Consider the following 57,388-nt stretch of genomic DNA (forward strand, 5'->3'; position numbering starts at 1 on the left):
CTTGATGACCTTCTGCATTTCTGCTTCAGAGCCCGTCACGCCCGTGATGCGGTCAGTTATAGCCGAAACATAGGAATGCATCACCTGTCTCGTGTCACGCGCGGGGTCCACCGTGAAGAAGTAAGCCTTTACCTTCTGCCCGTCCGGTCCAAGCGCGTTCAGCCAATCCGCCACCTCGAAGAGCGTGGTGGGACAAACTTCCGGGCAGTGTGTGTAACCGAAGTAGACAAGGGAAGGCTTACCCGTGAAGAGGCTTTGATCAACAAGATTGCCCCCGTCATCTACGAGGCTAAAGCTTGCATGGAAGGGGGTGGAGCGCGGCTTGTCTGCCGCGACCCAGATCATCACACCCACCAAGGCCGCCACGAATATAGCAGCAGTGCCGCCTCCGAGAAGCAGAAATGGGTTCACATTCTTCATGGCTTAGGCTCCATGGAGCCGTGGTCCATGCCGTCATGGCCTGCGTGGTCATGGGCAGTATCGCTTTTTGCGCCAGCATTGGCCGGACCCACGGCAAACTCGACATCAATTGAGCCAGCCTTTTCGAAGAGGAGGCGAGCCTTGATCATTTCGCCTTCCTTGAAAGGCTGTGTCACGTTCATGAACATGATGTGGTAGCCGCCGGGCTTTAACTCGACGGTACTATTTGCAGGTATCGCCAAGCCATCCTTCAGTTCCCTCATGATCATGACATTGTCGTTCATCTGCATTTCATGGACCTGCGCATTAGCGGCCCGCTCTGTGGTCACACTGACGAGACGGTCATCGCCGCCTTTGTTGGTGATTTTCAAATATCCGCCACCCACTTTCGCGCCGGGTAACATTGCTCGGCTATAGGGATGGCCTATTTCCAACTCTCCTACCTTATAACCATGGGCATAGGCGGGGTTAAAACCGGCAAGAGAGAGGAGGGCGATGAAAAGACCCAGGATTTTTGTTTTCATGTTCAAATCCAGATTATGGAAATTGGTCAAACTGAAGAGCAGCGGTTTGCTTCGACATTCCAATCGGCTCTTTTGTGGCGCTTGCATATCTTTAAACCGGTGCCAAAGCGGCAGTCCGGTTAAAATAGAGTGCGAGTGTCAGGCGGAGAGCGGTGGCGGTCGAGCTCCACAATTTGGTGCGAGTGGCGATGGCTCAAGTATGAAGCCGGTAGCCTGTGATGCCGAACTTGGGATGACCTGTCGAGGCGCGAGTTCTGCCAAGGGCTGCGGCAAAACAACGGACAGGCCGAGGCGACAGGCTTCGCATCCGATCGCACTGCCGAAATGATTGTCTTGATCGCCATGCTTGTCACTTAAGCAAAGAGTCGCAAAGCTGCGATCGGGTAGGATCAGTTGTGCAAATTGCGAAGGTGACGCTTGAGCGGCATGGGTGAGGGGAGCCTTGTGCGCGAAACCAAGAAACAGCAGAGCGCATGCGCAGATCATGCGCACGGCAAACCCAGTTCTGTCTCCGCGTCCAGTCATCTAAACCTCTCGCTTTTGAAACTAGACGAGAGGTAGGCAAACGACAATGCGGCAAATTCTCCGCAAGTCAGCGGAGAGTTCACAGGGCCGCTGATGGACATGCGGCCCCATGAAAATCATAGATGTCAGAGGTTGACAGCAGCGCCTGTCTTGGCAGATTGCAACGCGGCATCCGCAAGTTTCAACGCAATCAGGCCATCCTCAGCAGATGGTGAAGCCTTGGCACCTTTTTCCACCGTATCAATGAAAGCGGCGATTTCCGCCGCATAGGCGGCCGTATAGCGGGTCATGAAGAAATCATGCAGCGGAGGACGGGTGTAGCCATCCTTATTGGCGACTTCGATGGAGACAGGGCGCTGGTTTTCAGCAGCCACAGACCCGAGCGAACCATGCACTTCAATGCGCTGATCATAGCCGTAAGTCGCGCGGCGGGAGTTGGAGATAACTGCCTGGCGGCCGCTGGCGGTGGTCAGGATCAGGCTGGCAGAGTCGTAGTCTCCGGCTTCGCCGATCTTGGGATCGACCAGAACGGCACCTGTTGCGAAGACGGTCTTGATCTCTTCGCCCAACAGGAAGCGGGCCATATCCAGATCGTGGATGGTCATGTCGCGGAAGATACCGCCGGAAACCTTGATATAGTCTACTGGCGGCGCACCGGGATCGCGGCTGGTGATTGTCACCATCTCCACCTTACCGATGGTGCCCTTGTCGATTTCGGCACGCACCGCCTGGAAATGTGGATCGAAACGGCGGTTGAAACCCAGCATGACCTTCGCACCGGTTTCCTTCACCACGTCGATGCAGGTCTGAGCGCGAGCAACATCGAGATCAATCGGCTTCTCGCAGAAAATCGCCTTGCCTGCACGGGCAAACTTTTCGATCAGGTCTGCATGGGTGTTGGTCGGCGTGCAGATGATGACGGCGTCCACATCCTTGTTTGCCAGAACAGCTTCGATGGTGCTGACCTCGCAGCCAGCTTCATCTGCAATCGCCTTCGCTGCTGCTTCCATGGCATCCACGACTGCCACGAGTTTTGCACGCGGGTCTGCGGCAATCGCTTTTGCATGCACCTTGCCAATGCGTCCTGCGCCGAGCAGCGCCAATCTCGTTACCATGGTTTCTCCTCCATTTGAAAGTTCGATGGAATTTTTGTTCCAAACAGCCTTTGGAATATCTGTTCTATTTTGCTAGAGTGGAGCCATATTTATGTCAAGCTATGAAAAGGGCGATTGAATGACGGAGGGTGGCGCACCGGCTAGCGTGGCGGAATTTGAGGAAAGATTGCTGGATGTTTCGGTCTCTCTTCCCAAGCGTCTGAAGCAGTGTGCAGATTACGTCGCAGCCAATACGGATCGCATTGCCGTTTCCACCGTGGCTGAGATGGCGGAGGCGGCTGGCGTGCAGCCATCAGCCTTCATGCGCTTTTGCCAGATCATGGGCTTTTCCGGTTATTCCGAAATGCAGCGTCTCTTTCGCGAGAGCTATGTGGGCGGCTGGCCGGATTATTCGACCAGGCTCGACCATCTGCGCGAGATGGGTGAACATAGCGGACCGCGTCTTCTGGCCGAGTTCGTGGAGGCTGGCCGAACATCTCTGGAAAACCTGCTAAAATCAATGGATTCAGCCGCGCTGGAGATGGCCGTCGAGGTTCTGGCTGCGGCCAATCTCGTCCATATTGTCGGCCTTCGCAGGTCCTTTCCGGTTGCCAGCTACATCGCCTATGCGTTGGAAAAAATGGAGGTGCCGGCTATGCTTCACAGCGCGGCAGGCAGGCTGGATAGTTCGGCCGCCATCCGGCCCGGAGATGCTTTGCTGGCTATTACCTTTTCGCCCTATTCGGCGGAAACGCTTGAGCTTGTTGACATGGTGCGGGGGCGGGATGTCCCCGTCGTGGCGCTCACGGATATGGCGGTCAACCCGCTGCGCAAAATGGGTGCGACGGTGCTGACCGTTTCGGAAGTCGATTTCGGCGCCTTTCGCTCTCTTTCGGCGACATTATGCGTCGCTATCGCCCTTTCAACGGCAGTCGGTGCGCGTCGCAAGATTTGAATATTCGTATTGAAAGACAGAAAAATAGAATTTATAGTCCAAAAATGAAGACGGCACGGGAGGTGCCGCACTGCGCCCCATCAGCGCCACATGCCACTCGCGGCCAAAGGGAGGGCCTCTTGAAGCCACTCGACGTGATTACGATTGGACGTTCGTCCGTTGACCTCTACGGCGCCCAGGTGGGTGGCCGGCTGGAGGATATGTCCTCCTTCAACAAATATATCGGCGGTTCGCCCACCAATATTGCGGCTGGTGCTGCGCGTCTCGGCTTGAAGAGCGCAGTGATTACCCGTGTGGGCGATGAACATATGGGCCGGTTCATCCGCGAACAGCTCGTGCGCGAAGGCGTGGATGTGCGCGGCGTGGTCACCGACCCGGAGCGCTTGACGGCGCTGGTGCTGCTTGGCATTCGCGACGAGAACCAGTTTCCCCTGATCTTCTATCGCGAGAATTGCGCCGATATGGCGCTGTGCGAAGACGATATCGATCCCGCCTTCATTGCGGAATCGCGCTGCGTTACCGTCACTGGCACGCATCTTTCGCATCCTCGCACGGAAGCGGCAGTGATGAAGGCTTTGCGGTTAGCGCGGGAGAATGGCGCGAAAACTGCACTGGATATCGATTATCGTCCAAACCTGTGGGGTGTGGCCGGTCATGGGGATGGTGAGAGCCGTTTCGTGGAATCAGCCAAGGTGACAGCCAAGCTGCAAGCGACGCTGCATCTGTTTGACCTGATTGTTGGCACGGAAGAAGAATTCCATATTGCGGGAGGCTCCACCGATACGCTGGAGGCGCTGCGTGCTGTCCGCAAGGTGTCCAAGGCGGCATTGGTATGCAAGCGCGGGCCGATGGGGGCTGCCGTGTTTGAAGGTGATATCCCCGATAGTCTCGACAAGGGTCAGACCGGTCCCGGTTTCCCCATCGAAGTTTTCAACGTGCTAGGTGCTGGCGATGGCTTCATGGCTGGTCTTCTGAAAGGCTGGCTGACGGGTGAGGATTGGCCGACCGCGCTGAAATATGCCAATGCCTGCGGTGCCTTTGCGGTATCCCGCCACGGCTGCACGCCCGCCTATCCAAGCTGGGAAGAGCTGCAATATTTCTTTGCGACGGGCATCAAGAACAAGGCGCTACGCAAAGATGCGGAGCTTGAGCAGGTTCACTGGTCCACTAACCGCAAGGGCGATTGGTCCACCATGCGGGTGTTTGCTTTCGACCACCGCATGCAGCTGGAAGCGATGGCGCAAGAGGCTGGCGTTCCAACTGACCGGATTGGCGCTTTCAAGAAGCTGTGCTTGCAAGCAGCAACCTCGGTGGCAAACGGGCAGGGCGGCTACGGCATTCTCTGCGATGGTCGTCTGGGGAAAGAAGCACTATACGCTGCCGCCGGAACGGGTCTCTGGATCGGCAGGCCAGCCGAGTGGCCGGGTTCACGTCCACTGACGTTGGAGCCAGAACTGGGTATGGATTGCGGTGGTCTTGGCGAATGGGCCGCTGAACATGTGGTGAAGGTTCTCTGCTTCTATCATCCCGACGATACGCCTGAGATGAAGGAGAAACAGGAAGAGACGGTAAAGCGCCTGTTTGAGGCATCGCGCCGCAATCGCCTGGAATTTCTGCTGGAGGTCATTCCGTCCAAGGTCGGCGCAATCGATGATGAGACAACGGCCAAGATTATCGACCGCTTTTACCAAGTCGGTGTTTACCCCGACTGGTGGAAGCTGGAGCCGATGAAAACCAAAGCCGCCTGGGCGAACGCCTGTGCTGCGGTAGAACGTCACGATACACGCACACGCGGCATCGTGGTATTGGGTCTGGATGCCCCGCAGGCGGAGCTTGAGGAGAGCTTTGCGCTTGCTGCCGGTTTCGATCTGGTCAAGGGCTTTGCCGTTGGCCGCACGATCTTCGGCGATGCCGCCCGTAAGTGGCTGGCGGGTCAGGTTACCGATGAGGCCGCCGTGGAGGATATGGCGGCCCGCTACAAGAGCCTGTGCGACATCTGGGATGCAGCACGCGCAAAGGCCATTCTGGGAGGAAAGGCATGAAAACGATCCGTTTGACGGCGGCGCAGGCGCTCGTGCGCTATCTCGCCAATCAGCTGAATGAGGATGGCGTTCCCTATATCGCCGGTGTCTGGGCGATTTTCGGTCATGGCAATGTCGCCGGTATCGGTGAGGCGCTTTACGGCATTCGCAATGAACTGCCGACCTATCGCGGCCAGAACGAGCAGTCGATGGCACATGCCGCCATTGCTTACGCCAAGCAGCTTGGCCGTCGCCGCGCCATGGCCGTGACCTCGTCCATCGGTCCGGGTGCGCTGAACATGGTGACTGCCGCTGCCCTTGCTCATGTCAACCGCCTGCCGGTTCTCTTCATTCCGGGCGATGTGTTTGCCAATCGCGGTCCCGATCCGGTTCTTCAGCAGATCGAGGATTTCGAGGATGGCACGATTTCCGCCAATGATTGCTTCAAGCCGGTCAGTCGCTATTTCGACCGGATCGAGCGTCCCGAACAGCTTTTGACGGCGCTGCCGCGTGCCTTCCGCACACTGACGGATCCTGCTGATTGTGGCCCTGTGACACTCGCCTTCTGCCAGGATGTGCAAGCCGAGGCTTACGATTACCCGGAAAGCTTCTTCTCGAAAAAGACTTGGCGGTTCCGTCGTCCCGAACCTGACATAATGGAGCTGGAAGCGGCCATCGCTGCGATCAAGGCCGCGAAGAATCCTGTCATCGTCGCAGGCGGTGGCGTGCACTTCTCCGGCGCGACTGAGACGCTGAAAAGCTTTGTCGAGAAGCACCAGATCCCGGTTGTGGAAACTCAGGCGGGTAAATCCGCGCTTGCATGGGATCATGGCCTGAACTTCGGTCCGGTGGGCGTTACGGGTTGCGAAAGCGCCAACATAGTTTCAGAGCAGGCGGATCTGGTGATCGGCGTCGGCACGCGCTTTCAGGATTTTACCACCGGTTCCTGGGCTTTGTTCAAAAACCCGAACCGCAAGATCCTGGCGCTCAACGTGCAGGCCTATGACAGTGCCAAGCATGATGCAATGCCGCTCGTGGCCGACGCCAAAGTCGGTCTTGAGAAAATCTCGGCAGCTCTGGGCAATCATCGCTTTACCAGTCCCGACGCCAACCTCAAGGCCAGCTGGTTTGCGAAGGCCGATGCTGTGACGGCAGCACCCAAGGATGCCAACACGCTTCCGACAGATATGCAGGTTATCGGCGCAGTGCAGCGCGCTTCACGCGATAACACGGTTGTGATGTGCGCGGCAGGCACGATGCCCGGCGAGTTGCATCAGTTGTGGAAGGCGAAGCTGCCGCTTTCCTATCACATGGAATATGGCTTCTCCTGCATGGGCTATGAGATTGCCGGCGGCATGGGTATCAAGCTTGCCGAGCCGGAACGCGATGTGATCGTGATGGTGGGCGACGGCTCCTACATGATGATGAATTCGGAGCTTGCGACAGCGGTTGCCATGGGGATCAAGATCACCGTCGTGATTACCGATAATCGCGGTTATGGTTGCATCAACCGGCTGCAAATGGGCACTGGCGGGGCTGAGTTTAACAATCTCTATGCCCACACCAATGTTAGCCCCATGGCGATTGACTTTGCCGCACATGCTGCCGCCATGGGGGCGAAATCCTCCAAGGTTTCATCTATCGCCCAACTGGAAGAGGCGCTCGACGCTGCCCGCGAAGGGGCGCAGACAACGGTGATCGTCATCGATACGGACCCTTATCCGACACCGGATGCGGGGGGCCATTGGTGGGATGTGGCCGTGCCGGAAGTGTCCACACGAGAAGAAGTTACCAAGGCGCGTGCCGCCTATGAAGCTGCCCTGAAGGAAAGAATTTAAGATGATCCTCTTCGGTACAAACCCAATTGCCTGGTCCAATGATGATGACCGTTCGCTCGGCGCCCATATCAGCCTTGAACAATGCCTGGATGAAACCGCGAAGATCGGTTTCGATGGTATAGAGAAGGGCCACAAGTTGCCGACCGATCCAGCAGGTCTCAAATCCGTTCTGGAGCCACGCGGCCTGAAATTCGTATCCGGTTGGCACTCGCTGAACCTTTTGACAAACAGCATCGAAGAAGAAAAGGCCGCCATGCAGCCCTTCCTCGATGTGCTGAAGGCCATGGGCTGCAAGGTCATCATTGTCTGCGAAACCTCTAATGCCATTCACGGCGCTGACGATACGGCACTTGCCGACCGCCCGAAACTGGCAGACGCCGATTGGACAAAGTTCGGTGCAGGCGTCGAGGCGCTGGCGGAGTTCTCCGCTTCCCAGGGCATTTCGCTCGTCTATCACCACCACATGGGAACGGTGGTCGAAAGCGAGGAAGAGATCGACAAGCTGATGCAGCACACCGGTCCGCACGCCAAGCTGCTGCTGGATACTGGCCATTGCTATTTCGGCGGCGGCAACCCGGAAGCGGTTGCAAGCAAGTACATGCACCGCGTTGGCCATATCCACGCCAAGAATGTGCGTCCCGTCATTGCCGATCAGGTGCGCAATGAAAAGCTCTCCTTCCTGGAAGGCGTGCGCCGTGGCGTGTTCACCGTTCCCGGCGATGAAGAGGGCGGCGTCAACTTCCCGCCAGTTCTCAAGATCGCCGCAGAGCATGGCTATAACGGCTGGATCGTGATTGAGGCGGAACAGGACCCGGATGTCCGCAATCCTTATCAATATCAGAGCCTCGGCTTGAAATCGTTGAAGGGCTTCGCCAAGGATGCGGGTCTGATTTAGTCCCTTCTGAAGGAAAAGCCGTTGAAACTGCTCGATCCCACACATCCATTCTTCACGCCCAAGTGGCGACGGGTTCTGACCGTCGTTCTGCCTGCTCTTTGGGGCGGCGTCGAAGCTTTGAACCAATCGTGGGGTTGGGCGATTCTGTTTTTAGGTGCCGCAGCCTACGCGGCCTATGAACTTCTCATCATGTACGACCGTTCGATTGCGGAGGCGGAAGCCAAAAAGGCTGCCACTCAGGCCGAGCGGGAAGGAGACGAGGAATGAGCAATCTCTTGCGCAAGCCTTCCGGCAAAACCGGCAAGGTGCATGACATCACGCCGCAAAGCGCCAATTGGGGTTATGTCGGCTTCGGTCTCTACCACCTGAAGCCGGGCGAAAAGGCAGCGGAGCCGACCGGCGAAACAGAGGTGATCCTCGTTCTTGTGGAGGGCAAAGCCAAGATATCCGGTGGGGACAAGGACTTCGGTGAACTTGGCGACCGCATGAATGTGTTCGAGAAGAAGCCGCCGCACTGCGTTTATGTGCCTGCCGGTTCCGATTGGTCGGCAGAGGCCACGAGCGATTGCACACTTGCCATCTGCACGGCACCGGCCAAGCCGGGGCGTGAGGCACAGGTTATCGGTCCTGCCGGAATCAATCTCACCGAACGCGGCAAGGGTGCCAATACGCGCTACATCTTCCCGATTGCCATGGAAGAGCGGGATGTGGCCGACAGCCTCTTGGTGACGGAAGTTTTCACGCCATCAGGGAATTGGTCGTCTTATCCGCCACATCGGCATGATGAGGATAACTATCCTGACATGACCTATCTGGAAGAGACCTATTATCACCGCTTGAACCCTGAACAGGGATTCGGCTTCCAGCGCGTCTTCACCGACGATGGCTCGCTGGATGAAACCATGGCTGTCTCCAGCGGCGATGTGGTGCTGGTGCCAAAAGGCCACCATCCGTGCGGCGCGCCTTACGGATATGAGATGTATTATCTGAATGTCATGGCAGGGCCGATGCGCAAATGGCGTTTCCAGAACCACCCGGATCATGACTGGATCTTCAAACGCGATAATCCGTAACCTCCTGCGGATCGCTGTTGCAAGACCGGGCAGGTTCTCCTCGGCCCGGTCTTTTTTTAGCTGTCTCCCGATCCGCGAATGGGCAGGTGTGTAAAGCCTTCCGGGCCAGACATTTCCTTGGCATCGCGAGAAATGATAACGGGGCTGACCGAAAAAGCAGAGACGAGCTGGGCGACCGAGGTCAGTGCGTTTTTGTGAATGCGCTCATAGCCGTGCGAGGCATCGACGCCAAAAGTGACCAAGGCCGTTCGAATGTCGTGGCCGGCCTCCAGCGCCGAGGCTGAGTCGGACCGATAATAACGGAAGACATCCTTCTGGTAATCAATCTGGTTTTCCTGGCAAAGCTCCACCAGCTTCCGGGTCAGATGAAAATCGAAGGGTCCAGTCTGGTCGGCCATGGCGATGGTTGCGCCGAATTCGGAGGAATTTTGCCCCGGTGCTGTCGTGCCATTATCAATTGTCAGCATCGAAGCAATTTCTGCCGTTACGATGGAAGATGCGCCAACGCCCACCTCTTCGGCAATTGTGAAAAGCCAGTGCGTATCAACAGGGGTTTGGGCGCCTGCGCGTTCCAGAGCCTCGATAGCGGCCAGTGCAATGGCGACGCCCGCCTTGTCATCCAGATGGCGGGAATTGATGAAGCCATTTTCCAGAAATTCCGTACCGGTATCGATGGCGACGATATCGCCCACTTCGATGCCAAGCCCGATTGTTTCACCGGCAGAGCGAGTGATCGCGTCAATGCGAACCTCTACATAGGCCCACCCGACTGGGAGAGTGTCCACCTCATCATTGAATGTGTGACCCGAAGCCTTGAGAGGCAGGATCGTGCCGCGATGGATGCCGTGCGTGCCGTAGATGGTGACCCGGGCACCTTCGGCAAAGCGGGCCGACCAATGGCCGATGGGCACCAGTTCCAGCCGGCCATTATCCTTGATGGCTTTGACTTGAGCACCAAGCGTATCGACATGGGAAACAATGGCGCGCGCGCCTGCGCGGCGGCTGCCCTGGCGCACGGCACGAATAGCCCCGCGGCGGGTGAGTTCCGGCCTCAAGCCCAGCCTTTCCAGTTCGGCAGAGCAATAAAGAACCACTTCATCCGTATAGCCGGTAGGGCTGTCTATTTGCAGCAATGCGGCAAGCTGCCGAAGCAGATAGTTTTCGTCGATTGTGATCTGCATCTTCGATAGCGGCCTTACAACTTGCCAAGCGCGTTACGGGCTGCGCGGTGGCCGGAAAGGGGAAACAGCAGATCGAGGAACCGCTCTGCCGTCGGCTGCGGTTCATGGTTTGCCAGGCCCGGACGCTCATTCGCTTCGATGAACACGTAATCCGGCTCAGTCGGGCTCTTGACCATCAGGTCTATGCCGACAACGGGTATATCGATGGCACGCGCTGCATTGATAGCGGCCTCTATCAGCCGCGGATGAACGATTTCGGTCACATCATGAATGGAGCCGCCGGTGTGCAGATTGGCGGCCTTGCGCACGGCAACCTCACGGCCTTCTTCCAGCACATCGTTCAGCGTCAGATCGGACATTTGCAGGCACCGCTCTGTTTCGCCATCAACGGGAATGGTGCTCTCGCCGCCCGTTGCAGCAGCGCGTCGGCGAGACAGGCGCTCGATCAACTGGCGCACGGTCGAGCGCCCATCGCCCACCACATGCGGCGGACGGCGAACAGCAGCAGCGACCAGCTTGAAATCGATGACGACAAGGCGAAGATCCTCCCCTTCAAAACAGGCTTCTATCAGAACGCGGTCACAGACTTCCCGCGCGGCTCGGATGGCGGTCTTGATCTCCTCAACGGTTGAGAGACCAACGGCCACGGCACGCCCCTGTTCGCCACGCGCAGGCTTCACCACCACGCGCCCATGCTTTTCAAGAAATGCGGAAAGAGCCGCATCGTCATCACTCGCTGTCATCTGCTCAGGAACGACAATGCCTGCTTTCTCGACAACCCGGCGCGTGACGGCCTTATCATCGCAGATCGACATAGCCACGCCGGACGTGAGTTCGGATAGGCTTTCGCGGCAATGAACGGAGCGCCCACCATGCGAGAGCCGGAAGAAGCCGCCTTCCGCATCGGTAATTTCCACATGAACACCACGGCGTCGCGCTTCATCCACCAGCAGGCGAGCATAGGGGTTCAACGCATCGTAGGCTTCCAGTGGGCTTGCATAGAGCCGTTCGTTGATGGAGTTCTTGCGCTTGACGGAAAAGGCCGGAATGCGCCGGAATCCTAGCTTTTCATAAAGTGCAATGGCCTGCGAATTATCGTGCAGGACCGATAAATCCATGAACGCATTGCCGCGAGCCTTGAAGTGCTCTCCCAGCCTGCGCACCAGCGTTTCGCCAATGCCTGCGTGGCGAGCCTGCGGATCAACCGCGAGGCACCAGAGCGAGGAACCCTGCTCAGGATCGGAAAAAGCTCGCATGTGGTCGATGCCGGTGACGGTGCCGATCACTTCGCCGGATTGCTCATCCTCTGCCACCAGATAGGTGATCGCCCTGTTGTCGCGATTGGTCCAGAAGAAATCCGGGCGAACCGGCACCATGCCACGCGAGGAATAAATCCGGTTCACCGCGCGCGCATCAGCCTCGGAGGTAAGGCGGCGCACGAAAAAGCCTTTTGGCTGGCGGCGGCCCGAGCGGTAGGTGGAAAGATCAAGCCGGAAGGTGTGTGACGGATCGAGGAAGATTTCCTGCGGCGCTTCGGCCAGGAGAACATGCGGATCGCCCACGTAAACGGCGATATCGCGATGCTCAGGCGCTTCTTCTCGAAGTGCCGCGACCAGTTCCGCGCTGTCATCGAAGGTTTGAGCAAAGATCAGGCGACCCCAACCACAATCCACACAAGCGGATCGCTCCGGCCCTTCTTCATGGGTAATGCCGCTGCGAAGGCTCTCAAAGCGTTTGCGCTTCAGGCGATGCGCCACCGCTTTTTCGCTGCGAAAGCGGTTGGATCGTTCGGTCATCTTGGTGCTCATCGCTCTTCCCTCACACGCCCTGGGCCTGCAACCACATTTCCAGCAGGCCAACCTGCCAGAGTTCCGAACCCTGCAAGGGGGTGATGTGATCCGAAGGATGCGCAAAAAGCTCATCCAGATAGCTCTGGCGAAAGATGCCGCGTTCCTTGGCAGCCTGCGAAGAGAGCGCGTCGCGAACCATTTCGAGGTAAGGCCCATCGACATATTTCAGCTGCGGAACAGGGAAATAGCCCTTCTTGCGGTCGATCACCTCATGCGGCACCACTAGGCGCGCGGCATCCTTCAGAACGCCCTTGCCGCCATCATGCAGCTTGAATTCCGGCGGCACCTTGGCGGCCAGTTCAACAAGCTCATGGTCGAGGAAGGGCACACGCGCTTCCAGACCCCAGGCCATGGTCATGCTATCGACGCGCTTGACCGGATCATCCACCAGCATAACCTGACTATCGAGCCGCAGAGCAGCATCAATCGGCGTATCGGCTCCACTCTCAGTCAGATGATGGCGCACAAGTTCCAGGCTGGCATCATGGTCGGCAATCCAGTCGCCGCCCAACTGCGATTTCAAAGTCTCATGGCTGCGGTCAAAAAAGACGCGGGCGTAATCTCCCACGACATCCGTGGAGTTGCCGAGCGGCGGATACCAGTGATAGCCGCCAAACACCTCGTCTGCACCTTGGCCGGATTGCACAACGCGGATGTGCTTCGAGACTTCCTTGGCCAGCAGATAGAAGCCCACATTATCATAGGAGACCATGGGTTCCGACATGGCGGAGATGACGCCGGGCAGTGCCTGCATCAACTGATTGGATGGAACGAAGATCTTGTGATGGTTAGTGCCAAAATGCTTGGCAATCAGGTCCGAATAAACGAACTCATCGCCCTTTTCTCCATTGGCCTCTTCAAAGCCAACGGAGAATGTCATCAGGTCATTCTGGCCCTGTTCGGCCAGCAATCCAGTGATAATGCTGGAATCGACGCCGCCAGACAGCAGAACACCAACCGGTACATCAGCCACAGTGCGGCGCTTTACGGCAAGACGAAGTGCATCGAGCACGGCATCGCGCCAATCGTTGCGGCTCATTCCGGCCATGGAAGGATCGCGCTGATAGGGCGGGTTCCAGTAACGCTCATCGCGCTCCGTGCCATCGGGCTCAATCACGCGAATGGTGGCGGGCGGCAGCTTCTTCACGCCATTCAAAATCGTGCGCGGCGGCGGCACGACGGCGTGGAATGTCATGTAATGGTGAAGGGCAATGCGATCGATGGAGGTGTCGATATCGCCGCCTTGCACAAGCGCTGGAAGCGTGGATGCAAAGCGAATGGCTTTGCCCACTTTTGCGAGGTACAGCGGCTTGATGCCGAAGCGGTCTCTAGCCATCACCACGCGGTTCGTGTCCCGTTCGTGGATTACAAAGGCGAACATGCCGTGGAAGCGCTTCACGCATTCCGTTCCCCAGGCGGCCCAGGCTTTCAGGATGACTTCCGTATCTCCGTGCGAGAAGAAGCGATAGCCCTTGCCTTCCAGTTCGGCGCGCAATTCCGGGTAATTGTAGATGCAGCCGTTGAAGGCAATCGTCAGTCCCAGCTCGCCATCGACCATGGGCTGGCGGGCTTTTTCGGAAAGATCGATGATTGAGAGGCGCCTGTGCGCCAATGCGGTTGAACCATGAATGACGAGACCTGAACCGTCTGGCCCGCGCGGCGCAATGGCCTCCATCATGCGAGCCTGGACCATGGGGGATGGCTGGGTGCCGTCGAACCGAATTTCTCCGCTAATGCCACACACTGTTCTGCTTCTACCTCGCTGTCTTCATTCATTTTGGCCCGGAAGCACCGGACAAAGGAAAGGCAGGCCCGCGATCAAGCGAACCTGCACAGAGAACGAAACGAGAGAGTTGCTGAATGGTTGCGATTTTTCTGGAACAAAATCGGAATTGGAAAATGTGCTTTTCCTAATCCACGACCTGTGTCAGCCAGTCCGGCTCAGTCCCGGCCGCGCCTCGCCTGTACTTCCCTTGACAGGCGCAAAGGCAAAGCGCTCCAGCGTTTCCGGCTTCATTTCAATAGAGAAGCCGGGCTGCTTCGGCGGCATGTAGGCCGCGTTCTCAATGCGGCAGGGTTCCAGGAAATGCTCGTGAAGGTGATCGACATACTCGATCACACGACCATCCTTCGTGCCGCACACCGCCACATAATCGATCATGGAAAGATGTTGCACATATTCGCAAAGTCCAACACCACCGGCATGAGGCCAGACGGGTAGCTTGTATTTGGCAGCAATCAGCAGAACGGCGAGAACTTCATTCAATCCGCCCATGCGGCAACTGTCGATCTGTACCACATCGATGGCACCTTCGGCGATGAACTGCTTGAACATGATCCGGTTCTGGCACATCTCGCCAGTGGCCACCTTTACGGGCGAGATGGCCTGACGAATTTTGCGATGGCCCGCCACGTCGTCCGGGCTTGTCGGCTCTTCAATGAAAAATGGCTTGCAGAAGGAAAGCTGCTTGACCCAATCAATCGCCTGATCCACGTCCCAGACCTGATTGGCATCGATCATCAGGTAACGATCGGAGCCAATCACTTCGCGGGCAATCGTCAGGCGGCGAATATCGTCTTCCAGATCGCGGCCAACCTTCATCTTCACATGGTTGAAGCCAGCATCAATGGCTTCCTGGCAAAGGCGGCGCAGCTTGTCGTCATCATAGCCCAGCCATCCGGCAGAGGTGGTATAGCAGGCATAGCCTTCCGCCTCGAGTGTTGCGATCCGCTCTGCTTTGCCGGTTTCTGCAGCGCGCAGAATGGCGATGGCCTCGTCACGGGTGAGGGCGTCGGTAAGATAGCGATAATCGATGATGTCGGCGATTTCCTCTGGCGACATATCGGCCACCAGCCGCCAGACCGGCTTGCCCGCCTGCTTGGCCAGAAGATCCCAGAAGGCATTGACGACGGCACCCGTTGCCAGATGCATGGCACCCTTATCCGGCCCGATCCAGCGCAACTGGCTATCGCCGGTCAAATGCCGCCAGAACTTGCCGGGGTGTGCCTTCACGACCTCAAGATCAGTGCCAACGACCAGATGGCGCATGGCATCGATGGCCATGCAGCAAATGTCGTTGCCACGCCCGATGGTGAAGGTGAGGCCGTGCCCGGCAAGACCGGGCACATCCGTTTCAAGAATGACATAGGCTGCCGAATAATCCGGGTCCGGGTTCATGGCATCGGAGCCATCAAGGCTTTGCGATGTCGGGAACCGCAGATCGATGATCCGCATGTCGGTAATCTTGGCCATGCTCTTTGCTCCGGCAGTCTATGTATCAGGTTGATTTACGTGTCGGCGCGGAAGGTTTGCTTCTGCGTACCAAGGCCTTCAATGCCAAGCTCAACCACGTCACCGGCTTTGAGGTAACGCGGCGGCTTCATGCCCATGCCAACACCCGGAGGGGTGCCGGTGGAGATGACATCGCCCGGATGAAGCGACATGAACTGGCTGAGATAGGATACGAGGAAGGCAACGCCGTAGACCATGGTAGCGGTCGAGCCGTTCTGCATGGTTTCGCCGTTCACCTTCAGCCACATGTTAAGGTTCTGCGGATCGGCAACCTCATCCTTCGTCACCAGCCATGGGCCGATGGGGCCGAAGGTGTCGCAGGATTTGCCCTTGGTCCACTGGCCAGACCGTTCCGTCTGGAAAGCGCGCTCGGAAACATCGTGGCTGACGCAGTAGCCCGCCACGTAATCCATGGCGTCCGCTTCGGACACGTACTTGGCAGTCTTGCCAATAACGATGCCAAGCTCGACTTCCCAGTCTGTCTTTTCAGATCCGCGCGGGATCAGGACATCATCGTTCGGGCCGCAAATGGCCGAGCTTGCCTTCATGAAGATGACTGGCTCTGGCGGAACCGCCATGCCGGACTCGGCAGCGTGATCGGAGTAGTTAAGGCCGATGCAGATGAACTTGCCAGTCTGGCCAACGCAGGGGCCGAGGCGCTCGCTGCTTGACACTTCCGGCAGGGATGAGATGTCGAGAGCGGCAAACTTGGCAAGGTTTTGCGGGTCGAGCGCTGCACCGGAAAGATCGCTCACATGGGCGGAAATATCGCGGATCTTGCCCTCGGCATCGAGAAGGGCAGGGCGTTCGGAACCGGGGGCGCCGTAGCGAAGCAGTTTCATGGTGTTAAGTCCTTTCAGAAAATCAGATGGTCCAGCCGCCATCGATGGCGATGGCCTGGCCTGACGTATAAGTGGCGCCCGCCAGATAGACGGCGAGGTCTGCAATCTCTTCCGGCTCGCCCAGGCGGCCAATCGGCTGGCGGGCCACGAAGGCCGCACGGGCCTTCTCATAATCCCCTTGCGCGCGCAAACGCTCCTGCAATGAAGGGCTATCCACAGTGCCCGGGCAGATGGCATTGCAGCGAATATTGTGTGCCACATAATCGGCAGCGACTGCCTTGGTAAGCCCAATCACCGCAGCTTTCGAAACGCCATAGGCGAAGCGGTTCGGCACGCCTTTGATGCTGGAGGCGACCGACGACATGTTGATGATGGAGCCATCGTTTCGCTCGATCATGCCCGGCAAAACTGCACGGATTGTGCGGATCATTGCCTTGACGTTGAGGTCGATTGCGAAATCCAGATCGCTGTCCTTCATCTCCAGAATGGAGCCGCCATGGACCACACCGGCGCAATTGAACAACACGTCCACCCGACCGAGTGAGGCAATGAACGTGTTCACCGCATTCTCATCCAGCACGTCGAGACGCATGGTTGTGAGCCCTTCCAGTTTTGGAAGCTCGGACAGGGCTGTTTCATTAATATCGGTTGCGTGAACCTTCGCACCGGCCTTGGCGAAGGCGATGGCGCTCGCCCGGCCAATGCCCTGACCGGCGGCGGTGATCAGCACCGTTTTTCCCTTTAAATCTGCCATGTCATCCTCATTTTCCGGTGGTTGCCCGGTTTTAGGTGCCGCGTTGCTGTTCAAGCGGCGGCTGAAGAATTTCGGTTTGTTGCGTCAAAGACAAGGCCAGACAGGCCTTAATCCGTCACACGCTGATCATGGCTTTCACCACACCGGCGGCAGGGTCAGTCAATCCGGCAAAGCGCTCTGGCACCTCTGCGAGCGTCATCGTGTGGGTGATCAGTGCGTCAGGCACCTCGCCTTTGCGCATGGCGGCCATCACATATTCGAAGTCTGAAATGGTCGCATTGCGGCTGCCGAGCAGCGTTGTTTCGCGCTTATGGAATTCAGGGTCATTGAAGGTGATATCGGAGGCGACGATGGATACAAGAACATAGGTTCCCGCATGGGCCACGAAGCCAAAGCCGCGTTCAATGGCTTTCGGGTTACCCGTCGCATCGAATACCGCATCGAAGAAGTTGCCATCGGTGATGTTCGAAAGTTGCTCGCTGTCGCCTTCGCCGAGTTGAACGAGAGAGGTGATATCCAGATGCTCGCGGGCAAATTCCAGACGATCCTGCCGCCCGTCGATCATCGTTACCTCAGACCCTTCAAGCTTGGCGAAAATTGCGACTGCCAGTCCAATTGGTCCAGCACCGGCGATCAAGACTTTCTCTCCACCCTTCAGGCCCGAACGACGCACCGCATGCGCACCAATGGCCAGGAATTCCACCATGGCCGCCTGATCGAGAGAGAGGCCATCGGCTTTGATGAGAAACTGTTCCGGCAGGCAGAGATATTCGGTCATGCCGCCATCGCGGTGAACGCCAAGAACGCCGATATTGCGGCAGCAATTCGTGCGGCCTTTCCGGCAGGCATCACAGGTGCCGCAGGAGATGTAAGGAATAATGGAAACATTATCGCCAGCCTGGAAATGGCTGCCTTGCGCGGGCTCAACAATCGTTGCCGCCAGTTCATGCCCCATGACACGTGGATAGGAGAGATAAGGCTGGTTGCCGGTGAAGATGTGCAGATCGGTGCCGCACACGCCGATGCGTTTGATCCGCACAAGTGCTTCCCCCGGTCCCGTCGCGGGCTTTTCGCGTTCTGTAGCCGTCAGCACGCCCGGTGTGTCGCAAACAATCGTCAACATGGCATTATCCGTTCAGGTGATAGAAATTGATGGCGTTCTGCCCGAAGACGGCATCGTGATGCTCGGTCGGCACAATCTTGCGGCATTGGTCGAACCAGCCTTGGTAATCTCCAGCCAGACGCACCACCGGCCAGTCGCTGCCCCAGAGGGTGCGGCCTGGTCCAAACAGGTCCAGAATGGTCTCGGCATAGGGACGAATGGCCTCGGGCTTTTGCTTGCCCGCCTCCGTCAGCAGGCCGGAGAGTTTGCAAAACACGTTGGGCAGAAGGCTCAGAGCCTTCATTCCGCTACGCCATTCGGTGATCTTTCCCTCGGCGATGTATGGCTTTGCGCCATGGTCAATCACGATGCGAAGTTGCGAATGTCGTTTTGAAAATTCATGGAAATACGGAAGCTGGCGTGGCAGGATCAGCGCATCGAAAGCAAGGTCATGATCCATCATTGCCCGGATGGCGGGATCAAGCGTTTCATCGCAGAGCCAGCCAATATCGCTTATACCCTGTAACATGGGCCGCAGACCTTTAAGCTTGGGGTTTTGGGCTAGCGCTGCAATCTGCAGGGGGGCGTTTGAGGTCTTGATATCTGTCCAACCTACGACGCCGCGGATGAAGTCATGGCGAGCCGCCAGATCCAGCATGTAGGCCGTATCTGCCTCCCGCTCCATGGTCTGCACCAGAACGGTTCCATCCACACCGGCAGTCTTCAACAACGGTTCAAGATCTTCCGGATAAAAGTCGCGATAAATGGCGGCCAGCTCGGCGGGCGGCCATTCGCCAGCGCGCTCGCCAAGCTTCCAGAAATGCTGGTGGGCGTCGATGATCGGCATATCAGCCACCGCTGCCCGGTACTGGTGCGCCTTCCGCGATCAGGCCTTTGGCCTGAAGCTTCTGCCAGAAGGCGGCAGGGATGTCTTCCTCGAACCAGGCGGCATTGGCGGAAAGCTGATCGGCATTACGCGCGCCGGAAACTATGGTGAGGGCTGCCGGATGCGCCAGTGGAAACTGAAGGGCCGCGGCCTGAAGTGTCACGCCCTCTTCCTCGCAGGCTGTGCGCAAGGCATCGACACGCGCCAGAACATCTGCTGGCGCATCGGCATAATTGAACTTCTTGTTGCCCGCCAGAATGCCGGAATTGAAGGCACCTGCAATGACAATGCCAACGCCCGCTTTGGCGCAATCATTCATGAAGGCAAGGCTTTGCTGTTCGAGAAGCGTGTAGCGACCGGCGAGCATGCAGATATCGATATCGCAGACCTGCATGGTATCGCGAATGATTTCCCATTCGTTCACACCCAAGCCGATGGCTTTCGTCAAACCCTGGTCCCGCAAGGCGACCAGCGCCCTGAAGCCGCCGCCTTTGGTCAATTGTGACCAGTAGTGCTCGTGTTTTTCGCCATGGGTCATCCGGCCAATATCGTGAATGTAGAGGATGTCCGGCTTCAAAAGGCCAAGCCGCTGCTGGCTGGCCTCGAAGGAGCGCATGATGCCATCATGCGTGTAGTCATAGACCGGGCGGAAGGGCAGGGGCTCGACATAGCCTTCTTCTTCAGCACCAACCGTTTCATCCGGTGTCATCACCCGGCCGACTTTCGTGCTGACCACATAGTCTTCCCGCTTGTGGTCGGTCAGCATGGTGCCGAGGCGACGCTCGGAGCGGGTGAAGCCGTAATAGGGTGCCGTATCGAAATAGCGAATGCCTGCATCCCAGGATGCGCGGAAAGCACCGGCAGATTCCTCATAAGGCGTTACACGATAGAGATTGCCCATCTGGGCGCAGCCAAGCCCCATTCCGGTAAAGGAAATGCCGGTGCGTGCGTGGGTGCGGGTATCGGTGACCTTCATGAAAAACCTGCCTTGCCTATGGGTAGAGATGAGGACACGCGCTGCCGCGTGTTCTTGGTCAGTTGAGGATCAGTAAAGAACGTTCTTGGCTTCCGGCTTGTCGATATTGTCCTTGGTGACAATGACGACGCCCGTATCGACGAACTTCTCGACCTTTTCTTTCTTCAGAAGCTTGGCAATGTTCTTCACGCCGAGCTCACCCATCTGGAAGGAACCCTGGACAGCGATAGCGGCCAGAGTGCCGTCTTTCACGAAGCCCTGAAGGTCTTCATTGCCATCGAAGCCGACAGCAACGACCTTGCCCGACTTTCCAGCTTCCTTGATGGCGCGGCCCATGCCGATTGCCGTTGGCTCATTGGCACCGAACAGGCCCTTGAGGTCGGAATTGGCGGCCAGAACGTCCGTGGTCTGGTTCAATGCGGTTGCCATCTGGGACTGGGAGTAGAACGGACCGACGATCTGCAGCTTGGAGTTTGCCTTCACATAGTCGGTGAAGCCGCCCACGCGACCGATTTCCGAACCGGCGCCGGCGACATAGGACATGACAGCAATCTTGCCTTCCTTGCCAACCTTGTCGATCAGGGCTTTGGCAGCCAGTTCGCCGGCCTTGCGGTTATCCGTGGCGAGGAAGGACTGGTAATACTGCTCGGAACCCTTGGAAAGCATAGAATCGATGATGACGACCGGAATGCGGGCTTCCCAGGCTTTCTTGACCGCCGGGATCAGAGCATCCGGGTCAGATGGTGCAAGAACAATACCAGCCACGCCGCGGTTTACCGCGTTTTCGACCATGTTCACCTGGTCGGCAATGGCGGATTCGGCAGCCGGACCCTGGAAGGTCATGGTGTTGCCATCGCCTACTTCCTTCATGGCCGCATCCGCGCCCTTCTGGACATTCTGCCAGAAGGTGGAGTTGACCGTCTTCACGATGACAGCAATTTCTGCGGCCTGTGTCTGTGCTGCACAGAACACGATTGCAGATGCGAGTAATGCAGTCGCAAGCTTTTTCATTTCCCATCCTCCTCAGGTCGAAACCGTCCTCCATTGGCGGCTTCGAGGGAGCTCCCCGCTCCCGATTTTTCGCGGAAAAGGGTCCGCACCCTTCTTCAGCGGCGGTTTCGCAGCTGGTCGATCCAGACGGTGACCAGAATGACGAGGCCGATGATGATCTGCTGTGTGAAGGCGGAGACGCCGTTCATGTTAAGGCCGTTGCGCAGGATGCCGATGACGAAGGCGCCAATGGCCGTGCCGGAAATCGTGCCGACGCCGCCAATCAGGGAGGTGCCGCCGATGACGGCGCTTGCAATCGCATCGAGTTCATACATCACGCCCTCGTTTGGCTGGGCCGTGACGAGGCGCGACATCAGCACGCAGCCGGTAAGGCCAGCGAGCGTTCCCGAAAGTACATAAGTAAAGGTGGTGACGCGGGCGACATTGACGCCGGATAGACGTGCAGCCTCAATATTGGAGCCGACGGAATAGATGTGGCGTCCAAGCACCGAGCGGTTCAGCATGAAGGAGACCGCAATCGCAATGACGATCATCAGGATGACCGGGTAAGGGATGCCTGGAAAGACGACGTTCGGGAAGCCATCATCCCCAATGGTGACGATGCGAAAGAGCGAACCATTGCCCAGCACGCCAAAGCTTTCCCCAAGGCCGGAGACAGCGCGTGCGCCGGTGATCTGAAGGGCGACGCCTCTTGCGATCAGCATCATGCCGAGCGTTGCAATAAAGGGGGGCAGCTTCATGCGGGTGACGAGAATGCCGTTGATCAGGCCGCAGGCGGAGCCGGTCAGAATGCCGATCAGCATCGCCAGTGGAACCGGGAAACCAAGCTCTTTCACACAGAGTGCCGCCACCACGCCCGCCAGCGCCAGCACGGAGCCCACTGACAAATCGATGCCGCCGGTGATGATGACGCAGGTGGCCCCGATGCCGAGCAGCGCGATGGATGTGACTTGCAGTGCAATCGTCATGCCGTTGTTGACGGTAAAGAAGGCATTGCTGGTCAGCGAGAACACGGCGACCAGAACGAAGAGACTGCCAAGGGCTGCAAACTTCTGGATGATATCCTTTTGCCGGTCGGTCAGGCGTCCGCTCTTGGGCTCAATGGGTGCACTCATAGTCTAACCTCAATTCGGCATTCAGCGGGCGCCCGGGCCGTAGCCCGACGCATAGCGCATGATTTCTTCCTGATTGGTGCGGGCAGTTTCCAGAACCCCGGTAATCCTGCCGTTGTGAAACACGGCCACGCGATCGGTCATGCCTAAGATTTCCGGCAGTTCGGAGCTGATGAGAACGACCCCGATGCCCTCCCGCGCCAGCTCATCCATGATCTTGTAGATGGCAAATTTCGCGCCCACGTCGATGCCGCGCGTGGGTTCATCGAAGAAGAGAATGCGCGATTTGCGAAACAGCCATTTGCCGATGATGATCTTCTGCTGATTGCCGCCGGACAGAAGCCTCACTGGCTGCTTGATCGAGGGCGTGCGGACATTCAGGAGGTCGACATATTCCTTGGCCACCTGCGCATGCTTGCGAAAGTTGATCAGGCCAAAGCGGCTCGACACTTCTTCCATATTGGCAAGGGTCATATTGGCATCGACCGGCATCTTGATCGCCAGTCCTTGCGCCTTTCGATCTTCCGAAAGGTAGGCAAGCCCGGCAGAGATCGCATCGCGGGGAGACGTGATCGATAAGACCTGATCGCCTAGCGAAACCGTTCCGGCATCAAGTGGGTCCGCGCCGAAAATGGCGCGCGCAACCTCGGTGCGTCCAGCCCCCATCAATCCGGCAAAGCCCAGGATTTCACCTCGGCGCAGTGTGAAGCTGATATTGTTGAATACGCCATTTCTGGTCAGACCTTCGGCGCGGAAGAGAACCTCCTCGCTTGGTGTCGAGGTCCGCTCAGGAAACTTCTCTTCCAGCGACCTGCCTACCATTTTGGCAACGATATCATCCACGCTGGTCGCGGCAAAATCATTGGTCGCTACATAGCGCCCGTCACGCAACACGGTTACGCGGTCCACGATTTCGGCCATCTCATCCAGCCGGTGGGAGATATAGATAATGCCAACGCCGGAGGATTTGAGGTCGTGGATGACCTTGAACAGCAGCCGGGTTTCCTGCTCCGTCAGCGACGAGGTCGGCTCATCCATGATAAGCACTTCGGCATTGAGCGAAAGCGCCTTGGCGATTTCCACCATCTGGCATTGGGCAACGGAAAGCTGGCGCACCAGTGTATCGGGTGAAATCTGGACGCCCAGCCGGTTAAGGCAGGCCTGCGCATCCTGCTTCAGTTTTTTACGATCCACCAGAAAGCCCTTGCGAGGCTCGCGGGCCAGATAGATGTTTTCCGCCACGGTGAGGTGCGGGACGAGGTTGAGTTCCTGGTGGATAATGGCAATGCCGATGCGCTCTGCCTCAAGCGGTGTCGAGAACTGTCGTTCCTCTCCCTTATAGAGAATGCGGCCCGAGGTTGGCGTATAAACGCCGCTGATGATTTTCATCAAGGTGGATTTGCCAGCGCCGTTTTCGCCGCAAACTGCGTGAACTTCGCCGCGCCGCAGATCGAAGCTGACGTCGGCCAGCGCCACGACGCTTGGAAATTCCTTGCGGATATTTTCCAGAACCAGCACTGGCTGGGATGCATCAATGGACAAGCCGTTTCCGGCTTCCATCGCTCCAGTATGAAGGCTTCGAGCCTCTGTCACGGATTTCATCCTCCTCGCACTTTGCCGCACAAGCTCCACCCCAGCGACGGGCATATTGGTAAGCGGCCTGACCAAAGTGGTCAAGCCAATTTATGCGCATAGCATTATGTTTGTAGAGATGAAGGCATTAAATGCCGGAAAACGGCGATTCTTATGGTCTTGCCAGTTGTGTTTCCCAACGATATGGTAAGGCCAGATGGGCGGAAACTTCATGAATGGAATTCGAACAAGCGAGCGGCGGCTTTACCAGCAGGTAGCAGACCAGATCCGCGCATTGATCCAGACGGGAGAATTTCGTCTCGGGCAAAGGCTCCCTGCCGAGCGGGAATTGGCGCAGCAATTGGGTGTGTCGCGTCCTTCGCTGCGAGAGGCGCTGATCGCGCTCGAAATCGATGGCACCGTCGAAATCCGGATGGGGTCGGGCGTTTATGTCGTTGGGACGACGGAACGAAAAACCGGCAATTCTGGCTCGATGGGAGAAAGTCCCGTCGAGTTGATGGAAGCGCGTTCCGCGCTGGAAGGTGCGGTTGTCGTGTCGGCTTGTGCGCGTATGACAACTGAGGGCTTAAAGTCCATTCGCCAGGTACTCGACGCCATGCGGCATGAGATTGCCGAGGGACGCAAACCGGTGGAGCAGGATCGGCAGTTTCATCTGGCGGTCGCGGCCCAAGCAGGCAATAGCGTGTTGACCCGCCTCGTCGGCGAGCTTTTCGACGAGCGCCACAGCCCTATCTCCACGCAATTGCGAGAGCATTTCGAGACGCCTGACACATGGAACCTGGCGCTTGGGGAACATGAAGCGATCTATGCAGCGCTTGAAGCGCGTGACCCGCTGCTCGCCCAGGCGCGGATGCATGCGCATCTGGATGAATCACGTCGGCGCTGGCTGGATAGCGAGCCGCGCTGAACAAGACATCAAACAAGACATTCCTCCGGGGAGGAGGCTCAATGCTGGATACTGTTTCACCCGTCATTCTGTTGAATGGGATCGATGATGTTGCCGTGGCGCGCCATGCCATTCCCGCTGGTGCCGCAACGGGCCTCCATGGTTTGGTTGCCTCGACGCAAATTCCGCGTGGGCACAAGCTTGCCGTTCGACCAATCCTTCAAGGTCAGGAAGTGCGCAAATACGGGCAGATTATTGGTCTGGCCACGCAGGATATCGAGGCTGGAGCCCATGTGCATTTGCACAATCTGGCCATGCTGCCGTCCGAGCACGAGCATCAGTTCTGCGTCGATACTGAAGAAAAAGGCATGCTGCCGGTCGCCGAGCGCCGCACCTTCATGGGGTTTGATCGTGGCATTGGCGGTGCCGGCACCCGTAATTTTATCGGCATCATTTCGTCGGTCAACTGTTCCGCCACGGTGTCCCGCTACATAGCCGATTACTTCAACCGCATGGGCGGTTTGGATGGATTCGACAATATTGATGGCGTGGTTGCTCTCACCCATGGTGGCGGCTGTGCGCTCAACAACAAGTCAGAAGGCTATAGACTTCTGATCCGCACCATTCAGGGCTATGCGCGGCATCCCAATTTCGGCGGCATCCTGATGATCGGTCTCGGCTGCGAGACGAACCAGATTGGCCCGATCCTCGAACATTATCGGATGGAGGAGGGAGACCGGCTGCGGACCATGACGATCCAGCAATATGGCGGCACGAAAAAAACCATCGATGCAGCCATTGAGATCGTCAAGGAAATGCTGCCGACAGTCAACGCTGCACATCGTACGCCGCAGCCTTTGTCGAAGCTGAAGCTGGCGCTGGAATGCGGAGGCTCCGATGGCTATTCCGGCATATCGGCTAATCCGGCACTGGGCTACGCTTCTGATCTTCTCGTTCGCCACGGCGGGACGACTGTATTGGCTGAGACGCCGGAAATTTATGGTGCTGAACATCTTCTAACCCGCCGTGCCATCACGCCTGCCGTGGCGCAAAAGCTTCTCGACCGCATTGAATGGTGGCGGGATTATACCGCCCGCAACGGCGATGAACTGAACAACAACCCTTCGCATGGCAATAAACTGGGTGGCCTGACCACGATCCTGGAAAAGTCACTGGGTGCCGTTGCCAAGGGTGGCTCCATGCCATTGAAGGCCGTGTATGAGTTTGCGGAAACCGTAACCGAGCCGGGTTTCGTGTTCATGGATACCCCAGGTTACGATCCCGTGGCTGTGACCGGGCAGGTGGCCGGCGGCTGCAACGTGATCTGCTTTACCACCGGGCGTGGTTCTGTTTCTGGCTTCAAGCCCGCACCGTGCATCAAGATTGCCACGAATACCGAGATGTACGAGCATATGAAGGAGGACATGGATCTTAACTGCGGTGGCATCGTCACCGGAGATGAGACCATCGAGCAATCGGGGGAGCGCATTTTCGAGCACATCATCGCGGTTGCTTCCGGCCAGCAGACCCTCAGCGAGATTTACGACTACGGCGATAACGAATTCGTGCCATGGCAGGTCGGTGCAGTCACCTAATCATTAGCATTGCGTGATATTCCTATTGTATCCTTCATAGGGCCTTCCCATTTCTTCTTTCGCTGCATGAGGCAGCGATTGAGCGGAGACTGGTTATGGTTCATGCTGGTGCGCAGGGTTGGAATGGGTTCGCGAATGCTAAAGTTGAGTCCACAGATGCGTTGGATGCGGATCGCCTGAGACGCATTACCCGTTTGGTGCGACTTGCCCGTCTTATGGATACGGCCATCCGGCTTCCCTTGCTCGGCACTCGCTTCGGTGCGGAGTCGGTGCTTGGTCTCGTGCCAGTCATTGGCGATGCGAGCGGCGCACTTATCGGCGCCTACATCATCAATGAGGCGCGACGTCTTGGTCTTCCGCCACAGAAGCTTGCGCAAATGGCGGGCAATGTGGGGGTGGATGCGGTCTTGGGCAGCGTTCCGCTGTTGGGCGATGTCTTCGATCTCTACTTCAAATCCCATCGCCGCAACGTGCAGATGATCCTGGATCATTTTGGGCTGGACGGTGAAAAGCTGAAAACGGCTCGCGCCTTCTGACCTTAGGCGAGATGGACCCGGTGAGCCCGAATGTTTCGCACGACAATTGGGCTCGCATTGTATCCACGCCGCCTCAGAGTGATTTGACCGGCGGCAAAGAACATCAGGAAAGACCCAACCTGATAGGGGAAGATCACATCAATCTCCACGAAGGAACGCACCAGAAGCAGAGCTGAAACGGCGAACATCACCTTGGCTTGTGGGTTGCGAGCATCATGCAAGATGCGTTTCAGGTTTACGATCAGCGGCGTCAGAAGCGTGACGATGAGTATCAGCAAGCCCACCAACCCGGTCTCAACCGTGGTTTCGATATAGGTGTTGTGGAAGTGGAAGCCGCTGCGCGAGGTGATAAAGAAATCTTCCCACAGACGTTCCGCATCCGGGAAGCCTTGAACCCAGTAGGCCTGATAGCCAATACCGAAGGCAGGGTGCATTCTTGCTGCTTCCATGCCTTGCGCCCAAAGATAGGTGCGGCCGGTGAGCGTGGAATCCTTGCCGAACAGGCCAAGGATAGCATCTGCCGCACCACCTGCCAGGGCAGCGTTGATGCCAAGTACGGCGATGATCAAGCCGCCAAAAAAGATCAGCTTGCGGAAATTGGGGGCCAGCCGGGATAGAACCTGTAAACCTGCGACTGCTGCCAATATGGCAAAGGTGGTGAGCACCGAGGTCGCCGATTGCGAAGCAAAGATCGAATAGCCAGAAAGAGCTCCCGTCATGCCAGCCACACCCAGCCATACAAGCGGCAAGCGCAGCACCATGACCGCGCAATAGGTGAAGAGGAGCCCAAGCGACGCGTAAAAGCCAAGCTGGTTCTTCGATGAAAAAGCCCCGACAAAGCTGTAGGTGCCGTCCATCGGGTCATAGGCGTAATAGCCGAAGAGCTTGGAATAGATCAGTACGATCAGGCAGCCAATCAAAGCACCTTTGACAAGGGTAGGGACGCTGACCGTGCGCAGGATGATCAGCGCGCACATCACATGCGTCAGATACTGGATCGATGCGCGCAGCGACACGCCAGGAGCCGCCGACCAGAAGCTGGAAAGAAAACAGAGAATGGGAAAGGCAAATATCCAGAGATATCGGCCCGGGTGGCCGATAACCCGCTTGTAATCCACCAGAAGGAGCGGCAGCCAGAGCCCATAATAGGCCAGAATGGAGATCTGGCCAAAGCGGCTGGAATAGGCGAACACAAAGAACGAGAGTGCCACGGCTGCCGTTGCATAGACGGCATTCCGATCTGGATCGATCAGGCTGACCTTGGCAATCTTCATGGTGCGTTACTGCATAAGAAGTTCGGATGTGACCTTGATAACGTCGCCCGGCAGAACCGGTGTCGTTTCATCGGCGGCAATTTCCTTCGGACCTTCGCCCTGATCGCGAACGATAGTGTATTTGATATTTGTAGCGCGACCGGTCGGATCGAACTTAAGTGCTTCCGCCGATTGGGCCATGGCTTCACCCATGAGCTGGCGGCTGGTGGTAATTTGCAGGTTGAGCTTTTCGAGTTCAGCCTCCGTGTCCTGCAATTCCTTGGCGCGCTGGGCTTCCCAATCGTTGCGAAGGTTGATTTCGTCCTGATTGGCTTGGGTGATCTGCTGCTTGGCGCGCAGAATATTGGTGTCGATATCCAGAAGCTGGGTCTGGATCTCGGCAGTGCGCTCTTCAGCGGAAATCATGCGTGTGCTGAGTGCCAGGCCCTGTTCGCTAAGACCGCGTACCTTGTCGCGGTCTTTCTGGACAATTTCCAGCTGCCGGTTCTGGGTTTCGCTCTTTTTCTGAAGCGCTTCCACTTCCGTCTGCAGAAGAGATTTCAGATCGGCCAGCGCCTTTAGCTGGAGATCGTAGCGGTCGCGGCGCTGCTTCATCAGGGCTGCTTCGCTGCGGATCAATTCAGCGGCATTGGGAACCTTCTCCAATTCCTTCGGCATCTTGATCTCTGTGCCGCCTTCCATCTCCGTCTGGAGACGGGCGTGGCGAGCAACGAGACGGGCGCGAGAAGAATCGTAGACGACCATATCGCCCTGCGCGTTGATGAAATCGCGGGCAAAACGCTGACCCGATTCCGAGCGGCGAAGACCGCCACTCAGGCTGACCGCTTTGAGAACCGTCAGATTGGGCGCGAACGGGTACGATCCCGGCGTGTTCACATCCCCTGCGAGGAAGACCGGGCGATATTGTGCGATTTCCACGGAAGCGGATGGCTGGCTGCGAAGGGCAAGCTGCTGTTGCAGCTTCTCCGCAACTTCCTTGCCCAACTCTTCCGGCGTCTTGCCGCTGGCATCAAGGTTGCCGATGAATGGCAGGGACACCGCGCCAGACGGCCCGACCGTGTAGTCTCCGCTCAATGCTTCCCAATTCTGCATCGTGCCAGCCGTCGGCTCCCAGCCCGCCACACGAACATGGATCTTGTCCATCACCCCGAGGCGATAGGCGTCTGCGGCCAGAAGCGGAGTTGCAAGCAGAGAAATCCCAAGCGCCAATGCAACGGATGCCCGTTGCGTCAGACACACAGTGGAAGTTTTGGCTCGTGCCGGCATGGACGCTCCTCAAAATACAGAATGAAACCGGTTGAAAATGCTCAACTGGCCAATTGGTTCACGGAAAATGGATAACTGCACTGTCAGGCAAACAGGATATTTTGCGAAGGGAAGACGGGGCGCTTAATAGCTGCCCCGTGACAGGCAAACGGCGGGAATGGTTTTGACGATGATGGCAAAGTCAGTCCGCAGCGACCAGTTTTGCACATACTGCGTATCGAATGCGATGCGGCTTTCATAGGACACATCGTTACGACCGCTGATCTGCCACAGGCCAGTCAGACCGGGGCGGGTCTTGAGGTAGTAGACAGCGAAATTATCGTAGAGGTGCAGTTCCTCATCCACCACGGGACGGGGGCCAACAACACTCATTTCACCACGGATGATGTTGATGAGCTGCGGAAGCTCATCCAGGCTCAGCTTGCGCAGAACCGTACCAACTGTGGTGACACGCGGGTCGTTCTTCAGCTTTCGGGTGGCACGCCATTCGTCGGCGGCTTCCGGGTTGCTGGCCAGATATTTGCGCAGCACCTCATCCCCATTCGGCACCATGGTGCGGAACTTGAGGCACTTGAAATAGCGCCCGTTATGGCCGACGCGTTTGTGGCCGTAGAAAACGCTGCCTCCATCGGTGAACTTCACCAAGGCCATGATCATGAGAAAGAGGGGGCTAAAGACGATGAGGGCAAGCACTGCTGCCGTAACGTCAAAACTCCTCTTCGCAAGACCGCCTGTTGGAAATGCGAGCTGCATTTCATCGGTCGAGTTGAGCGGCGAACCTGCCGATCGTGTCGCGGACTTCATAGAGAGGACTCCATAGCTGTTGCGAGTGGTCGGTGCCTTTCGGCGACTTTCAAGAGATAATAATTGTGTGTTCGGAATTTGTTGCCAGTCATTTTTTTGAATCACACTGTTACAGAGACCGGATTCCCCGGTTCAACATGGCAATTCCTTTTGTAATGCTTTTATATCTAGCTGTATAGAATGTGTAATTCATCAAATTCTATTATGTATATCGCGCAGTCTTCTTAAGAAGAGTTTCGGACTTTATCTTTTATAAATCAATGAAGGCTCGGAAATCGTTCGGGCTACAACCAGATAAATTCTGTCAATCGCTCACTTTTTCATGCGCGGTTGGTGCGAATGGTGGAATCTTGTGCGGTGCGATGCTTATTGTGCAACGCAAACAAGCAGGCATTTCAATCGATTTCTATGTAACAAATTTTGATTGAGTTAACAGATTTGCATGTACCGCTCACGGCGATCAAGGCAGGGTGCTGTCCGGAATGAGGCGGAAGCTGGGCGGAGGCGATTTCGCGTTTGTGTACACAATTTAACAATTATTCATGGAAAGGCAGGCTATAAATATGATAATGGCTTTCCTTGCGTGCCGGTGAGTGAGGTTGTGTCGGGGCGAAGATGAAGAACGCGACGGGATAATACTATGATCCTGGCGCATTCTGGAGGAACATGATGTACGGACCCCGCGCTTTGGCCAGCATGGCCGCCGTTTTGGTTGTTTTTGCTGGGGCCATCTACTTTATCACTGCTTCTGTGTTCTCAACACTGTGGCAGACAGCGCTCTGCGCGGTGATTCTCCAGCTCGGCTATTTCGGCTGTATTGTTTTTCTAGTTCGTCGTGAGCAACTTGATCGTCAGAAAAACTTGAAAGATGCTTCTGGTGCTTCACGGGGCGCAGAGGGGCTGCGCGGTGACGATCTGCGCGCCAACCCCGCTTCGAAGCTGCATATCGGCGATCGTTCCTGATAAAGATTCACACTTCCATATCATGGCCAACATCCTAGTTTCATGTGAATTCCTCAACGATCCATGGAGGCTCGCATGACAGGTTCGGCAGAGGCGGATGTATGCATCATCATTGCCGCCAAGGATTCCAGCGATACGATTGGCAAAGCCATAGCGTCGGCCCTACGTGAAACGGCAGTGGCAGAAGTCGTCGTCGTCGATGACGGTTCCTCGGATGATACGAGCGGTGCGGCACGAGCGGCCGATGATGGTTCGGGACGATTGCGGGTCATCCGCTTTGACGTCAACCGCGGCCCGTCAGCTGCGCGCAACGCGGCTATTGAAGCATCAACCTCTCCCTTCATCGGCATTCTGGACGCGGACGACTTCTTTTTTTCCGGTCGGTTTGCACCGATGCTGGCGGAAGGAGATTGGGATCTGATTGCTGATAATATCGGCTTCATCCACCACGATCCTTCTAAACCGATTGAGCCCGAGCGGTTTCATGCCAGAAGCCGCAAACTGACGCTGACGGAATTCGTAGAGGGCAATATTTCTCGCCGTGGCATGCGCCGTGGTGAAATCGGCTTTCTCAAGCCCATCATGCGACGTGAATTTCTTGATCGACATGGCCTGCGCTACAATGAGGACCTGAGGCTTGGCGAGGATTACGATCTCTATCTGCGGGCGCTCGCGCATGGCGCGCGCTACAAGGTGATCGATCACTGCGGTTATGCAGCCGTGGTGCGCGCAGATTCACTCAGCGGTCGCCATCGCACAGAGGATCTACGCAAGCTCTATGAGGCTGAACGCGCAGTGCGGCTTACTCCACGCCTGTTAATGCCGGAGCAAAAAGCGGTCGTGCTGAAGCATGAACGCCATATCAAGGGCAAGTTTGAACTAAGAGAAGCGCTCGATGTCAAAAGCAAAGGCGGCCTGACAGCGGTGCTGCGTCACTTTGCGCGCCGTCCGGCGGCAGTGCCAGTTGTTGCAGCCGGTGTTTTGGGCGATAAGCTGGAAGCACGCATGGCAAAGCCGGAAACGGAAAGCCCGGTTCCGGCTGGTCAGTTGCGTTATCTTTTGCCCGGCGTGCCGGTGGCTCAGAAGTAATCCCGGCGTATGCCCTCAATCACGCTGGCGAAGCGGTCTTTCCGCTCCTCCAGCCGCCCTGCGGGTGAAAGTTGCGGCTCGACCCTGCTGGCTTGCCACAGTGCCAGAGTTGAGGGGGCGGCCAGAACCTGTTTTGCCACACCCTTCAAGCCGCCCATTTTCACCGGAGGGGCAGGGGGCTCTGCCAGTGCAGTTGCCGCATCTCCTGACGGTTGAACGTGGCCATGGCCTTGCGATGAGGACTGGCCAAAGTCGATACCCCAGAAGCGGGACTTTTTGCGTACAGCTTCGGCGCGCGTGGTGACGGGAACGAAGCGCGGCGCGTAGCTTACGCCTACTGTGTTTGCCCAGTCCGACCATTTGAAGCTGTTGATCTGGCGCGATGTGGAAATGGCAATCCACGGAACGCGAAACGCATCCGCAAGAATTGCACCATGCATGGATTCCGCCACAATCAGCTCCGATTGCGCGATGGATTTGATAACGGATTTTGCCTCACCGCGCGGATCGAGATAGGTCAACCCTGCCAGTTCGCACGCCTCTTTCCAAATGCCGAATTCCGCCGATTCCCAGTGGGGAATGAAGGTTCGGGTGTGTAGCTTTGGGAGGTTTCGGAATTCATCCATGTCCGTGACCATGACGGCTGGATCGATGATGCCCATTTCTTCAGGCAGGCCAAGCTTATCGGCAGTCAGCGGCCCGCGCACAGCCCGCACATCCCATTCGTTTCTGTCGGAAATGTCAGGCGGCGTGCCATAGCCATAACCACTGCCCACGACCAGCTTTCGCGTGCCAGCGGGAAGGAGTGCCGGGTTCAAGACCGTGCCAACCCCAACGAGCATCACATCGTCATGGCTTTCTCGCAGGCCGGGCAAAAGCCAATCCCACAGCCAAAGATTCAGGTCGTCACCAAAATTGCCGTGATGGGATTCCCAGTAATAGGGCTTCATGTCCTGTCCTTCAGCTTTGTTTTCAAGGGAATTCGGATCATCGGTGCTCTCACGATGCTGGCTTCAGCTTGCCCGCGCCCAATTGGAACGCGGCTTTGATGAGGCCCGGATCGCGCATGACCCATTTTGCAAGCATGGAAAGATCAGGAATCTTGCGCTTGCGCACCAGCCCTGCCTGGCTCCACAGAGCCTGCCTGCGTGCCGTATCCTTGTAGGAGGTTATGGAGGCGATATCGTCTGGCCGCGCAGCAAAGCGTTGCTCCAGCCGGTCAAGCGCTACCCAGGTGTTGAATTGCTGCTTGAGAAACTGCGGCGACTGGTTGTCGATGGCGTGGAAGATGTTGATGCCACGGCCACGCCCCGCACCCGGGTCATCACAAAGAATGGGGCGCTTGGCTGCAAGAATACTGTCGCAGAAAAAGAGGACGTCTTCAGCCGCAAGTCTCAGGGTCGGTTCAAACCGAACCTTCTCGAATACGGGCCGACCCAGCAGCATGCAGGACAGGTGCAGGAAGCTCCAGTTCTTCAGCATGACACTGGCAAGGTCCGGAACGTCGAGAATGAGTGGTTGCTCCATCAGGCGCGTTACGCCCGGTTCCTTTTCCAGTTCCCGCATACCGAAGTGGTAGTAGAAATCCTCGTCCGCCTGCATGGACGCCCAATAGCAATCCGCATTGAGGGTATCCATCGCCTGGACCGCATTCTGAAGATGTGTGGGTAGCCAGATGTCATCGGAATCGAGAAAGGCGATATAGCGGCTATCTGCCTCCACATTGTTGAGGCCGGTGTTTCGCGCACCGCCCGGACCAGCATTCTCCTGGGTGATAAGCCGAATCCTGGCACGCTCCTCATCCGTCAGTGTCGCCAGTTCCTGCCCTCCCGGCAGAGGTGAAGCATCGTCCACGACGATGACATTCCAGTCCTGATAGGTCTGGGCAAAAATGGAGCGAAGCGCGCGGGTAAGAACCCCGGCCTCACGCTGGTAGAAGGGTATGATAACAGTGACTGTCGCCATGCAGATCCCCTAAGATCGTCGCCCATCGGGCCTTCGGTGGCGGCAAACGTGCCGTGTCTTCAGCTTTAAGTGCGTTCGCCCGAGGCTAACGCGAATTCGGATTCATCATCACATTATGCGTTGCAAATTGGGCCGTATTTTGCACTGCGGCAAGAGGGCAAGCAAAATGATACGCGTTCTTGCCAAGTTCTCTCTACATAAGGCGAATTCAAAATTTCATCCGGAATGCGTGGCTGACACGGCAATAGTCCACACTCGCAGCATGCCGCATTTCGGCCTCAATCACGGTTTTGCGATCAAGAAAATCAGTGAGATGGCCAAAAAATACAGAAACAACGACTTTGGGAAAGCTTGTTTTCGACCTCCCAGGCCCGCCCTTTCCACAGTTGTTAGCAACACGTTAGAGCCTGAAAATACTGAGGCAAATTGGAACAAGCTCATAAATTTCGCTGGTCAAAATCCGATTATGTGACATCTTTATCCCCATGCGAACTTGAGTTTTTGCTGCACTGCCACATTTTGCCCGAATGGAAAAGTCATGCTTTTGCTCTTCGCGAGTGGCCACGCCGCTCTGTCTGAAATGGGTCGCGAGGGGAGGCGTGACCTACAAAACAGGGATGACGGTTTGACAGTCGACCAGAATATTTCTGCTCGTATCAATCTGATGCGTATATTGCTGATTTGCGGCATCGTTTTCGTGCATGTGCCGTATGATGCTGATGCCAGCCCGTTTGTGGGGCCGGATAGTCCATTCGATTGGTTGAGGGTCTATCTCGGCGAAAGCCTGTTTCGAATCGGCGTTCCGTGTCTCAGCGCCATTTCCGGTTACCTTCTGTTCCAGAAGGGCTACGAGAGCTTCAATTACAGTCGTGTGCTATCCTCCAAAAGCCGGACTGTGTTGCTGCCCTTCATGATCTGGAACTTCGCGCTGATCCTGTTCGTACTAGCCGTGCAAAGCGTTGGCATGGGAATTGGCTACTTCCCCGATCTTTGGCATGCAAGCGCCACGGATTGGCTGGATTACGTTTTTGCTTTCTCCGATTTTCCCGTGAACCTGCCGCTTTATTTTCTGCGCGACCTTTTGTTGTGCATTCTCTTGTCGCCGGTTCTGGTGTTTCTGGTCCGCAAGGCTCCGTCCATGACACTTGGCGTGCTGTTTGCCTTTGCTGTCTTTCCGATGCTGGACACAGTCATCTTCCTGAAGAACTCGATCCTGTTCAGCTTTACTCTGGGCATCGCAGCCGCGATCCATAAGCTGGATTTGAAGGTGCTGGATAAATACGCGCCACTTGCTTTCGCCGTGTTGTTGTTCACGTCCTTCGCCCTGTCGCTTGGACTTCTGAAACAGGGGCCGGATTATCCAACCGGCCTTCACGTTTCCCGAAATCTGCTGGCTGTGGCGGGAGCGCTGTTGGTGTGGATATTGTCTGCGCCATTGATCAGGACGCGGGCAGGGCAGGCGCTTTCGAAAACCGGAACCTTGAGTTTCTGGACCTTCTGCGCGCATTACCCCCTCTTGGTCGTATTGTGGATGTTCTGGAACCGATACGCTGATGCCTCGCTATACCCGGTCTTCTACATCGGCGCCGTGCTGGTCACCTTCACGGTGATTGTTGCAAGCCATCGCATCGTCAAACGCTACTTCCCAGTGGTCTACAACATTCTCACCGGAAGCCGCGGCAAAAAATCAAATCAAACCGCAATCCGAAGCAGTGAGACGATTGGAAACCGCACGGTTTCCATTGGTCAGGAAACGAGGTGACGTATGATGAACGGCAAACTGAAAATCCTGGCATGTTCCGCCACCACCCTTTTCGTGGTGTCTTTCGCATCGGCCCATGCTCAGGAAACGGGTGGTTCGTTTGTCGAGGACTTCGACACGTTGGACCCGGCTCAATGGTATGTGTCCGACGGTTGGAATAATGGCGGCCATCAGAACTGCAACTGGTCCAAGGATCAGGTGAAAGTGGAAGGCGGGAAGCTAACTCTGGCGTTTGAACAGCGACCGATGAAAGATCGTCCCTATGTCTGCGGCGAGGTGCAGACCCGCAAGCGCTACAGCTATGGCACTTACGAAATTCGCATGAAGGCGGCTTCGGGTTCTGGTCTTAATTCAGCGTTCTTCAGCTATATCGGCCCGACCGATAAGCAACCGCATGACGAGATCGACTTTGAGGTTCTGGGCAAGAACCAGAACGAGGTTCAGGTCAATCAGTATATCGGTGGCAAGGGCGGCAACGAGAAGCTCGTACCCGTCGAGGGCGGTGCCGATAGCCGGTTTAACGACTACGCCTTTGTCTGGGAGAAGGATCGGCTGCGCTATTACCTGAACGGCCAATTGGTTCAGGAGGTGACTGATCCTTCCAAGATCCCGCAGCATCCGCAGAAGATTTTTGCGAGCCTCTGGGGCAGCGACACCTTGAAAAGCTGGATGGGTACTTTTGCGTACAATGGCCCATCCCGCATGGAAGTGGAGCGCATTGCCTATACTGCTCCCGGCGAAAAATGCCTGTTTCCAGAATCCGTGACCTGCCAGATCAACTGATATTCGAGCCTGCCAATCAATGCCTGAAAAATGGGGCGCCCAAGGAGTTGGATGACGTGACGTTAAACGTTCTATACCTCGCCCACGATCTATCCGATCCGGCCATTCGTCGGCGCGTTATGATGCTGATGGCGGGCGGTGCCAAGGTTTGCGTGGCTGGCTTCCAGAGGGATCGCAACGGTTTGGCTGATCTGGACGGTGTCCAAACAATCATTCTTGGTCATACCGCCGATGGCAGGCTGGCACAGCGCGTCTCAGCCGTTGTGAAGGCAAGGCTCGGCCTTTCCCGTCTGCTCCAAGGATTGGCACGGCCAGACGTGGTGATTGCGCGTAATCTGGAAATGCTGGCACTCACTGGGGCTGCGTCCACACATTTCGGTGGGAATATTCCGGTGGTCTATGAATGCCTGGATATTCACCGATTGTTGCTCGATCAGGGCATGAAGGGCAAAATCCTGCGGGCTGCGGAGGCCAAGTTCGGTCGTCATGCATCGCTCTTGGCCACCAGTTCGCCAGCCTTTGTCGAAAACTATTTCAAGCCACTTTCCGGCCTGGACCTTCCGGTTCTGCTTTTGGAAAACAAGGTGCTGGCACTTGAAGGTTCAAGCGCAGAGTGGCCACCGCAACCGCGCCTGCCGGATGAGGGCGAGCCGTGGCGTATCGGCTGGTTTGGCGCGATCCGCTGCCGGAAGTCTTTCGATATATTGTCCCGTTTTGCCGAAGAAATGGATGGGCGTGTCGAGGTTGTCATTCGCGGACGTGTCTCGCCGCATGAGTTTTCCGACTTCGAAGGCATGATTGCCCGCAGCCCGCATGTGAGCTTCCACGGTGCCTATAAAAACCCGGAGGATCTGGCCGATATTTATCGCGAGGTGCAGTTTGTCTGGGCCATCGATTTCTTCGAAGAAGGGCTGAATTCCGAATGGCTTTTGCCCAACCGGCTTTATGAAGGCTCGCTGCACGGGGCAGTTCCGATTGCGCTTGCGTCGACTGAGACGGGCCGCTTCCTGCAACGCCGTGGCATGGGCCTGTTGCTGGAGCGGGCAGATCCCGACAGCCTGACGACCCGTTTCTTCAATATCACGCCACAATATTATCTCACCTTGATGGATCAATTGCGTCAAAGCGAGGCATCGCAATGGATGGTGGGTGCCAATGAATGCGAGGCGCTGATCCGCCAATTGGCGGCACTCCCGCCAACAGCTGCCAATGCCTCTCGCCGAACCGTTTCGTCACAACTGCAATCGGAAGGATAAAGTATGTCGTCGCCGATCCTGCCTGAGATGCCGGTATTGCCCGATATGAAAGTGCTTGTGGTCATTCCATGCCTTAATGAGGCGCGCCATATCGAGCCGCTTCTGATGAAGCTGGCGGCAGGCCGTGGCAATCATGACATGCTGATCGTGGTGGCAGATGGCGGCAGCGCCGATGGCACGCAGGCAATCGTTTCCCTCGTGGCTGAACAGGTTCCCGGGGTCGTCCTTCTGCATAATCCGGAGCGTATCCAAAGCGCTGCGGTCAATCTGGCTGTCAAGCAATTCGGCGATGGGCGAGATTACCTCATCCGTATCGATGCCCATGGCGATTACCCGGATGATTACTGCCAGACCCTGCTTCAGGAGACGGTCGATACGGGTGCGGATTCCGTCGTCGTCGGTATGAAGACCGTTGGCTTTGGCTCTTTCCAAAAGGCAACTGCCGTGGCGCAAAACTCCAAGCTCGGCAATGGCGGTTCCAAGCACCGCGATGGCGCCGTGGGCCATTGGATCGATCACGGGCATCATGCGCTTATGCGGATCGAAGCCTTCAGTACCGTCGGTGGCTATGACCCCGCCTTCACGCATAACGAAGATGCAGAGCTTGATTTTCGCCTGCGCAAGGCGGGTTTCAGGATCTGGATGACTTCCAAAACCTTTATGATCTACTACCCACGTTCTGCGCCTTACCCGCTGTTTCGCCAGTATCTTGGCTATGGCCGTGGACGAGCGCGCAACCTTTTGAAACACAAGGCTCGGCCCAAGCTTCGTCAAGCACTGCCTCTGGCTGTGGTTCCTGTCATTCTCTTTGCATTTTTGAGTGTCTTCCACTGGATTGCACTCGTGCCGCTCGCGCTTTGGGCCGCAGCCTGTCTCGCCTATGGATTTTGGATCGCTCTCTCTCAGAAAAACGCGCTTGGTCCGCTTGCGGCCATCTCCGCGATGATCATGCATGCCGCATGGTCGGCAGGCTTCTGGCTTGAACTCGTTTCGGGACGTCAGAGGAGGGCGCTTGTATGACCTGGGATCAATCCATTCTCCATGTGGATGTCGGCATCTGCACCTTTCGCCGCCCAGAACTGGAAGCCACTCTGCTGTCTCTTTTTCGGCAGGTTGTTCCGGCAGGTGTTCGAGTGAACCTGATTGTCGCGGATAATGATGCGGAACCTACGGCGCAGGCATTGGTAGAGGCTTTAAAGCCTCGCTCGCCGTTTCCCATTACCTACGTGCATTGCCCGAAATCGAACATTTCCATCGCCCGTAATGCCTGCCTGTCTGCGAGCAAGGGTGATTTTCTGGCCTTTATTGACGACGATGAGATTGCGCCTGCGCAATGGCTGGATGAGCTTCTGGCAACGGCTTCCGCGACAAATGCCGATGCCGTTCTGGGTCCGGTCAAAGCGATCTACGGTGAGGGTGCGCCGATCTGGATGAAGGATGGCGATTTCCATTCCACACTTCCGGTCTGGGTAGGCTCGCAAATTCTGACCGGCTATACCTGCAATGTACTTCTCGACATGCGCTCGCCCCATGTGCGCGGACGCCGTTTTGAGCTTTCGCTCGGCCAGAGCGGCGGGGAAGATACGCACTTCTTCACTCAAGTCACAGATGCCGGTGGCCATATCGCCTTTTCGCAAAAAGCAGAACTCACAGAGCCGGTGCCGCGCAAGCGCGAGAGCTTTGGCTGGCTTCTCAAGCGGCGCTTCCGTTCCGGCCAGACGCATGGGCGGATTTTGGGGGAGAAGCATTCCGGCCTGGCGCGGCTGACGCAGTTTGGCCTTGCAGCCATGAAAGCTGGCTTCTGTGCTGGCGCTGCCCTTCTATTTTATCTCTCACCCGTCAAACGCCGGGCCTATCAGTTGCGCACGGCGCTTCATTTCGGCGTATTGAGCGGCCTGCTTGGTGTGCGTGAAATACGCCAATATGGCTCGATGGAGGCTGCATGATCGAACCCGTCGGACCCGATGTCAGCTTTGTCATCGCTGCCTACAACGCGCGCGAAACAATTGGGCGTGCCATTGAGAGCGCGCTGGCACAGACAGGTGTCGCAGTAGAAATCGTGGTGGTGGACGATAAATCCTCTGACGGTACAGCAGAACTTGTACGCTATTTCGGTGATCCAAGGGTTCGCCTGATTGAGCGTGAGGTGAATGGCGGCCCGGCTGCTGCAAGAAATGCGGGCATTGATGCAGCCCTTGGCCGCTGGATTGCGGTGCTCGATTCCGACGATGAAATTCTGCCCGATCGCTCGACCCGTATGATTGCAAGGGCAGGCCGAATGGATGCGCAAATCGTTGTCGATAATCTGCGGGTGCTTAAACCCGGCGATCCGGCGGTCACGATGTTCCCGGAACATGTCTTGCAGCAGGTACCAGCGATGACACTGGCTGCATTCATCGATTCGAACGTGATTTTCAAATCGACTTATAACTTCGGCTACATGAAGCCGATGTTCGAACGTGACTTTCTGAACCGTCATGCGCTGCGGTTCGATGAAGGTTTGCGCATTGGGGAGGATTATCTGCTCTTGGCCTCTGCTCTCGCCTGCGGCGGGGGCTGCGCCATAGAGCCGAAACCCGGCTATATCTATCACATTCGGGAAGGCTCGATTTCCCGCGTGTTGGAGCCGAAGCATGTGGAGGCCATGATCGAGGGAGATCGGCGCTTTGTCGCCCGGTACGATCTGGATAGAGAGGCTTTGGAGGCTCAGAAGTGCCGCAGCCGGAGCTTAAAGGAGGCTGGCGCGTTTCTTGCGTTGGTGGAGGAGATAAAGCGCGGCTCGGTGGCAGGGTGCCTTCGCGTGGCCATTGCCCAACCGCGGGCAGTGCGCCATTTGAAGATGCCAATTGCGGCCCGCATGCGCCGTCTCATGAACTTTGCCGGCCCCGCCGGACGAGCTTCGTCGTGAACATTCCCTTTGCCCGGAGCGGGTGAAGAAAGGATAGACTGATGGATCACATCAACCTTCGTTCGACGTTCCAGACGTCCAGCCGCGATGCGGATGCCTTCATCGATCTGGACCGGCTGTTCTCCGCCATCATGCGGCGCACCCGTCTGATCATTCTCTGCGTTGTCGCGGCGGTCATTCTGGCGGGCCTTTTCCTGTTCATGACACCGCCGACCTATACGGCGGCCACGCAGATTTTGATCGACGATAACCTGTCGCGGTATGCCGAGCAGGAAGAAACCCCGCAAACGGCGCAGCAGATCGATAACCGCATTGCCAGCGCTGTCGAGATCATGAAGTCGAAGGCGCTCGCCCTTCGCGTCGTGGACCAGATGAAGCTTGCGGATAATGAGCTGTTCGTCGATCCGCCACAGTCGCCCATCGGACTGGCGAAAAGCTCGGTCAAAAGCATCATCGGCCTCCTGAAGCCCGCAAAGCCGCCGGTCTCTGCGCAGGATGAAGCAAACGGCAAGCGGGAAAAGGCTGCAGCCATGCTGCAACAGGTTCTGAGTGCCGACCGCGAAGGCCGCAGTTCCGTGATCAATCTGTCTGTCCAGGCACCGGAGCCGCTTCTGGCGGCGCAGATCGCCAAGGCCTATGCGGATGGCTACGTATCCGAGCAGTTGAATGCCAATTTCGAGGCGACCGAACGCGCTTCCAACTGGCTGCAGCAGCGCATGGGCGATCTCAACAAGCGCTCGAAGGAAGCGGCGATGGCTGTTGAGCAGTACAAGATCAAGAACAATTTGATCTCACCACGCGGTGAACTGTTGTCCTCCCAGCAGCTGGCCGACCTGACAAGCCAGTTGATCGTGGCCCAGGCCGATACAGCCACCGCTTCGGCGCGCTACCAGCAATACAAGGCCATCATTGATCAAGGCGCGGAATCCGCAGTGAACAATGCCGTTGTCTCTACCAAGGAAACGGATAACTCCGTCATTCAGGATTTGCGTCGCCGTTATCAGGCTGCCAATGAGCGTGAACGCTCAATTGTCGATCAGTACGGTCCAGATCACCCGCAGGCAAAGCTTCTGGAAACGCAAAAGGCGGATATCGGGCAGCAGATCTATCGCGAATTGCAGCAGATGACATCGGGCTTCAAGAACGAGTTCGACGTGGCCAACTCACGCGAAACCTCGCTTCGTAGCAGCATCGACAAGCTGGCTGGCCGCAACTCCGAGGCCAATGTGTCTCTCATCCAGCTTCGGGAACTGGAGCAGAGAGCGGATTCGCTAAAGCAGCTTTATCAGTCTTACCTCAACCGCTTCGAGCAGGCGACCCAGCAGCAATCCTTCCCGATTGCGAAAGCCCGGGTTATCTCCAGTGCCGGTATTCCAAGTGCACCTTCAAACCCGAAGAAGACGCTGACCATGGCGCTTGCCGTTGTGCTTGGCCTCTTTGCCGGTGGTGGCATTGCAGCGGTGCAGGAATTGCGGGAACGTGGTTTCCGTCTGGGCCAGGATGTCCGTAACCGTCTGGGTCAGCGCTTTCTTGGATATTTGCCACTTATCAAGCGCGCAAGCGCTGCGCCGAAGAAAGAAGAGAATGGCGGAAACGCGTCCACGGATGTGTCTCTGCCGGTTGATCCATCCGTCACTGATGAATTTACTCGCAAGCTGATGCGCATTGCTGCCGATTATCCGCGCTCGGGCTTTGCCGAAACGTTGCGCAATGCCAAGCTTGCCTGTGATCTGGCAACGCCTAACCGGGCTTGCCGTGTCATTGGTGTTGTCTCAGCGCTGCCAAATGAGGGCAAGTCGGTGGTTGCCGCCAACTTGGCGGTGCTGCTGAGTGCCATGAACAAGCGCACTCTGCTCATTGATGCCGATAGCTACAATCGCGCGTCGAGTGGCGTTCTGGGAACAGAGCCGCCGAACGGCCTCATGGAAGTTCTGCGGGGCGAAGCGCCGTGGACGAGCGCCATCACGCTTGATGCCGCCGCCAAGCTCGCGGTTCTGCCAATTGCCTCGCGCAACAAGGCCATGCCGCATACGAGTGACCTCTTGGCTTCAGCAGATATGGGCCGGTTGATGGAGACGGTGAATGGCCGCTTCGATTACGTGGTCGTGGACCTTGCGCCGCTCGTTCCCGCCATCGATGCGAAGGCCTTCGCTCCGCATGTCGACAGCTATCTCATGGTGGTTGAATGGGGCGAAACACCGGTGAAGCTGGTGCAGAACCTGCTGGAGTCGGAACTGACAATCTCGTCCAAGGTGGCCGGCGTCATTCTCAACAAGACGGATATGGACGAGCTGCCGAAATTTGCCGAAGCCGGTGCGCCAGAACGTTTTCGCATGAGCGGCACGCCTTATCGCGCCGACGAGCCAGCAGCAATCTAACGCTGCTTAGCCTCTCGACAGAGTAAGCCAGCGGTCATCAGGCCGCTGGCATTTTTTTAATTTGAGCCCGTGATCGCGCCGTAGAAGATGACGAACAAGTACATGGCAAAAGCACCAGCGGCGAAAATGATGAAGAAGGTAACAATGCCGCGGCCGGCATTCTGCTTGCGGTCCGCTTGAGCTGCGCTGTCTTCCGGGCTCGTAATCGGGTCGTTGTCTGGTCTGGTCATGGCTCTCGCTGCTTTCACTATCCAGCAGGCTAACCGTGACCGAACTTCAGAGTTTCAATCTGCTTTTTTGCGAAGAAGGAAATAAACCGCGCAGGCAGACATGGCAGCCAGCGCATACCATGTGAGCGCATAGACCAGATGGCTGTTGCGAAATTTAACCACGGTCAAGCCGCCGACAGGAAGCCCGCTTGGATTGGGAGTAGCATCTGCATCGATAAAGTAAGGAGCTACATTTTGAAGCTGACGGCTCTGGGCAATCGCTTGAACATCACGGGAGTACCACTTGTCACCGGCAGGATCGTTCGATCGCAGGAAGCCTCCGCCGGGCTCGGTCAGTCGCAGCAGGCCAATTATTTGGACCGGCTCATTTCGTTGGGGCTCACTACGGCTGGCAGGGGAGCGTTTTTCGGAGGGCACGTAGCCGCGATTGATAAGGACCGTTGCGCCATCTTCTGTCATCAGCGGTGTGATCACCCAAAAGCCGGGCCCGCGCTCCGTGACGGCTTGAACCAAAGTTTCCTTATCATTCAGAAAGCGTCCGCTCACGGTCACATGTCTGTATTCGTCATTTGCCTGGTTGATCGAGGGCCAGGCGCTTCCCATGGGTGCGGGAACGGGCACTGCATGAACGCGCGCGTCGACGCGGGCGATGAGATCCAGCTTCCAGAACAGCCGCTGCACCTGCCAGGTGCCGAGGCCCAAGAAAACGAGAACGAGGCCCGCCATGACCGCCGCAAAGACGGTGTGTCGCTTTGCAGGTGTGGGACGAGCCTCGTTCATTGTCATTCTCTTTTGACGCCCGGTCAGGGCATGTTCATCATCATGTCCGGGTTCATCGGCATCATGTTGGTGTTCAAGTGATGCATGACCCAGAGCGAACCGGAGAGCGCGATAACAACGATGATGATCGTGAAGATCAGCGCCAGCATGGTCCAGCCGCCTTCAGATTTTGAGTTCATGTGCAGGAAGTAGATCATGTGAACCACGATCTGCACGGCTCCGAGACCCATGATGGCGATGGCGGTTGCCACCTTGCTGCTCAGGACATCGCCCATGACCAACCAGAACGGGATTGCCGTGAGGATGACCGACAGGATGAAGCCCGTCATGTAGCTCTTGAAGCTGCCATGAGCCGCTTCATGCCCGTGGCTGTGCCCATGATGCGTGTTGTGCGCGCTTTCGTGCGCTGGCGCGTGAGGGTTCGAGCTCATCCGAGAACTCCAATCAGGTAGACGAGGGAGAAGACGCCAATCCAGACCACGTCCAGGAAGTGCCAGAACATGGAGAGGCACATCAGGCGGCGGCGATTGGCTTCGATGAGGCCATGTTTGGCAACCTGCGTCATCAGTGTCACCAGCCAGATGCAGCCGAAGGTGACGTGCAGACCGTGCGTGCCGACCAGCGTGAAGAAGGCGGACAGGAAGGCCGAGCGGGTTGGGCCAGCGCCTTCGTGGATCAGGTGATTGAACTCATAGAGTTCGAGCCCGAGGAAGGCGAGACCAAAGAGGCCAGTGATGGCAAGCCAAATCAGCGTGCCAGACTTGTCGTTCTTTTCCATCCGCAGCATGGCAAAGCCATAGGTGATGGAGGAGAACAGCAGCATGGCGGTGTTGATGGCGACCAGCTGTAGATCAAAGAGATCGGCAGGCGAGGGGCCGGCCGCATAATTGCGGCCGAGCACGGCATAGGTGGCAAAGAGCACTGCGAACATCAGGCAGTCGCTCATGAGGTAGATCCAGAAGCCCAGCATGGTGCTGCTTTCCGGGTGATGTTCCTCGGTCAGGTAGAATTCCGGCTTCTCGGTCGAGACGGCTTGGGTGTTACTCATGGTTATCAGGCCTGTTCTGCAAGCTGCTTGGTCCGTGCATCTTCCGTGGCAACCACGGTTTCAGCCGGAATGTAGTAATCGCGCTTGTAGTTGAAGGTATGAGCGATAGAGACCACCAGGATGCCGAGGAACGACAGCGCAGCCATCCACCACATGTACCAGATGAGACCGAAGGCCAGCGTAATGCTGAGAGCGGAGATGATGACGCCCGTGCCGGTGTTCTTCGGCATGTGGATCGGCTTGAAGCCTTCCAGCGGACGCACATAGCCACGGTTCTTCATGTCGTACCAGCTGTCGTGGTCATGAACCACCGGCGTGAACGCGAAGTTATATTCCGGCGGTGGAGACGAGGTAGACCATTCCAGCGTACGGCCATTCCACGGATCGCCTGTCGTGTCACGCAGCTGCTCGCGCTTGAAGAAGCTGACGACGAGCTGGATGACGAAGGAGGCAATGCCAAGCGCAATCAGGAATGCACCGAATGCAGCGATGACGAACCAGATCTGCAAGGATGCATCTTCGAAATGGTTGACGCGGCGTGTCACGCCCATCAGGCCAAGTACATAAAGCGGCATGAAGGCGAAGTAGAAGCCGATCAGCCAGAACCAGAAGGACATCTTGCCCCAGAACGGATCGAGCTTGTAGCCAAACGCCTTGGGGAACCAGAAGTTGATGCCCGCCAGCAAGCCGAACACCACGCCGCCGATGATGACGTTATGGAAGTGGGCGATCAGGAACAGCGAGTTGTGCAGCACGAAGTCTGCCGGAGGAACGGCCAGCATAACGCCGGTCATGCCGCCGATGACGAAAGTTACCATGAAGCCAATCGTCCAGTACATCGGCACTTCATAGCGAATGCGACCGCGATACATGGTGAAGAGCCAGTTGAAGATCTTCGCGCCCGTGGGGATCGAGATAATCATGGTCGTGATGCCGAAGAAGGCGTTCACGCTGGCGCCCGAACCCATGGTGAAGAAGTGGTGCAGCCACACCAGATAGGACAGGATGGTGATGACGACCGTAGCGTAGACCATAGAGGCATAGCCAAACAGGCGCTTGCCGGAGAAGGTCGACACGATTTCGGAGAAGATACCGAAGGCCGGGAGAATAAGGATGTAAACTTCCGGGTGACCCCAGATCCAGATGAGGTTGACATACATCATCGGGTTGCCGCCGAGATCGTTGGTGAAGAAGTTTGTACCAACGTAGCGGTCAAGGGTGAGAAGAACGAGGGTAGCCGTGAGAATCGGGAAGGAGGCAACGATCAGGACGTTGGTGCAGAGCGAGGTCCAGGTGAAGATTGGCATCTTCATCATGGTCATGCCAGGTGCACGCATTTTCACGATGGTCGCAATCAGGTTGATACCTGAGAGGGTGGTTCCGATACCGGCGACCTGTAGACCCCAGATGTAATAATCGACGCCTACACCCGGAGAATAATCCGCGCCGGAAAGTGGCGGATAGGCCAGCCAGCCAGTACGGGCAAATTCACCAACGAAAAGCGAAATCATGATGATGATCGCGCCAGCCGTCGTCATCCAGAACGAGAAGTTGTTCAGGAAAGGGAAGGACACGTCACGCGCGCCGATCTGCAACGGCACGACATAGTTCATGACACCCGTCACCAATGGCATGGCGAAGAAGAAGATCATGATCACGCCGTGGGCGGTGAAGATCTGGTCGTAATGGTTTGGCGGCAGATAGCCTTCATTGGCGCCGAAGGCCATTGCCTGCTGCGTGCGCATCATCACCGCATCGGCAAAGCCGCGCAGCAACATGACCAATGAGAGGATGACATACATGATGCCGATCTTCTTGTGGTCAACGCTGGTGAACCAGTCGTTCCAGAGATAGCCCCAGAGGCGGAAGTAGGAGATGGCACCCACGACTGCGAGGCCGCCGAGGATGACTGCGATGAAGGTCACCAGCAGGATCGGTTCATGGGTGAATGCGAGAGAATCCCATGATAACCGTCCGAAAATGAATTCCATCAGGTTTGTGTTCGTAAACATGGCAGCTTCCAATTACCTGTCCAGCCAGCCGTTCAAGGCTTTGGTGTTGTGTTGAGCTGATCGGGGGCCACACCATGGCCTTCGTGGCCGTCATGTCCCTCGGTCGCTTCGGCTGGCGCGTTCACGCCTTCGGCCTGGGCCGGTTCCTTGGCTCCATGGCCAGTGGCCGGGTGTGTCGCACCGGCGCCCGCGCTGTCGCTCCAGCGTGTATCGTATTCAAGGCGCTTGCGGTTCTCTTCGCTTTCCTTGCCTGCGCCGCCCATGGTGTCGATCTGCATCATTTCGCTGGTGCACATCTGGCCGGGCTTCACGCAAAGATGGAGGATCGCGTTGAAGAGACCGTTTTCGACGCTCGAGTAATAGGTCACGGGAACGCGTGAACTCGGACGCTCAAGCTTTAGATACGTGTCGCGGTTCAAGGCGGATCCCTGGTTCTTTACACCTGCGACCCATTGTCCGAATGCATCGTTCGACATGCCATGAAACTTGAAGCGCATGCCGGAGAAGCCGTCGCCGCTGTAGTTTGCGGAGAAGCCTTCATAAACGCCTTCCTTGTTCATGACCGCGTGCAGCTTGGTCTGCATTCCCGGCATCGCATAGATCTGGCCGGCAAGGGCTGGAATGTAGAAGGAGTTCATGACGGTCGAACCGGTGATCTTGAACTCGATTGGCCGATCGATGGGGGCGGCAATCTCGTTTACCGTCGCAATGCCCTGTTCCGGGTAAAGGAACAGCCACTTCCAATCAAGCGCCACCACCTCGATGGTAATGGGCTTCACTTCCGGGGTGACCGGGCGCTGCGCATCGATACGGTCCAGCGGGCGATAGGGGTCAAGCTTATGCGTGCTCACCCATGTCACCGCGCCAAGCGCAATGATGATAGCCAGAGGTGCAGCCCAGATGACCACTTCCAGACGGGTGGAGTGATGCCATTCCGGATCGTACTTGGCATTGATGTTGGAGCGCCGGTAATGCCACGCAAAATAGAGCGTGAGGCAGATGACCGGAATGATGATCAGCAGCATCAACACCACCGAAACGATGATGAGATCGCGTTGCTGAACGGCAATGTCACCCGAGGGCGACATGACCACGAGGTCGCAGCCCGAAAGGGCGAGCAAGAGAGTGAGGGCACTAAGCCGGCGAATGAGTTCCATTAACCGTGGCATCTTTCAGTTCGAAATTTGCGTTTTGTCTACTTGCGACTAAAGCACCGAGACGAAGCTCTCTATGAGGTCTTTCGTCGCAGTGCAAAAAACGGATAGTGCGGCGCAATAGACCCCTGGGCTCCAATGCGCAATACCCTACAAATGAACAGGCGAAGCTTAGCCAGAGGTTTGTGCGTTGCCTCTGCAACCTTGAAGATAGGCAAAAACCAGAACTCGTGAAGGCCATTCTAAAGCATAAATTTACCGTCGAACGCAAAAGCACACTTGATATGTGCCGAAATTGCATCATCCTCTGTCTTGGGGAGGCGACCATTCGCCGCATATGAGGAGTGCATCCATGTCTATAGCCGGTCATCCGACATCCGCAGAGTTTGAGCGCGACGCGCGCAAGATGCACGATGACAAGCCGCTATCTCCCGGTAGCATTGCAATTGGTGTGATCATTGGTCGCATGTCGGAGTTCTTCGATTTCTTCGTCTATGGCCTCGCGTCCGTGCTGGTTTTTCCACGGCTGATCTTTTCCTTCGCCGCAGATCCCATCACTGCAACGCTCTACTCCTTCGCTGTATTCTCTCTCGCCTTCCTCGCGCGCCCCATCGGCTCTTTGGTGTTCATCTGGATCGACCGCAATTACGGTCGCGGCACGAAACTCACCATTGCCCTCTTCCTGCTGGGCGGTTCAACCGTTTGCATGGCGTTTTTGCCAGGCTATGAAACCATCGGCATGTGGTCGGTGGCGTTTCTGGCGCTGTTCCGCTTGGGCCAAGGTTTCGCGCTCGGTGGCGCCTGGGATGGCATGGCATCGCTTCTGGCGTTGAATGCGCCGAAATCGGAGCGCGGCTGGTGGGCCATGGTGCCGCAGCTCGGCGCGCCTATCGGCTTTGCTCTGGCCAGCGCTTTGTTCGGCTATTTCTATTCCAGCCTCAGTGATCAGGATTTTCTCACCTGGGGGTGGCGCTATCCGTTCTTTGTGGCATTTGCAATCAACGTCGTTGCGCTCTTTGCCCGCCTGCGCATCGTCGCAAGTCCTGAATTCGGCAGCCTCTTCGAAAGCCTGGAATTGCAGCCGAAACCGGTGACTGATACCCTGAAGTATCATGGACGTGAGGTGCTGCTGGGTGCCTTCGCCCCGCTTGCAAGTTTTGCCATGTTCCACCTCGTAACGATCTTCCCGCTGAGCTGGGTGTTGTTGAAGGGCGGTCAACCGGCCGGTGAATTCCTGTTCGTGCAGATCCTTGGCGCGTTCGTCGGCATTGGCTCTGTGGTGATTTCAGGTGCAATTGCCGATCGGATCGGACGCCGCCGTCAATTGATGATAGGTGCTGTAATCATCGCGATCTTCAGCTTTTCGGCGCCCTTCCTGCTGGATGCCGGCGGCAAGGGTCAGGATGCTTATATCATTATCGGCTTTGCCATCCTTGGTCTGTCTTTCGGTCAGGCATCTGGCGCTGTCTCTTCACGTTTCAGTCTGCCCTATCGGTATACGGGCTCTGCACTGACCTCCGACCTCGCCTGGATGGTTGGTGCAGGCTTTGCACCGCTGGTGGCGCTTGGGCTTGCAACGAAGTTCGGTATCATCTTCATCGGTGGTTATCTGATTTCCGGCGCGATCTGCACCTTCGCAGCGCTGACGTTGAGCCGAATCCTGGATAGCTCCGAGCATCAGGCACCAGCTGATCGCTAACATCACTGCAATGCCGTCATTCTGGAGACCGCGGCCTTCTTATCCGCGGTCTTTTCATGTGCTGCCTTCTGCCACGTTTCAGATTGACTTTGCCAAGTCCGACATTGCAAATCCCTTTAGGGGAACATGAAGGGAATTGGCTGTGACAGGTCAGATGCATCTTGAGCAACAGGGCGCACTTGCGTCTCTTTTGGTGGCGGCAGTGCGCGAAGGCACTTTGATCGAAAAGGACGGATTGCCGCGACCGGATTTTGCCGATGGCTATCGCATTCAGGCAGCTGTGTTCACGGCTCTGGGCGGCACCAGCCCGCAGGGCTTCAAACTCGCCATTCGCGATGGTGATCTCGTGGGGTCGTCTCTCCTCTTCGTATCAAATGCAGAAAGCGCCAATTTTCAACCGGGCATCAAGGTGGAAATTGAGCTTGCGATGACACTCGGTCGCGACTTGCCACCGAAGCCAGGTCCCTATCGGCGGGAAGACATCGTTGATGCCATTTCCAGCGTCAACATTGGGGTTGAACTCGTCCGCAGCCGCTATGTCGGCGGGGCAGGCGATGCTCTGTCGCTGCTGCTTGCGGATTCGATGAGCAATCTTGGCTATTTGGTAGGCCCTGCGATACCAAGGTCTCTGCTGACCGAACCTGCGGATCTGGGCGGGCTTTATCTGACGAATGGCGACAAGGTTTTATTCGATAGCACCGCGAAGCACCCCGACGGAGATCCTCTGGCAAGCGTGATCATGTGCGCCAATAAGGGCTTGCCGATGGGTGGCTATCTGAAAGCCGGACAGGTGGTGACAACGGGAACTCTCTCCGGCGCTCCGACAATCGAGACTGCCTCATCCGTCAGCGTAACTTTTGGCGGCAGCAGCTGGTCGATTGACTTGAAATAAACCGCTGATCAATCTCTCATATTTACCAACCGGTGGGGAAACCTTTGCGCCAAGGTACGAGTTAATGGCTCGATCACTGAACGCAGAGGCGCGCTCCCTTGTCCGATTTCACATTTGGTCCTGTCATTTCCCCCTCCGAAACCACGTTTCGCTTCTGGTCTCCCAAGAGCGACCGTATCCAGCTCAAAATAGAAGGCGATGCGCCGGTTGAGATGGAGCCGGATGCGGAGGGTTGGTTCAAATGCGACGTTGTCGGTGTCGGCGCCCGCGCCCGCTACAGCTTCATCCTGCCAGATGGCATGCAGGTGCCGGACCCTGCCTCCCGCTACCAGCCGGATGATGTGCATGGTCCAAGCGAGGTGGTCGATCTGGCAGCCTATGCTTGGAAAGACGGGGAGTGGAAGGGAAGGCCCGCTGAAGAGCTGGTCTTTTATGAAATGCATGTTGGGGCATTTACGCCTGAAGGCACGTTCAAGGCGGCTATCCAACATCTGGATCATCTCGCGGCACTTGGGGTAACTGCGCTCCAGATCATGCCGATCAGCGATTTTCCCGGACATTACGGCTGGGGTTATGACGGGGTGATGCCTTATGCGCCGGAAAGCTCTTACGGTCGCCCGGAAGATCTGATGGCATTGATAGATGCAGCCCATCAACGAGGTCTCTGCGTTTTTCTCGATGTGGTCTATAACCACTTCGGACCAGATGGAAATTATCTGCCTGTCTATGCCCCCCTGTTCACCGAAAATCATAAAACCCCTTGGGGCAACGGCATCAACTACGATGGCGAGAACAATAAAGCCGTTCGTGATTTCATGATTGAAAATGCGATTTACTGGGTGCGGGACTTCCATTTCGATGGGTTGCGGCTCGATGCGGTGCACGCCATCAAGGACGATAGTCGCGAGCATCTTTTGAAAGAGCTTGCACGCCGCGTTCGCGCCTCGGTCAGTGCGCGGCAGATCCATCTGGTCGTCGAGAATGAAGACAATGATAGCAGTCTTCTGGCGCGTGACGAGCACGGGCGCCCGCTCTATTTCACCGCACAATGGAATGACGATGTCCATCATGTCCTGCACATCGCAGCCACGGATGAGACCTTCGGCTATTACAAGGATTACGCCGATGATCCGGCCAAACTTGGCAAGGCGCTCACTGAAGGCTTTGTGTTTCAGGGAGAGATGATGGAATATCGCGGCGAGGCACGCGGCACGCCCAGCGCACATCTTCCGCCGACGGCTTTCATCTCCTTCATGCAGAACCACGACCAGATCGGCAATCGTGCCTTGGGTGACCGGATGATCGCCAACCAGCCGGTTCGGCGCATGCAGGCTATCGCTGCTGTCTACCTTCTCGCACCTCAGCTTCCCATGCTGTTCATGGGCGAAGAGTGGGGAGCGGATGAGCCGTTCCCGTTCTTCTGTGACTTCAACGAGGATTTGAATGAGAAGGTGCGCAAGGGGCGGCGGGAGGAACTGTCTCGCCTGCCGGGCTTCGATGCGGACGACCTGCCAGACCCAACGGCGCGGGACACCTTCGAGAAGGCAAAGCTCAATTGGGCGCGACTGCTTGAGAAGCCTGGAATCGACATGCTGCACTTCTACACCGAAGTTTTGCGGATACGTCGGGAGAAGATCGTTCCACTTTTGAAATCCGGTGGCAATGGAGACGCCAGGTTCGAAACAGGCGGTTCGGCGCTTCAGATGGAATGGCCCTTTGCCAGGGGGACGCTGAGGCTGGTTGCCAATCTCTCCAATGAAGCTGCCTCGGCCACTCCTTTGCAGGGTGATGTCATTTTCGAACTTGGCAGTTACGACGCAAGCAGCATTCAGCCTTGGTCGGTCTTCTGGAGTATCGATCATGGCTGAGGGATCGAAAAAGAAGCATGAGAAGCCGCTTGATCCTCATCCTTCCCCCTTGGATGCACTCGCCGAACTGCATGGCATCGCGCCAACGCGGCCGGAGCCGGACGGAACAGAGGTGCCAATCACGCAAGATACGAAGCGCAAGCTGCTCTCTGCCCTTAATGTGACCGTGGATGGTGAAGACCTATCCCATGGACCGGTATGTTTCCTGCCTCAGTTTCTTTCGAAGGAGCGTGTATGGGGCCTTTCGTTGCAGCTCTACGAGCTGCGCTCCGAGAGAAACTGGGGCATTGGAGATTTCGGCGACCTTGCCGATGTCGCTGCGTTGGCGGGTGAATGGGGTGCGGATTTTATCGGTCTCAATCCTCTGCACGCCCCGTTCCTGGCCGATCCCGCCCGATGCAGCCCTTACGAGCCTTCCAACCGTCGCTGGTTGAACCCTCTCTATATCGCTGTAGACCGCGTGCCGGGCTTTGAGCCGGAGGAGGAGACGGAGAAGCGGGCTGCCAAGCTTCGAGGTAAGAAGCGGATCAATTACAAAAAACTGGCGGACCTGAAACTCGGCGCGTTGCACGGAATTTGGAAGCGCTGGCGTTCGGGCCAAACGCCTTCCGACGGGTTTCTGCCGAAACACTTCGAGGAGTTTCGTGAAAAGGGCGGGCGCTCGCTTCATCTCCACGCGCTGTTTGAGGTTATTTCGTTTGCAATGGCGCAGCGCGGTGAAAGCACCGGTTGGCGCAAATGGCCGGATGAACTTCAAAACCCTGCCAGTGCCGCGGTGGATGAATTCGCCAGATCGCGGTTGGAAGAGGTGGACTTCCACATTTGGCTGCAATGGGTTGCGCATCTCCAATTGAGTGGGGCTGCCGAAGCTGCCCAGAATGCTGGGCTTCGTATTGGTCTTTATCTTGATCTTGCTGTGGGCGAGGCGCTTGATGGCTCCGCAACCTGGAGCGAGCAGGATATCTACGTATCTTCCGCCAGTGTTGGTGGCCCACCTGATCCCTGGGCGATCACCGGGCAGGATTGGCGGTTGGCAGCATTTTTACCGGATAAGATCGCGGGCGGTGAAAACTCTCCCTATCGGCGGATGCTGGATGCCGCCATGCAATATGCAGGTGCTATTCGTATTGATCATGCTGCGGCACTCAGCCGCCTTTTCCTGATCCCGTTTGAGGATGCGCCTGCGGAAGGGGCCTATGTCGATTATCCGAAGGCGGAACTGTTGCAAGTTCTGGAACAAGCTTCGCACCACCATCATTGCCTGGTGATCGGCGAGGATCTCGGCAATCTGCCCGGCGGTTTGAAGCAGGACCTGGCCGCCGCAAATATTCTTTCCTATCGAATCTTCTCTTATGAGCGGGATGCTCATGGGTTCATTCCGGCTGAGGATTATCCAGCGCTGGCACTTGCCTGTGTGTCGACGCATGATCATCAAACGCTTGGCGGCTGGTGGATCGGCGCAGACGTTCAAGCCCGCATTGATCATGATCTGGTGCCCAAGAAGCTGGCGAAACAAGATCTCAAGGCGAGACGCGGTGAGCGTGAAGACCTTGTGCGCATTTTACAAGCGGAGGAATTAACGGCACCGGAGCCGGATGATACTGATCTGGATGAGGCTGTGCTGGACGACCTGATCGTCAGTCTGCACCATTTCCTCGCCCGTACTCCAAGCCTGTTACTAGCCGTGCGGCTTGCCGATCTGACCAAGGAAACAGAACCAACCAATATTCCCGGTACGAGCGATAGCCATCCCAACTGGAAAACCAGGCTTTCGGCTGACCTCGATGAACTGCCTGAGCTTCCGCTTTTGAAGCGCGTGGTGGCAGCGCTTCAGGATGAGCGGGGTCGTTCCCGATAGATCAGGCCTGCCGAATACCGACCTCAGAGGGTACGGGCTCAATCACCATCTGGAAGTTGGTGCGCGCCTTGATGAAGGCGTCACCAATGCCGAGCAGAACCGGATTCTCGAATCCGATTTCAGCCATGGCAGCGGGCATATCACGAAGCTGCCCAACCCAGCGCCGCTCCTCGTCCCGGGCGATAGAGCTGACGATGACGGCGGGTGTCGAAGGCGACATGCCATGTCCGGTCAGCTTATCGGCAATGGCAGCGGCAGTGCGCCCACCCATGTAGAAGATCGTCGTTACGGAGGCGTCCGCGAGCTTTGCCCAATCCAGGTCGGAAGGCAGCTCACCCTTGCGGGAATGGCCTGTCACGAACCGCACCGATTGCGCATGATCCCGATGGGTCAGCGAAGCACCAAGCCTTGCGGCCATAGCTGTTGCCGCCGTCACGCCGGGCACCACTTCAACGGCGATACCTTCGCGCTCCAAGCTCTCAATTTCTTCGCCGGCACGCCCGAAGATCATCGGGTCACCGGATTTCAGACGCACCACGCGCTTGCCCGACTTGGCGAGGGAAATCATCGTGGCATTGATATCTTCCTGCTTGCAGCTTTCGCGGCCCCCGCGCTTGCCCACCAACATGCGTTTGGCTTCGCGGCGTGCTAGTTCCAGCACATCGGCAGAGACCAGATCATCAAACAAAATAACGTCTGCCGCTTGCAGGGCGCGAACAGCTTTCAGGGTCAAAAGCTCTGCATCGCCGGGACCCGCGCCAACCAGCGTCACACGGCCCTGTCCTAATTGGTGCGCCGGTGCGGTGGCGATCTTCTGGGCTTCCGCGATCAATTGCCCTGAGGTTCCCTCGACAGGTGCTTCCCGAAACACTCGATCAACGAAGCGCTCCCAGAATGTTCGCCGCTCTGTGCCGGGCTTCAGGCGAAGGTTGATAGCCTCGCGAATGGATTGCGCCACTTCCGCCCAAGCCTTGAGCGAAGGAGGCAGCAGAGTTTCAATGCGCCTGCGGATTGCCTGCGCCAGAATAGGGGCGGCACCATCAGTGGAAATGGCAATGACGACCGGAGAGCGATTGACGATGGAGCCAAACTGAAATTCGCAGAATGCTGGCTTGTCGATGACGTTCACCGGCACTCCTGCCGCCTTGGCCGCACAATAGAAGGCACGAGCTTCATCATCCGTCTCGCAATCGCCAAGCGCCATGGCTGCATTTTGGAAAATGCCAATGTGCCAGGGGTGATCGTGGTGCTGAAAGGCAGGCTCCACCTTCGCCCGATCCTCCTCCAGCATCCGCAGGAAAGTTTCCGAAAGCTCGTCTGATGGACAGTAGAGTTCCACTCGTGCCCCGCAGGCCACAAGAAGCTCCGCCTTCCAGGCAGCGCCTTCGGAACCGCCTGCCAGCACGACACGCTTTCCATCGAGCGCGAAGAAAACCGGCAGTTTGGCCAGCGGCTCCATACGGGTCAGGCCTGCTCGTTTGCTGTCGCTGCGCATGGGGTGCAAAGCTTCCATTGATCAGTCTCCGGCCAGGCTCTGTTGTCCTGCGGTTCTTGGCGGTGTCAGTGATCGATACTCGGTTGAGCGATCAAGCGTCTGGTATTGCCTTCGGCGGCTCGTTCCATCAAGGAATAATACTGCAAAAACCTTGCCATTTCTGGAAAATCCGCATCCGCTGATCCAATCAATGTCTCGCGGCCGCGTCATTGCCTAAATTCTTGGCTTACACGCTGATTAGTGAGCAGCCTTTTTCAAATATATCTCGACAGGGCCAAATTTAACCGATACCGCTTAAACGATTAATCATTTGTCGAGCCATGCACTCCATCAAACCGAAACTCACCCTTTTGGCCGAAAGGCTCAACGTGTCTGTCGCGACCGTTTCCAATGCCCTTTCGGGTAAGGGACGCATTTCGCCGGAATTGGCAGAGCGCGTTCGCGCAATGGCGCGTGAACTGGGTTATGTGCCAAGCAGTGCGGGCCGGGCGCTCAGAACCGGACGAAGCGGTGTGCTGGGCCTTGTTTTGCCAGATATTTCCAACCCGCTTTTCCCGCAGATCGCGCAAGCTATCGAACATGCCGCTTCTCTTCGCGGTTATGGTGTCCTGATCGGGGATTCCCGCGGCGATGTTGAGGGGCAGGCACAGGCTGTGTCTCGCCTCATTGATCGGGGTGTCGATGGCCTGGTCGTCATCCCCCGGCGCGGCACGCGTGTTGCCAATGTCGGTTGCCCCGTCGCCATGATCGATTCACCTTCGACGCCAGGTAATACGGTCGCTGCCGATCATGTCCAGGCGGGAGAGCAAATGGGCCAGCATCTCGCCGAGCTCAGCCACCGCAAAGTCCTCGTGCTTGCCACAAGCGCTCATTCAACGGTGCAGGCCGACCGGATTGCGGGTATCAAACAAGGTTTAACGCCAGATTCGCAGGTAGACGTGGT

Annotated in this window: 51 protein-coding genes (2 of these 51 only partly in view); 24 read left to right on the top strand and 27 right to left on the bottom strand. The window is 56.9% G+C overall.

Annotated elements, in window-relative coordinates:
• From AC0JZ1_RS03490 to iolG, 3 genes are all read right to left on the bottom strand, one after another.
• Window positions 1–420, bottom strand: partial view of an SCO family protein gene (locus tag AC0JZ1_RS03490; protein WP_471881046.1) — the 5' portion only. Its footprint begins 180 nt before the window's first position; 420 of the gene's 600 nt are visible here — the first part of the coding sequence; it begins with the start codon at window positions 418–420; its stop codon lies off the left edge, out of view.
• Window positions 417–944: a copper chaperone PCu(A)C gene (locus AC0JZ1_RS03495; RefSeq protein ID WP_471881047.1), complete on the bottom strand. Its 528-nt coding sequence runs from the start codon at window positions 942–944 to the stop codon at window positions 417–419. The genes AC0JZ1_RS03490 and AC0JZ1_RS03495 overlap by 4 nt, the downstream gene beginning before the upstream one ends.
• A gap of 650 nt (window positions 945–1,594) precedes the next feature.
• Window positions 1,595–2,584 (bottom strand): inositol 2-dehydrogenase, encoded by a 990-nt coding sequence (iolG, locus tag AC0JZ1_RS03500; RefSeq protein ID WP_471881048.1) that lies wholly within the window; start codon window positions 2,582–2,584, stop codon window positions 1,595–1,597.
• 118 nt (window positions 2,585–2,702) lie between these two features.
• Between iolG and AC0JZ1_RS03505 the strand changes: the two genes are divergently transcribed.
• The 6 genes from AC0JZ1_RS03505 (at window position 2,703) to iolB (ending at window position 9,345) form a co-directional block, all read left to right on the top strand.
• On the top strand, window positions 2,703–3,518 hold the full coding sequence (locus AC0JZ1_RS03505; protein ID WP_471881049.1) for a MurR/RpiR family transcriptional regulator: 816 nt from the start codon (window positions 2,703–2,705) through the stop codon (window positions 3,516–3,518).
• A 119-nt stretch (window positions 3,519–3,637) separates the two neighbouring features.
• Window positions 3,638–5,560, top strand: coding sequence for a bifunctional 5-dehydro-2-deoxygluconokinase/5-dehydro-2-deoxyphosphogluconate aldolase (locus AC0JZ1_RS03510; protein ID WP_471881050.1), 1,923 nt, complete (start codon window positions 3,638–3,640; stop codon window positions 5,558–5,560).
• The gene (gene iolD, locus AC0JZ1_RS03515; protein WP_471881051.1) at window positions 5,557–7,377 is read left to right on the top strand and encodes a 3D-(3,5/4)-trihydroxycyclohexane-1,2-dione acylhydrolase (decyclizing); all 1,821 of its coding nucleotides are present in this window, start codon (window positions 5,557–5,559) and stop codon (window positions 7,375–7,377) included. Before AC0JZ1_RS03510 ends, iolD begins: the two co-directional genes overlap by 4 nt.
• Before the next feature lies 1 nt (window position 7,378).
• Entirely contained in the window at window positions 7,379–8,272 is an 894-nt protein-coding gene (gene iolE, locus AC0JZ1_RS03520; protein ID WP_471881052.1) for a myo-inosose-2 dehydratase, read from the top strand.
• Window positions 8,273–8,293: 21 nt separating this feature from the next.
• Window positions 8,294–8,539 carry a hypothetical protein gene (locus AC0JZ1_RS03525; protein WP_471881053.1) on the top strand — a complete coding sequence of 82 codons (246 nt, stop codon included), beginning with the start codon at window positions 8,294–8,296 and terminating at the stop codon, window positions 8,537–8,539.
• The gene (iolB, locus tag AC0JZ1_RS03530) at window positions 8,536–9,345 is read left to right on the top strand and encodes a 5-deoxy-glucuronate isomerase (RefSeq protein WP_471881054.1); all 810 of its coding nucleotides are present in this window, start codon (window positions 8,536–8,538) and stop codon (window positions 9,343–9,345) included. Before AC0JZ1_RS03525 ends, iolB begins: the two co-directional genes overlap by 4 nt.
• Before the next feature lie 56 nt (window positions 9,346–9,401).
• Here iolB and AC0JZ1_RS03535 read toward each other — a convergent pair whose 3' ends face one another.
• The 12 genes from AC0JZ1_RS03535 to AC0JZ1_RS03590 form a co-directional block, all read right to left on the bottom strand.
• Window positions 9,402–10,526 carry an osmoprotectant NAGGN system M42 family peptidase gene (locus AC0JZ1_RS03535; protein WP_471881055.1) on the bottom strand — a complete coding sequence of 375 codons (1,125 nt, stop codon included), beginning with the start codon at window positions 10,524–10,526 and terminating at the stop codon, window positions 9,402–9,404.
• Window positions 10,527–10,540: 14 nt separating this feature from the next.
• Complete coding sequence (ngg, locus tag AC0JZ1_RS03540) at window positions 10,541–12,334, bottom strand: N-acetylglutaminylglutamine synthetase (RefSeq protein WP_471881056.1); 1,794 nt, start codon at window positions 12,332–12,334, stop codon at window positions 10,541–10,543.
• Window positions 12,335–12,344: 10 nt separating this feature from the next.
• Window positions 12,345–14,120 (bottom strand): N-acetylglutaminylglutamine amidotransferase, encoded by a 1,776-nt coding sequence (locus tag AC0JZ1_RS03545; RefSeq protein ID WP_471881057.1) that lies wholly within the window; start codon window positions 14,118–14,120, stop codon window positions 12,345–12,347.
• A gap of 183 nt (window positions 14,121–14,303) precedes the next feature.
• The gene (locus tag AC0JZ1_RS03550) at window positions 14,304–15,629 is read right to left on the bottom strand and encodes an L-fuconate dehydratase (protein WP_471881058.1); all 1,326 of its coding nucleotides are present in this window, start codon (window positions 15,627–15,629) and stop codon (window positions 14,304–14,306) included.
• Between the two features lie 35 nt (window positions 15,630–15,664).
• Complete coding sequence (locus AC0JZ1_RS03555) at window positions 15,665–16,510, bottom strand: fumarylacetoacetate hydrolase family protein (protein WP_471881059.1); 846 nt, start codon at window positions 16,508–16,510, stop codon at window positions 15,665–15,667.
• 22 nt (window positions 16,511–16,532) lie between these two features.
• Window positions 16,533–17,264 carry an SDR family oxidoreductase gene (locus AC0JZ1_RS03560; protein ID WP_471881060.1) on the bottom strand — a complete coding sequence of 244 codons (732 nt, stop codon included), beginning with the start codon at window positions 17,262–17,264 and terminating at the stop codon, window positions 16,533–16,535.
• Between the two features lie 115 nt (window positions 17,265–17,379).
• Window positions 17,380–18,387 (bottom strand): zinc-binding alcohol dehydrogenase family protein, encoded by a 1,008-nt coding sequence (locus tag AC0JZ1_RS03565; RefSeq protein ID WP_471881061.1) that lies wholly within the window; start codon window positions 18,385–18,387, stop codon window positions 17,380–17,382.
• Between the two features lie 4 nt (window positions 18,388–18,391).
• Window positions 18,392–19,213: an amidohydrolase family protein gene (locus AC0JZ1_RS03570; RefSeq protein ID WP_471881062.1), complete on the bottom strand. Its 822-nt coding sequence runs from the start codon at window positions 19,211–19,213 to the stop codon at window positions 18,392–18,394.
• A gap of 1 nt (window position 19,214) precedes the next feature.
• Window positions 19,215–20,228, bottom strand: coding sequence for an aldo/keto reductase (locus tag AC0JZ1_RS03575; protein ID WP_471881063.1), 1,014 nt, complete (start codon window positions 20,226–20,228; stop codon window positions 19,215–19,217).
• Window positions 20,229–20,297: 69 nt separating this feature from the next.
• The gene (locus AC0JZ1_RS03580; protein WP_471881064.1) at window positions 20,298–21,239 is read right to left on the bottom strand and encodes a substrate-binding domain-containing protein; all 942 of its coding nucleotides are present in this window, start codon (window positions 21,237–21,239) and stop codon (window positions 20,298–20,300) included.
• Between the two features lie 95 nt (window positions 21,240–21,334).
• Window positions 21,335–22,354: an ABC transporter permease gene (locus AC0JZ1_RS03585; RefSeq protein ID WP_471881065.1), complete on the bottom strand. Its 1,020-nt coding sequence runs from the start codon at window positions 22,352–22,354 to the stop codon at window positions 21,335–21,337.
• Window positions 22,355–22,375: 21 nt separating this feature from the next.
• Window positions 22,376–23,911 (bottom strand): sugar ABC transporter ATP-binding protein, encoded by a 1,536-nt coding sequence (locus AC0JZ1_RS03590; RefSeq protein WP_471883344.1) that lies wholly within the window; start codon window positions 23,909–23,911, stop codon window positions 22,376–22,378.
• 244 nt (window positions 23,912–24,155) lie between these two features.
• Here AC0JZ1_RS03590 and AC0JZ1_RS03595 point away from each other — a divergent pair, with 244 nt between their 5' ends.
• The 3 genes from AC0JZ1_RS03595 (at window position 24,156) to AC0JZ1_RS03605 (ending at window position 26,961) form a co-directional block, all read left to right on the top strand.
• Window positions 24,156–24,851, top strand: a complete 696-nt coding sequence (locus AC0JZ1_RS03595) for a FadR/GntR family transcriptional regulator (RefSeq protein WP_471881066.1) — start codon at window positions 24,156–24,158, stop codon at window positions 24,849–24,851.
• Window positions 24,852–24,892: 41 nt separating this feature from the next.
• A complete protein-coding gene (locus tag AC0JZ1_RS03600) occupies window positions 24,893–26,425 on the top strand; it encodes a UxaA family hydrolase (protein ID WP_471881067.1) in 1,533 nt (510 codons plus the stop codon).
• Between the two features lie 95 nt (window positions 26,426–26,520).
• Window positions 26,521–26,961, top strand: coding sequence for a DUF4112 domain-containing protein (locus AC0JZ1_RS03605; RefSeq protein ID WP_471881068.1), 441 nt, complete (start codon window positions 26,521–26,523; stop codon window positions 26,959–26,961).
• 2 nt (window positions 26,962–26,963) lie between these two features.
• On the opposite strand, the gene AC0JZ1_RS03610 is transcribed toward AC0JZ1_RS03605, so the two are convergent.
• From AC0JZ1_RS03610 to AC0JZ1_RS03620, 3 genes are all read right to left on the bottom strand, one after another.
• Window positions 26,964–28,235 carry an O-antigen ligase family protein gene (locus tag AC0JZ1_RS03610; RefSeq protein ID WP_471881069.1) on the bottom strand — a complete coding sequence of 424 codons (1,272 nt, stop codon included), beginning with the start codon at window positions 28,233–28,235 and terminating at the stop codon, window positions 26,964–26,966.
• Window positions 28,236–28,241: 6 nt separating this feature from the next.
• Complete coding sequence (locus AC0JZ1_RS03615) at window positions 28,242–29,501, bottom strand: polysaccharide biosynthesis/export family protein (RefSeq protein WP_471881070.1); 1,260 nt, start codon at window positions 29,499–29,501, stop codon at window positions 28,242–28,244.
• 123 nt (window positions 29,502–29,624) lie between these two features.
• On the bottom strand, window positions 29,625–30,305 hold the full coding sequence (locus tag AC0JZ1_RS03620) for a sugar transferase (RefSeq protein WP_471881071.1): 681 nt from the start codon (window positions 30,303–30,305) through the stop codon (window positions 29,625–29,627).
• A gap of 669 nt (window positions 30,306–30,974) precedes the next feature.
• On the opposite strand from AC0JZ1_RS03620, the gene AC0JZ1_RS03625 reads away from it, so the two are divergent.
• Both AC0JZ1_RS03625 and AC0JZ1_RS03630 read left to right on the top strand, forming a co-directional pair.
• Window positions 30,975–31,268 (top strand): exopolysaccharide production repressor protein, encoded by a 294-nt coding sequence (locus AC0JZ1_RS03625; protein ID WP_471881072.1) that lies wholly within the window; start codon window positions 30,975–30,977, stop codon window positions 31,266–31,268.
• Window positions 31,269–31,343: 75 nt separating this feature from the next.
• Window positions 31,344–32,357, top strand: coding sequence for a glycosyltransferase family 2 protein (locus AC0JZ1_RS03630; RefSeq protein WP_471881073.1), 1,014 nt, complete (start codon window positions 31,344–31,346; stop codon window positions 32,355–32,357).
• Here the strand turns inward: AC0JZ1_RS03630 and AC0JZ1_RS03635 are convergent.
• Both AC0JZ1_RS03635 and AC0JZ1_RS03640 read right to left on the bottom strand, forming a co-directional pair.
• On the bottom strand, window positions 32,348–33,307 hold the full coding sequence (locus tag AC0JZ1_RS03635; RefSeq protein WP_471881074.1) for a polysaccharide pyruvyl transferase family protein: 960 nt from the start codon (window positions 33,305–33,307) through the stop codon (window positions 32,348–32,350). The genes AC0JZ1_RS03630 and AC0JZ1_RS03635 overlap by 10 nt on opposite strands.
• 49 nt (window positions 33,308–33,356) lie before the next feature.
• On the bottom strand, window positions 33,357–34,322 hold the full coding sequence (locus AC0JZ1_RS03640) for a glycosyltransferase family 2 protein (protein WP_471881075.1): 966 nt from the start codon (window positions 34,320–34,322) through the stop codon (window positions 33,357–33,359).
• Between the two features lie 166 nt (window positions 34,323–34,488).
• Between AC0JZ1_RS03640 and AC0JZ1_RS03645 the strand changes: the two genes are divergently transcribed.
• The 8 genes from AC0JZ1_RS03645 (at window position 34,489) to AC0JZ1_RS03680 (ending at window position 43,409) form a co-directional block, all read left to right on the top strand.
• On the top strand, window positions 34,489–34,794 hold the full coding sequence (locus AC0JZ1_RS03645) for a hypothetical protein (RefSeq protein WP_471881076.1): 306 nt from the start codon (window positions 34,489–34,491) through the stop codon (window positions 34,792–34,794).
• A 66-nt stretch (window positions 34,795–34,860) separates the two neighbouring features.
• Window positions 34,861–36,084: an acyltransferase family protein gene (locus tag AC0JZ1_RS03650; protein ID WP_471881077.1), complete on the top strand. Its 1,224-nt coding sequence runs from the start codon at window positions 34,861–34,863 to the stop codon at window positions 36,082–36,084.
• A gap of 3 nt (window positions 36,085–36,087) precedes the next feature.
• Window positions 36,088–36,867 (top strand): endo-1,3-1,4-beta-glycanase ExoK, encoded by a 780-nt coding sequence (exoK, locus tag AC0JZ1_RS03655; protein WP_471881078.1) that lies wholly within the window; start codon window positions 36,088–36,090, stop codon window positions 36,865–36,867.
• A 119-nt stretch (window positions 36,868–36,986) separates the two neighbouring features.
• Complete coding sequence (locus AC0JZ1_RS03660; RefSeq protein ID WP_471883345.1) at window positions 36,987–38,123, top strand: glycosyltransferase family protein; 1,137 nt, start codon at window positions 36,987–36,989, stop codon at window positions 38,121–38,123.
• 3 nt (window positions 38,124–38,126) lie between these two features.
• Entirely contained in the window at window positions 38,127–39,143 is a 1,017-nt protein-coding gene (locus AC0JZ1_RS03665; RefSeq protein WP_471881079.1) for a glycosyltransferase family 2 protein, read from the top strand.
• Window positions 39,140–40,069 carry a glycosyltransferase family 2 protein gene (locus AC0JZ1_RS03670; protein ID WP_471881080.1) on the top strand — a complete coding sequence of 310 codons (930 nt, stop codon included), beginning with the start codon at window positions 39,140–39,142 and terminating at the stop codon, window positions 40,067–40,069. The genes AC0JZ1_RS03665 and AC0JZ1_RS03670 overlap by 4 nt, the downstream gene beginning before the upstream one ends.
• A complete protein-coding gene (locus tag AC0JZ1_RS03675; protein ID WP_471881081.1) occupies window positions 40,066–41,031 on the top strand; it encodes a glycosyltransferase family 2 protein in 966 nt (321 codons plus the stop codon). Before AC0JZ1_RS03670 ends, AC0JZ1_RS03675 begins: the two co-directional genes overlap by 4 nt.
• 41 nt (window positions 41,032–41,072) lie before the next feature.
• Window positions 41,073–43,409, top strand: a complete 2,337-nt coding sequence (locus tag AC0JZ1_RS03680; protein WP_471881082.1) for a Wzz/FepE/Etk N-terminal domain-containing protein — start codon at window positions 41,073–41,075, stop codon at window positions 43,407–43,409.
• Window positions 43,410–43,465: 56 nt separating this feature from the next.
• Here AC0JZ1_RS03680 and AC0JZ1_RS03685 read toward each other — a convergent pair whose 3' ends face one another.
• The 6 genes from AC0JZ1_RS03685 to cyoA are packed head-to-tail and all read right to left on the bottom strand — an operon-like array spanning window position 43,466 to window position 48,648.
• A complete protein-coding gene (locus AC0JZ1_RS03685) occupies window positions 43,466–43,639 on the bottom strand; it encodes a hypothetical protein (RefSeq protein ID WP_471881083.1) in 174 nt (57 codons plus the stop codon).
• Window positions 43,640–43,693: 54 nt separating this feature from the next.
• On the bottom strand, window positions 43,694–44,419 hold the full coding sequence (locus tag AC0JZ1_RS03690; protein ID WP_471881084.1) for an SURF1 family protein: 726 nt from the start codon (window positions 44,417–44,419) through the stop codon (window positions 43,694–43,696).
• A 23-nt stretch (window positions 44,420–44,442) separates the two neighbouring features.
• Window positions 44,443–44,850 carry a cytochrome o ubiquinol oxidase subunit IV gene (gene cyoD / locus AC0JZ1_RS03695; protein ID WP_471881085.1) on the bottom strand — a complete coding sequence of 136 codons (408 nt, stop codon included), beginning with the start codon at window positions 44,848–44,850 and terminating at the stop codon, window positions 44,443–44,445.
• Window positions 44,847–45,467, bottom strand: coding sequence for a cytochrome o ubiquinol oxidase subunit III (gene cyoC / locus AC0JZ1_RS03700; RefSeq protein WP_471881086.1), 621 nt, complete (start codon window positions 45,465–45,467; stop codon window positions 44,847–44,849). Before cyoC ends, cyoD begins: the two co-directional genes overlap by 4 nt.
• Window positions 45,468–45,472: 5 nt before the next feature.
• Window positions 45,473–47,479 (bottom strand): cytochrome o ubiquinol oxidase subunit I, encoded by a 2,007-nt coding sequence (gene cyoB, locus AC0JZ1_RS03705; RefSeq protein WP_471881087.1) that lies wholly within the window; start codon window positions 47,477–47,479, stop codon window positions 45,473–45,475.
• Between the two features lie 32 nt (window positions 47,480–47,511).
• A complete protein-coding gene (gene cyoA, locus AC0JZ1_RS03710; protein WP_471881088.1) occupies window positions 47,512–48,648 on the bottom strand; it encodes a ubiquinol oxidase subunit II in 1,137 nt (378 codons plus the stop codon).
• Window positions 48,649–48,985: 337 nt separating this feature from the next.
• On the opposite strand from cyoA, the gene AC0JZ1_RS03715 reads away from it, so the two are divergent.
• The 4 genes from AC0JZ1_RS03715 (at window position 48,986) to malQ (ending at window position 54,950) form a co-directional block, all read left to right on the top strand.
• On the top strand, window positions 48,986–50,332 hold the full coding sequence (locus AC0JZ1_RS03715; protein WP_471881089.1) for an MFS transporter: 1,347 nt from the start codon (window positions 48,986–48,988) through the stop codon (window positions 50,330–50,332).
• 142 nt (window positions 50,333–50,474) lie between these two features.
• A complete protein-coding gene (locus AC0JZ1_RS03720) occupies window positions 50,475–51,224 on the top strand; it encodes a 2-keto-4-pentenoate hydratase (protein WP_471881090.1) in 750 nt (249 codons plus the stop codon).
• Between the two features lie 98 nt (window positions 51,225–51,322).
• On the top strand, window positions 51,323–53,092 hold the full coding sequence (gene treZ / locus AC0JZ1_RS03725) for a malto-oligosyltrehalose trehalohydrolase (RefSeq protein WP_471881091.1): 1,770 nt from the start codon (window positions 51,323–51,325) through the stop codon (window positions 53,090–53,092).
• Window positions 53,085–54,950, top strand: a complete 1,866-nt coding sequence (gene malQ, locus AC0JZ1_RS03730; RefSeq protein ID WP_471881092.1) for a 4-alpha-glucanotransferase — start codon at window positions 53,085–53,087, stop codon at window positions 54,948–54,950. Before treZ ends, malQ begins: the two co-directional genes overlap by 8 nt.
• Before the next feature lies 1 nt (window position 54,951).
• Here the strand turns inward: malQ and cysG are convergent, their stop codons facing one another.
• Window positions 54,952–56,463, bottom strand: a complete 1,512-nt coding sequence (gene cysG / locus AC0JZ1_RS03735) for a siroheme synthase CysG (RefSeq protein WP_471881093.1) — start codon at window positions 56,461–56,463, stop codon at window positions 54,952–54,954.
• Window positions 56,464–56,765: 302 nt separating this feature from the next.
• On the opposite strand from cysG, the gene AC0JZ1_RS03740 reads away from it, so the two are divergent.
• Window positions 56,766–57,388, top strand: the 5' portion of a protein-coding gene (locus AC0JZ1_RS03740) for a LacI family DNA-binding transcriptional regulator (RefSeq protein WP_471881094.1). The gene runs 418 nt beyond the window's last position; only the first 623 of its 1,041 coding nucleotides appear in the window; the start codon lies at window positions 56,766–56,768; its stop codon lies off the right edge, out of view.

The organism is Affinirhizobium capsici (genome assembly GCF_977018625.1).

What these genes read in the sequence shown, in the direction of transcription:
- cyoB (WP_471881087.1), bottom strand. Translation starts at nt 47,479, where the DNA reads ATGTTTACGAACACAAACCTGATGGAATTCATTTTCGGACGGTTATCA.
- AC0JZ1_RS03495 (WP_471881047.1), bottom strand. Translation starts at nt 944, where the DNA reads ATGAAAACAAAAATCCTGGGTCTTTTCATCGCCCTCCTCTCTCTTGCC.
- cyoD (WP_471881085.1), bottom strand. Translation starts at nt 44,850, where the DNA reads ATGAGCTCGAACCCTCACGCGCCAGCGCACGAAAGCGCGCACAACACG.
- AC0JZ1_RS03580 (WP_471881064.1), bottom strand. Translation starts at nt 21,239, where the DNA reads ATGAAAAAGCTTGCGACTGCATTACTCGCATCTGCAATCGTGTTCTGT.
- cysG (WP_471881093.1), bottom strand. Translation starts at nt 56,463, where the DNA reads ATGGAAGCTTTGCACCCCATGCGCAGCGACAGCAAACGAGCAGGCCTG.
- AC0JZ1_RS03595 (WP_471881066.1), top strand. Translation starts at nt 24,156, where the DNA reads ATGAATGGAATTCGAACAAGCGAGCGGCGGCTTTACCAGCAGGTAGCA.
- AC0JZ1_RS03535 (WP_471881055.1), bottom strand. Translation starts at nt 10,526, where the DNA reads ATGCAGATCACAATCGACGAAAACTATCTGCTTCGGCAGCTTGCCGCA.
- AC0JZ1_RS03565 (WP_471881061.1), bottom strand. Translation starts at nt 18,387, where the DNA reads ATGTTGACGATTGTTTGCGACACACCGGGCGTGCTGACGGCTACAGAA.
- malQ (WP_471881092.1), top strand. Translation starts at nt 53,085, where the DNA reads ATGGCTGAGGGATCGAAAAAGAAGCATGAGAAGCCGCTTGATCCTCAT.
- exoK (WP_471881078.1), top strand. Translation starts at nt 36,088, where the DNA reads ATGATGAACGGCAAACTGAAAATCCTGGCATGTTCCGCCACCACCCTT.
- AC0JZ1_RS03605 (WP_471881068.1), top strand. Translation starts at nt 26,521, where the DNA reads ATGGTTCATGCTGGTGCGCAGGGTTGGAATGGGTTCGCGAATGCTAAA.
- AC0JZ1_RS03635 (WP_471881074.1), bottom strand. Translation starts at nt 33,307, where the DNA reads ATGAAGCCCTATTACTGGGAATCCCATCACGGCAATTTTGGTGACGAC.
- AC0JZ1_RS03715 (WP_471881089.1), top strand. Translation starts at nt 48,986, where the DNA reads ATGTCTATAGCCGGTCATCCGACATCCGCAGAGTTTGAGCGCGACGCG.
- AC0JZ1_RS03550 (WP_471881058.1), bottom strand. Translation starts at nt 15,629, where the DNA reads ATGGCCAAGATTACCGACATGCGGATCATCGATCTGCGGTTCCCGACA.
- AC0JZ1_RS03600 (WP_471881067.1), top strand. Translation starts at nt 24,893, where the DNA reads ATGCTGGATACTGTTTCACCCGTCATTCTGTTGAATGGGATCGATGAT.
- AC0JZ1_RS03630 (WP_471881073.1), top strand. Translation starts at nt 31,344, where the DNA reads ATGACAGGTTCGGCAGAGGCGGATGTATGCATCATCATTGCCGCCAAG.
- AC0JZ1_RS03555 (WP_471881059.1), bottom strand. Translation starts at nt 16,510, where the DNA reads ATGAAACTGCTTCGCTACGGCGCCCCCGGTTCCGAACGCCCTGCCCTT.
- iolD (WP_471881051.1), top strand. Translation starts at nt 5,557, where the DNA reads ATGAAAACGATCCGTTTGACGGCGGCGCAGGCGCTCGTGCGCTATCTC.
- iolB (WP_471881054.1), top strand. Translation starts at nt 8,536, where the DNA reads ATGAGCAATCTCTTGCGCAAGCCTTCCGGCAAAACCGGCAAGGTGCAT.
- AC0JZ1_RS03505 (WP_471881049.1), top strand. Translation starts at nt 2,703, where the DNA reads ATGACGGAGGGTGGCGCACCGGCTAGCGTGGCGGAATTTGAGGAAAGA.
- AC0JZ1_RS03675 (WP_471881081.1), top strand. Translation starts at nt 40,066, where the DNA reads ATGATCGAACCCGTCGGACCCGATGTCAGCTTTGTCATCGCTGCCTAC.
- AC0JZ1_RS03650 (WP_471881077.1), top strand. Translation starts at nt 34,861, where the DNA reads ATGCTTTTGCTCTTCGCGAGTGGCCACGCCGCTCTGTCTGAAATGGGT.
- iolE (WP_471881052.1), top strand. Translation starts at nt 7,379, where the DNA reads ATGATCCTCTTCGGTACAAACCCAATTGCCTGGTCCAATGATGATGAC.
- AC0JZ1_RS03570 (WP_471881062.1), bottom strand. Translation starts at nt 19,213, where the DNA reads ATGCCGATCATCGACGCCCACCAGCATTTCTGGAAGCTTGGCGAGCGC.
- AC0JZ1_RS03640 (WP_471881075.1), bottom strand. Translation starts at nt 34,322, where the DNA reads ATGGCGACAGTCACTGTTATCATACCCTTCTACCAGCGTGAGGCCGGG.
- iolG (WP_471881048.1), bottom strand. Translation starts at nt 2,584, where the DNA reads ATGGTAACGAGATTGGCGCTGCTCGGCGCAGGACGCATTGGCAAGGTG.
- AC0JZ1_RS03590 (WP_471883344.1), bottom strand. Translation starts at nt 23,911, where the DNA reads ATGGAAGCCGGAAACGGCTTGTCCATTGATGCATCCCAGCCAGTGCTG.
- cyoA (WP_471881088.1), bottom strand. Translation starts at nt 48,648, where the DNA reads ATGCCACGGTTAATGGAACTCATTCGCCGGCTTAGTGCCCTCACTCTC.
- AC0JZ1_RS03670 (WP_471881080.1), top strand. Translation starts at nt 39,140, where the DNA reads ATGACCTGGGATCAATCCATTCTCCATGTGGATGTCGGCATCTGCACC.
- AC0JZ1_RS03615 (WP_471881070.1), bottom strand. Translation starts at nt 29,501, where the DNA reads ATGCCGGCACGAGCCAAAACTTCCACTGTGTGTCTGACGCAACGGGCA.
- AC0JZ1_RS03575 (WP_471881063.1), bottom strand. Translation starts at nt 20,228, where the DNA reads ATGAAGGTCACCGATACCCGCACCCACGCACGCACCGGCATTTCCTTT.
- AC0JZ1_RS03690 (WP_471881084.1), bottom strand. Translation starts at nt 44,419, where the DNA reads ATGAACGAGGCTCGTCCCACACCTGCAAAGCGACACACCGTCTTTGCG.
- AC0JZ1_RS03585 (WP_471881065.1), bottom strand. Translation starts at nt 22,354, where the DNA reads ATGAGTGCACCCATTGAGCCCAAGAGCGGACGCCTGACCGACCGGCAA.
- AC0JZ1_RS03645 (WP_471881076.1), top strand. Translation starts at nt 34,489, where the DNA reads ATGATACGCGTTCTTGCCAAGTTCTCTCTACATAAGGCGAATTCAAAA.
- AC0JZ1_RS03610 (WP_471881069.1), bottom strand. Translation starts at nt 28,235, where the DNA reads ATGAAGATTGCCAAGGTCAGCCTGATCGATCCAGATCGGAATGCCGTC.
- ngg (WP_471881056.1), bottom strand. Translation starts at nt 12,334, where the DNA reads ATGAGCACCAAGATGACCGAACGATCCAACCGCTTTCGCAGCGAAAAA.
- AC0JZ1_RS03685 (WP_471881083.1), bottom strand. Translation starts at nt 43,639, where the DNA reads ATGACCAGACCAGACAACGACCCGATTACGAGCCCGGAAGACAGCGCA.
- cyoC (WP_471881086.1), bottom strand. Translation starts at nt 45,467, where the DNA reads ATGAGTAACACCCAAGCCGTCTCGACCGAGAAGCCGGAATTCTACCTG.
- AC0JZ1_RS03620 (WP_471881071.1), bottom strand. Translation starts at nt 30,305, where the DNA reads ATGAAGTCCGCGACACGATCGGCAGGTTCGCCGCTCAACTCGACCGAT.
- AC0JZ1_RS03625 (WP_471881072.1), top strand. Translation starts at nt 30,975, where the DNA reads ATGTACGGACCCCGCGCTTTGGCCAGCATGGCCGCCGTTTTGGTTGTT.
- AC0JZ1_RS03680 (WP_471881082.1), top strand. Translation starts at nt 41,073, where the DNA reads ATGGATCACATCAACCTTCGTTCGACGTTCCAGACGTCCAGCCGCGAT.
- AC0JZ1_RS03665 (WP_471881079.1), top strand. Translation starts at nt 38,127, where the DNA reads ATGTCGTCGCCGATCCTGCCTGAGATGCCGGTATTGCCCGATATGAAA.
- AC0JZ1_RS03660 (WP_471883345.1), top strand. Translation starts at nt 36,987, where the DNA reads ATGATGCTGATGGCGGGCGGTGCCAAGGTTTGCGTGGCTGGCTTCCAG.
- AC0JZ1_RS03560 (WP_471881060.1), bottom strand. Translation starts at nt 17,264, where the DNA reads ATGGCAGATTTAAAGGGAAAAACGGTGCTGATCACCGCCGCCGGTCAG.